The following is a 51,987-nucleotide window of genomic DNA, read 5'->3' on the forward strand; positions in this document are numbered from 1 at the left end:
CAAGAACAGTATTTTTCATAAAACAATTACCAGAATGGTAGAAGCTAAACCAGTTTATCAAAATCAAATTAAACAGAACCTAAGCGTATAACTCAATCTATTTTAATCAGCTTGTTTTTCGGCTTTATATTTGGAGTCATTTTATATGTAGTTTACAACAGTAATTCTTCTCCATTTATATTTCCATTAGTAATATTTCTTGTCATCTTTGGACTTGTTGTCCTTTTGAGTACACTCAATGTAGTTGGATTACTATTTAGCTCAAATAGCATCTTAAATGATTTAATTCATAGAAAAAAAGTAATCATTGAGATCGCAATCAAAGACAAAAAAGAGTTTTTAAATTCTAATAGCAATACATACACGTATCGATTAGTTTTTGATAAAAACGAATTTCTAGATGTCTACCATGTAGGAAGAGAAACATATGATAAAATCAGTATTGGAGATGTTTTAACCTTAGAATGTTCAAAATATGGAAAATGGATTATTGATTTAAGATGGAAATCTGAAAGTATTGAAAATAAGAGTTATATTAAATAACTATTTACAACACTATATAGCAAACAGGAAATTATTGCTTCCCATAAAACGTAGAACATCTAGAAAGCAATCTTATATTTTCAAATACTAGTGAACCAGAAAAATAAAACAAAATACATAAGGCATAGTCCACAGTTAAACAGAAAAGCTATTCCTTAATTTATCTGGCCCAATTGCAATACATTCTACCTTCTTACCAAAAGTATGCGACATGTTATTCTTAAATTATGTAATAATGCCTTACAACAGTTTAAAATATATCATCACGATCAATTAGCTATTAATAAAAAAAATCTCAATGAAACTAAGTACATTGAGATTTAAAATTTAGTTACTAATTGTGGCCCGTAATTAATAAAAGGAAGTACTAAAAAAGCGACCTTATCTTACCACTAACTTTACAACCTTAGAACCACGACCTTTAAATAATTTTACCAGGTATATACCAGTTGTTAAATTGTGGTTTATTCTACTAGAATTTGTAATACTTACAGTCCTTATTGTTCTACCAAAGGTGTCATAAATAGCGATATCAATAGGTTCATTAACATTTGAGATAGTAAAATGTTTATTTGAAGGATTAGGTGTTATAACAATCTTAGATAATGCATCAGACTCTTCAGAGAGTGTGAAATTTTGACCTATGTCAGTTCCATAAATTAGTTCTACTAGTTCTGGATTATCAATAAAAGGGTTTCTATTGTTTTGCCATGTAAAAATCACATTATTGCGATTCATTTCAAAATCATCTGGTGGATCATTTCTGTGCCATTCTATTAATGTGGTTAGGTCACCTATTAGACCTCTAGTACTATTTGCAGGGTTACCACTTGCGATAGCAAGATTATTGTATCTTAAATCCATATAAAATAATGCACGAGCGACATCACCATGCCAGCTACCTTGAGAACCTATAGGTCCATTGTATTCTGGGAAATCATTGTTACCTCTAGAACTATTTTCTGGTCCGTCTGTTGCTCTTAAATGATGAGCATCACTATTACCATGCCTCAAACTATCTGCATTAGTTTCTGTCCATACAGACATGCCATCTTTTATCTCGTCATATTCAATTGATGAAAACGGTCCTCTAGACCTAGACCAGATATGTTCTCTATTCCATTTACCTGTATTTGTACTACCGGTTTGAAAATCGATTACTCTGCGTTCTTGCTCCGTATACATCAACCATACGTTGTTAGAATTTAAAGGAGAAGCATCAGCTTTCTTTAATATTTCTGTCACATCATTATACGTGTGTATGCGTACTACATTTTCTTCAGAAATAAGCGCCGTAATTGCTGTTTCTAATTGTGGAGATGCTAGATTATTTAAACTATTATAATAATCACTAGGTGCAGTACTAGCAACGATGCCATAGGTAGGAGCTAGTGGAGTCCCGTATGCTGCTACTTGAAAATCGTTATCGATAACTACCAGTTCTTCAAAATCTTTTAATCTCTTAAAACCTGTTGGTAAATTATCATCTAAGTTTATACGTAAAAACTCATCACCTTCATCTATCGCATCGTCTACAATGGTAAAACTAAGAGTTGTACTAGTCTGGCCAGCTATAATAGTAAATGAGGAGGCACCTGTATAGTCATTAGCATCAAACCCTCGGTTATTAAAGGTAAAACCTAGAGTGAAATCTGAAGTAGGTGCCTGGGTTAATGTGAAGGTAATGTCAAATGTATCTGGTTCTGAAAGCTCGTTTTTACTAGTTGTGAAACTAACACCATTATAAGTAGGTGTTGTAGAATCGTTTAATGAGTGTGGTGTAGGACTTTTAGTTTCATAGGTTCCATCTGTTTTACGTTGTACAGATTCTGTCGTTTTATTACCGTTTTCATTTTCATTATATTGAACGGGAATACCTAAAAATGTCATCAATGCTGTATTATCTGGATCATCAGTGTCATAAATTAATGCATCTACTAGATTTACTTGAGATGGAAACGTTCTGTCTGGCCAGTCAGTATCGTCACCTCTGTAGATGGCAACAGCATCTGCGCCTAGTTGTATATTACTTTCTGCAATATAGCGATCTGGAACTGGTGAGACTAGAGAACTACCTAAAACTACTAAACCGTTATCATCTGTAACTAGCCCATCGAGATCTACCGTATAATAACTGCGGCCCATACCGGTACTTGAACTTCCAGAACCATTAAAAAAAACTAAAACAAAACCATCTAATTGATAGAATGGAACGTCAGATTTTAATTCAACAAATTGTTTATCGTTCGTACTAGGAGTATCTGCATCTAATTCGTTAATGAATACTTGTGATTCCGCTTTCGCGAAAGCGAGAACAGCAAATAGTAAAAAGTATATTTGTTTCATTTTTTTAATTTTTTTGCAAAAATACTATTATCGCTCTAGACCCAATGATATTAAATAGTTAAGAGATTTTTACTATTACTTCACATAAGTAAATAAACTAAACCTGCTGTTACCACTGTTAGAACCAGATGAAAGTAGTATGCGCAATTATTTGATAATTTATACTATTAAATTATGTTAAGATTAAATCTTATTTATTTATCAAATGAAATGTGTTCTTTTAAAGTTTATAAGAATAAGCACTTTTAAATTTAGTAATTTTGATTTCTATGAATAAAATTGATATTCGTACCGTAAATGTGGTGCAATATGTACAGCCTTTAAGAGAAGGCGGCTCACTACCTGCTATTGTAAAAGCAGACGATGGTTTTCTTTACGTAATTAAGTTTAGAGGCGCTGGACAAGGTAAAAAAGCACTCATATCAGAGTTTATAGGTGGTGAACTGGCTCGAATACTAGGTTTACATGTTCCTGAAATAGTTTTCATGAATCTAGACGACTCTTTTAGTAAAACAGAGCCAGATGAAGAGATACAGGATTTACTAAAATTTAGCGTGGGTTTAAACCTAGGACTTCATTTCTTAACCGGTTCTATAACCTATGATCCACTAGTTAGTGAGGTAGATTCTTTAACTGCTTCTAAAGTCGTTCTACTGGACAGCATTATAAGCAACATCGATAGAACCGCAAAGAATACAAATCTATTGCAGTGGAATAAGGAATTGTGGATTGTTGATAACGGTGCTAGTTTTTATTTTCATCACGACTGGAAAACTTGGGAAAATCATTTAACCAGAACATTTCCTTTGATAAAAGATCATGTGCTTTTAGAAAAAGCTAGCCTATTAGAAGAGGTTTCTAAAGAAATTACACGGCTTTTCACTCCAGAAATAATTAATGAAGTAGTCTCTAACATACCAGAAGACTGGCTTTTAAATGAGTCTGACGCAATGACTAGCGACCAGATAAGAGATGCGTATAACCTGTTTTTAAACACGCGACTGTCTAAGATAGATTTACTTATTAAAGAAGCTCAAGATGCAAGATAAATACACATTTGAGTATGCTACGATAAGAATCGTACCTAAAGTAGAACGAGAAGAATTTATTAATGTAGGTGTTATTTTATTTTGTAAACGCAAGAAATTTGTGGGTATGAAATATTACATAAATCCAGATAAATTAAAGGCTTTTTCTCCTGATGTAGAATTAGAAACGTTTGAGAGTTATCTAAATGCTTGGATAAAAGTATGCGATGGCTCGCCTGCTGGTGGTAAAATAGGCGCCATGGAATTATCTGACCGTTTTAGATGGTTAACCGCTTGTAGAAGTACGATAATCCAAAGCTCAAATACACACTCTGGACTGTGTGAAGATCCACAACAGACACTAGAAGAGTTGTTTAATACACAGGTTCTCTAGATCATATCGTTAGGTAAATGATACTACTACCCTACTGGATTAGATTTAGTTTAATAAAAAAGGTTGTTATGAGTTCCGCTTTCGCGAAAGCGAATCTAAAACCAACTAAGAGACCAGTAGGATGAGAAAAGACAGTTATGTCTAAGGTTAAATACGACTCTATAAGTCAATGATTTAAACCAGTATTTAAGGCTAATAATGATTAGATAAAATAAACATTAGGAAAAGTTTAAAAGTCCTCGCTGGGTAACTAAGATAATTTAGCTTCCCTTTGTAAAACAAATAGCTATCAAAATGAGTAATGATAAGTATTTTAATGCTTAGGCACTGGATACTTAAAATTTAAATTAATGTATATTATTGACCATTAATATGGTAAAATTATGGAAAAGAATAAAATGCTAGATTATATTAAAGACGTTTTAGAAAATATGCCATCTGGTTGGGTGGATATTACAACACATAGACTAGATATTTATAATGAAGAGCTTGCAAAAACTCAGTTTCTAGAGCAATTTGAAGCTTTATACAATGATAATAATTCAGAGAAGTCTGCACTAGAAATATTACCTACAGCTTATGATTACATAAGATTAGGGCATCCTTTATCCTGTGTTCTAGAATGGGCAATTGCACAATTAGATGGTCTTAAATCTGAGAACGTAATTAGCTTTTCCTCAAAGACAGTACCTGTCCTATCGGTGTTGAGAAAAAATCATTTTGATCATAAGAATACCCAAATTATCTATACCGGTACGCTACCAGACTCTTTTGACGCGCAAACAATAGAACGAGTTTATGGATACCAGTTTGAGTTGAAAAAGGTAGATTCTATTAAAGATGTTCCTGCCTTTGACGGTAGTACGATCTTTATCAAGAATGAAGAACAAATAGGTGCCATAGAGCTGCATGAAAACATAGATTTTTATATAAGTCTACACGGTAAGTTAGGTAGTGTACTGGTTATAAATGGTCAGGAGAATGAGAGTTATGTTGCAGACATACAACATGTGCGTAGAAGAGAAACAATAGCCATGACACCTGCAAACTCTGTTATAGCTTTACAATCTCTTGTGTCGCAAACTGCTTTTAAAGAAGAGAAAACTAATGTAGTACGTGATAAGGAAAGCGTTTTAAACTCTATTAAAGAGATTACAAAATCGAGTACCACACCACTTGTAGGTTCTAGTGGACTGTCCATACAGTATGCTATCATGATGGGGCTTATTAACGATGCCAAAGAAAAACATAAAGGAAAAGCTATTAAAATAGTCGTGCCTCCTAACTGTTATGGTGGTACTAATGACCAGGCAAGAAGAGTCGCGGCATGTATTGATAATGTAGATATTGTCGATTTACTAGTAGATGGTGATAATGATATGGTGCAAAGTATCGATACCGTTTTAAATCAGATTGCTCAAGAAGACTCCATACCTTACATTATTGCCGAAATACCTACTAACCCTAGAGTTGAGGTACCAGACCTAATTCAATTAAAAGAGGTATTAACTAAAGAGCGTAAAACACCTCACGGAGATCTTGCGATAGATCCTGTATTTATTCTTGATCAAACATTCTGTCCTAATGTTCACTTTTTAGGTGAGGACGATATGTTATCAGGTGTGCGAACTATATCTTTTGCTAGTGGTTCTAAATTCCCTAGTGGTGGTCGTTGTACGGCTGGTTACTGTGTAGGAAACAAGAAAACTACGGCATTAATGGAAAAAATAGAATTGCACTTAGGTATTTGTGATAATGAAGCTACAGATCTTCAATATGAAATACTTGCAGAGCAACTGCCGTCCATGAATCAAAGAATTACAGATGCGTATAAAAATACTCGCGTATTTGTAAATTATATCCACGAGACTTTACCTGGTGCAAAAATCAATTTTGTATCAGAAGAACTAGCACAACAAGGGTTTACTCCTTCTGTATTTTCACTAGATCTACCTACAAAAGGCGCTAATGCTGAAGAGAAAGAAGCTTATAAAAGGGAATTAAACCTTAAGTTGATTAACTTAATGATTACAGAGATTCCTGATGAAAGTAAATTTTGTGTGAGTTATGGACAGCTAAAAGGCTGTTACTGGACTATACCAGCAACATCTACACAGGGAACGACTAAAGAAGGTGATAAAGATTACATCGTACGTGCATCTCTATCTCCTAACCTAGATCTGGAGTTACATAAGAAAGTGTTTTCTAAATTTGTAGCATCTATTTAAGAGATTTTAATTTTAAACTTAAAACGCCGCTTCTTTTTATATGAAGCGGCGTTTCTATTTTTTATCAATAAGAAGATTATTTATCACTTTTTAGAGATGATACCTGCTAGATAGCTAGCATCTTTAGAAACTCCACCTAGTGTTGCAGACCCACGAGTGTACATCCATGGCAAACCCATAAAATAAAGTCCTTCTATATTACTGACACCTCTATAGTTTTTAGGATAATTAGCTGCATCGAGTTCTAGACCTTCCACCCATGAAAAGTTAGGGCGGTAACCTGTTGCCCAGATTATATTTTTAATGGTAGAAACGTTTTTAGATTCAAAAAAGATCTGTTCCTTTAAAGCATCTTTTGTTCTCCCTACAGGAAAAACGTTCTCTCTAGCTAGAATACCCTTTACGTCAGTACCTATAACTGGTTGCGTAGAAGAATTGATCTTCTTCCCTATCCAGCTGTATTTGTTATAGCTTAAAAAACCTATTTTAGTAAACCACCACCATAGCGTTTTACCTAAGAAATTTTGCGGTAAAGATTTTACGGTCGTATCGCCAGAAAAATAAACCTTGCGCGTACCGTCTTTAGATAATTCATTTAGAATTTGATAACCAGAATCTCCTCCACCCACTACCAGCGCGTCACCATCTTGTAATTGATCGATTCCTTTGTAATAGTTACTGTGCATTTGCAATATACTGTCTGCAGTCTTTGTATGACATGGTGGTGTGTACGGTATATGAAAAGGACCAGTTGCTACGATAACGTTTTTAGTTTCAATAACACCATCTTTATGTTCTACACAAAAAGTTTTTTCCTTCTTTTTTACAGAAGTGACTAGCGTGTTTAACTGAACAGGAATTTCAAATGTATCTACGTAATTTTTAAAATAGTTGGCTACTTCAAATTTTGAGGGATAATGATTTTTAGGAGCGTCAAAGTCCAGTCCTGGTAAGTGATTATATTCTGTAGGAGTAAATAGTTTTAAAGAGTCCCATCTATTTAACCAAGAAGCACCTATTTCATTTTCTCCATCTAGAACTATAAAATTCTTATTCATTTTTTTTAAATGATAAGCCATAGCTAGACCTGCTTGTGCACCACCTATTATCACATATTCTAACCTCTTGCTGTTCATTACAATTTTATAAAAATTGTTGTAAAATTAAGAATCCTTTGATGATACCCTAATTAAATAAACATTTTAAGTATATTAAATAATAAATTGATAACAACAAGTATAAATAGATGAATAATCAATAATAAATAACCATCCTATTGAATGGATTAATATTTCTAAAAGATCGGTTCAAAAAGCGCATTTTAACCACAATACTCTAGTAATCAAAACCAATAGGACTACCATCTGGAATGCTAGGTAATTGCTTTACTTTAAATAATTCTGGATGCGTATTGAAATTCTTAATTTGAGAAAGTAGTTGATTTTCAAAAATATCACGCTTATTTAACTCTTTTTCAATAGAATTCAACTCATTTCTTGCCGCAGCTTTTACTTCTATATTAGTCCGTGTACTCGCTATAAGATTAATCAAATGGTTTAAAAGCAATTCTTGACTTCTATGAGCAATGGCTACTTCATAAGAATCGTCATTACTTGAATCTTTAAATACGTTATCTGTCACAAGGTTCATAATAGTTTCTAAGTATAATAGTTCAGAGTTGGTGAGATTACTTTCTTTATGAATAGAATTTTGAGTAGCAATTCTATTCATACGTTGTGGATGGAACAATAAATCAAAAGTCATATCTATGCTAGTAGCCGCAGCATTAAGTGCGTCAAAGGTAACGCCAGTTTCAGACTTAAAGCTTTCTCTAGTTCTTCCATATCCATAAGCTCGTGGTGCAAATAACTGAAGAACAGAACTTGGTATCTTTAATTTTTCCGGTTCTATACTTCTCAAGATACTTTGTAGAGCCTGACGTTGTAGTGCAAAATCTACTGCTTTAAAATCTTGTGAATCTTCCTTAGTTAAATACCCATACTCTACTCCACCTATTAATTTGACCGCTGCTTCTACTTGATAGCGGTGTGCAAAATAAACAGGCACAAAAACATCTTCTAAAACGCTTAGAGGTTCGCCTGACTTTATGTTATGAATAGAAAATTGATTCATCGCGATTTCACGTACTTTTAATATATGATCCAACTCTACACTAGGGTTAGAGCCATTATCCCATAAATGGCCACTCGCACTTGCGCCACCGGTAGCTCTTGCGTCCCTGTCAGATATGAATTTTAAACCTGCAACATCAGCCTTTTTTAAAATTGATTTTAAATAAGCTGCCTCAGATTGTTTATCATTAGGGTTTCCATAAGAATATTGAACTATAAGGTTATCCCAACTTCCCGTACCTACTCCATAGGCATCATCTAGTGCTATCTCACCATTTACGATGTTGTATTTAGGATGTGGATAATCCATAACACTAGCGCGACCATTTACACTTGCGGCAAAATTATGTGCAAAACCCAGTGTATGCCCTACTTCATGAGCGCCTAACTGTCTTATTCTAGCCAGCGCCATTTCCATCATAGGTTTATAATTATCATCACTATTCTTAAAAGGTTCTTTAAGTAAACCTTGTGCGATTAAAAAATCTTGCCTTATTCTTAAACTACCTAGACTTACATGACCTTTAATAATTTCTCCTGTACGTGGATCTGTAATACTACCGCCATAACTCCAGCCACGTGTACTGCGATGTACCCACTGAATCACGTTATATCTCAAATCCATAGGATCTGCATTTTCTGGCAACATTTTTACCTGAAAAGCATCTATATAACCAGCACTTTTAAAAGCCTCATTCCACCAGCCAGCACCTTCTAATAATGCTGCACGTATAGGTTCTGGTGTACCACGGTCGAGATAATAAACAATAGGCTCAACAGCTTCACTTTGTGCTGCATTAGGGTTTTTCTTTTCTAGTCTATGTCTGGTAATAAATCTTTTCTGTATAGGTTCAAAAACTGGTGTACTGTAATCCATATAACTCGTATAAAAAGAGCCACTACGTGTATGGAATTCTCTAGGTTCATAACCAGCATCAGGTAATTTTACAAAACTATGGTGTTGAATCACAGATATACTACTCGCATCTGGTGCAACACTTATCACATCGCGACCTGTAGGTGTGCCTGTAAAAGTGAGCATGGCTTCAAACTCACTATTTTTAGGAAAACTCTTGGTATTCTCCATCCATAAAGCACTGCGAGATTTATCTAACTTATAGTTTCCTTGTTTGCGATCTTTTAAACGTTTTACTACTCCATGAGCGTCTTGCATTAAAAACGGAGTCAAATCAATGATATAAGAACCATTTTTAGTTTCCTTAATCTCAAAACCAAATAATACAGATCTTGCAAATGCCTGCTCAATAGATGCTTTTTCATCAACATTAGAAGAACTCGCACGGTATTTTAAATTGGGTTGCATGAGTAATAGTTTATTACCACTCTTCACCCATTTGACTACCACGCCACCACCTAATTGACCTCTATCCAGTCCTATATCATTAGATCCTAGACCACTAGTTAAAGAATGTACATATAGAAACTCTTTATCTAGATCTTTGACTTCTAGCATTATACTACCTTTATCTTCTTGATAAGTAAAGTTATAATAGCCTATAAATTGTTGAGTGTTAGATGTAGATTGCGCTTTCGCGAAAGCGGAAACAAATAAAAACAAAGAGAAAATATAACAGGTGCTTTTCATGTATAGGTATTTAAGGTCAGAAAGATAAATCATAAAAATAAAAAATGAATCTAACCACGCAACCTATTATTAGGATTTGCATCTTATTATAAACTCAACCGCCATGAAATACTTGAAGAAAATTTTAATCATCTTAACTATTGCAATAGCTTTTATCTCCTGCAATAATGATGATGGTAATGACAGTATAATACCGTTAAGTATAGTAGGAAACTGGAATCTAACTGCAACTCTTGCAGATCCAGGCGATGGTAGCGGTACTTTTCAACCAGCTAGTGGTAAAAGTTTAAATTTTACAGATCAAGGTGTGGTAAATTGTAATGTAAGTTTCTGCTTCGGTAGTTTGACACAAGCTACAAGCACCGGTACTTATGACGTAATGACCACAACTATCGATGTAGAAAATTGTATAGGAACATACGTTTTTATTGATGCAAATACGATAGAAATTTCACACTTGTGCATTGAACCTTGTGGTGAGCGATATGTTAGAGTGAATTAATCTTTACGATACTGAGCAGTTTTCTCAAAAACTTGATTTAGAATATCGATGTCTACTTGCTCTAGCGATAAGCCGCGACGTTTCATAACCACATCTGCCACCTCATACGCTTTATTAGTTTTATAAGTCATATTTCCTTGTGGGCCGCCCCAATTAAATGACGGTATAAAATTACGTGGATAACCTGCTCCATAAATGTTTGCACTTACACCTATTACCGTACCTGTATTAAACATGGTGTTGATACCACATTTAGAGTGATCACCCATCATGAGACCACAAAACTGCAATCCTGTTTTTGCAAAACGACTGGTTTCATAATTCCATAGTTTAACTTCGGCATAGTTGTTTTTAAGGTTGCTGGTATTAGTATCTGCTCCTAGATTACACCATTCTCCTAAAACAGAGTTGCCTAAGAAACCTTCATGTCCTTTATTAGAATAACCAAAAATAACAGAGTTACTTACCTCGCCTCCTATTTTAGAATGTGGTCCTACCGTAGTAGGTCCGTATACTTTAGTCCCTAACTTTGTTGCACTATTGTTACATAAAGCAAATGCACCACGTATGATAGAGCCTTCCATAACCTCTGCATTTTTACCTATATATATAGAACCAGTAGAAGCATTTAAGATAGCAAACTGTAATTTTGCACCTTCTTCTATAAAAATACGATCTTCATTTATAGACTGAACCGTTGCTGGTATAGATTGCGATTTTCTACCTTGAGTAATAAGGTCATAATCTGCCTCTAGAGCTTTTCCATTCTTAGAAAATATATCCCAAGTAAATTGAATAGCATCTACCTCTTCTTCTAAGAAAAGTACCTGCTCTAACTCTATAGTAGGCGTGTGTAAATCCTTAACTCTATAAGCAATTATAGCATCACCTGCGAGTAATTTCTGTTGTGGTTTTAACGCCTTAATCGCTTTACATAAAGAGGCAGTTGCAAACACATTACCTGCGATTACCACATTATCATCTGTCTCTACCAGTGGATACTTAGATTGTAAATAGTCCTCTGTCTGGAAACTCACGCTCTCTCCTAGTTGTTTTTCCCATTTCTCACGCAGTGTAATAATACCGCAACGTATCTCGCAAGTAGGTCGCGTATAAGTAAAAGGTAATAATGCTTGGTGTTTATTAAAGTCTGCTAGGATAAAATTCATGATGGTCATTCTTTTCAGAATTCAAAGGTCGTAAAACTATTTTCATTTTCCATTTTCCATTCCTACTTATTCTACATTAATTAATAACTTAGCCCTATGCATAAAAATAGATCCTTACTTCTTGCCCTATTTCTACTATTAGCACAAATAGCATTTTATTACAGCCTGCGGTACTTTCCTGCAGTGGTAGAATCTGTATACAGCACAGGTGTCTACCCTTATCTATCGCGAGCTATGAGATTTGGGTTAGGCTGGTTGCCGTTCTCCTTTGGTGATCTTGTGTACAGCATTGCTATTATCATGATCATAAGATGGTTGTGGATAAGTAAGAGGGATTTGATCTCGCTTTCGCGAAAGCGTTACACACAACTATTCCTTTCCTTAAATATAATTATCGCGTTATTTCACTGCATGTGGGGTTTTAATTATTACAGAGAGCCCTTACACAAAGTACTAGAACTAAATAACGAGTACACTACCGAAGAACTGAAAACTGTGGTGCAACAACTGGTTTACACCTCTAATAAATTACACGAGCAATTACAAGAAATAGATTCCTTACCAGTCGCATTTACACGTTCACAGTCAGAAATTTTTGATCTCGCACCACAGGGTTTTGAAAAGATAAATCATGTATATCCAGCTCTAGATTATGGTTATGCGAGTATTAAAAAATCATTACTTACCATGCCACTTTCTTATATGGGATATAGCGGCTATTTAAACCCTATTACTGGAGAGGCGCATACTAATGCGTGGATCAATAATTATAAAACACCTGTTCTCACCTTACATGAAATGTCACACCAGTTAGGCTTTGCAAAGGAAAATGAGGCTAATTTTATAGCCATAATAGCCGGTATGAATCATGAAGACCTTTATTTTCAATACAGTGCGAGTATTTTTGCTTTACGTTATTGTATGAATGACTTGTACCGCCGTGATCCAACAAAGTATGAAGAAATAAGACCATTAATAAAAGACGGTATCTTTAAAAACTATAAAGAATTACGAGATTTTTGGGTAACATATGAAGGTACTATAGAACATGTTTCACAAGCTGCTTACAACACTTATTTAAAAGCAAATAATCAACCTGGTGGTATGAAAACCTATAGCTATGTGGTGGCTTTGTTAGTTAATTATTACAAGTAAATCAAAACTACACCATCTCTGTATTAAGCTGTTTTAGTTTTAATCTATAAGCTAGAAACAAGAACTTTATTCAGATCATCTAGAAATTAAGCGATGCAAAAAATGTAAAGATCACATTTGTTAATTAACTCATATAACTATTTCTGTTTTATGAAATCTTTAAGAAACGACTTTATAAGACTTTGATCTATCTTTATGGACTAAATATATATTTATGAAAAGATTATTATCTATGCTGCTTTTGGCTTGTTTTTCCATCCAGGCTCAAGAGTATTTTCCTAACAACGATGACATAAGTGCAGTAAGCAATGTCACTCGTGCAATAACTAATGCTACCATAATCACTAGTCCTGGTAAAATGATTTCTAAGGGTACGATTATCATTAAAAATGGTAAGATAGAGGCCATAGGTAGTGGCATTCCTATTCCTAAAAATACAGTTATCGAAGACGCTGCAGGCACTTTTATCTACCCATCTTTTATAGAGTCGTATGGAAACATAGCCATGAAATCTCCTAAAAGAGCTCCTAGTAGTAGAACAGCGCAATATGATGAAGGTCGCAAAGGGTATTACTGGAATGATCACATAAGAGCAGAACAAGGCGCTATGGATTATTTTGAGTATGATTCTAAAGAAGCGCAAAAGTACGTGGATGCTGGATTTGGTACCGTACAAACTCATTTTCATGATGGTATTGCACGTGGTAATGGTATGTTAATCGCTCTAGATAATACAGGTACAGATGCAGACCGTATTCTAAAACAAGAGAGTGGTAACTTCTTTTCATTGAGTAAAAGCCGTCAGTCCAGACAGAGTTATCCTACATCACTTATGGGTGCACTGGCGTTATTACGTCAGACACATTTTGATGCAGACTGGTACGCAAATGGACATTCTAAAACAAAAGACTTATCTCTAGAGGCTTTAAATGCAAAGAAAAATCTGGTTCAAATAATGGAAGCTGGAGATAAAAAAAATGTATTAAGAGTAGATAAACTAGGTGATCGTGTAGGCAAGCAATTTGTTATAGTAGGTGGTGAAGATGCTTATGAAATGATAGCAGACATAAAAGCCACTAACGCAGCACTTATTGTACCTATTAATTTCCCTGATGCTTATGATGTTTCTAATCCTAATCTAGAATGGTTTGTAAACCTTAGTGACATGAGAGAATGGAAACAGGCTCCTGGCAACTTAATGATGTTATCTCAAGCTGGAATTACTTATGCTATAACTACTAAGGATTTAAAATCCCCTGCAGAGTTAATGAAGAAATTAAAAATAGCTATGGAATATGGTCTTACTGAAAATCAGGCTCTAGCTGCTCTTACTACTACTCCTGCAAGTATTTTAAAAGTAAATGATATGGTAGGTACTCTTGAAAAAGGAAAACTAGCTAACTTTATTATTACATCTGGAAAATTATTTGAAGATGATACTGAAATCTATGAAAACTGGGTAAAAGGATCTAAGCAAGTAATTAAAAACAGAAGCATTAAAAATATTGATGGCTCTTATGTAGCTACCTTAAATGGTATAAAGTATGATATATCCATTAAAGAGAAAGGTAAAAAATCTACGGTAAAAATAGACAGTACGACTCTAGGTTCTAAAATAACTTATGACGGTAACTGGATCAACATTATTACTACCCAAAAAGACAAAGAAGATAAGTCTTATACTAGATTATTAGGTGTCATAGGTGGTGATAATAATTTTCATGGAACTGCTTACCTACCTAATGGTCAGGAACCTGCCTTTGTAGCTGTAAAAGAACCTACAGATTCAAAAACAGATGGTAAGGATGGAAATAAAAAAGGTGATTCTAAAGAAATCGAAAAAATGGGTCGCATGACTTTTCCTAACGTAGGTTACGGTAGTGAAACTCAACCTACCGAACAAACTATCTTATACCGCAATGCTACCGTATGGACTAATGAGAAAGATGGAATTTTAGAAAATACTGATGTAGTCGTTAAAGATGGTAAAATATCTCAAATAGGTAAGAACCTAAGTACTGGTAATGCAAGAGTAATAGATGCTACAGGAAAACATTTAACTAGTGGTATAATAGATGAGCACAGTCACATCGCTATAGATAATGGTGTAAATGAAGCTGGTCACAACTCTACTGCCGAGGTTACCATAGAAGACGTAGTAGACCATGAAGATATAAATATTTATAGAGACCTTGCAGGTGGTGTTACTACCTCACAACTCTTACATGGTAGTGCAAATCCTATAGGTGGTCGCAGCGCAATTATTAAATTAAAATGGGGTTATAAAGCAGATGAGATGATTTATTCTAACTCTCCTAAATTTATCAAATTTGCTCTAGGTGAAAATGTAAAACAATCTCGTTATCAAAACGGTGTGCGTTTTCCACAAACTAGAATGGGTGTAGAACAAGTCTTTGAAGATTATTTCTCAAGAGCTCGTGCTTATGCAAATAGTAAAGGAAATAAAGACTTCCGTTATGATGAAGAGATGGAAGTATTACTAGAGATTCTAGAAAGTGAACGTTTTGTTTCCTGCCACTCTTATGTGCAAAGTGAGATCAATATGTTAATGAAAGTAGCAGAGAAACATGGTTTCCGTATCAACACGTTCACACATATATTAGAAGGTTACAAAGTAGCAGATAAAATGGCAGAACATGGTGTAGGTGGCTCTACCTTCAGTGACTGGTGGGCTTATAAATATGAGGTGAATGATGCAATTCCTTATAACGGTGCCATTATGCACTCACAAGGTGTGGTAGTTGCTTTTAACTCTGATGATGCTGAGATGTCCAGACGTTTAAACCAGGAAGCTGCAAAAGCTGTGAAATATGGAGGCGTTAGTGAAGAAGAAGCATGGAAGTTTGTGACTTTAAACCCTGCAAAACTTTTACACATCGATGACCGTACAGGTAGTATCAAAAAAGGAAAAGATGCAGATCTTGTTTTATGGAATGTTCATCCATTGAGCGTGACTGCGAGGCCAGAAATCACAATGATAGATGGAATTGTGTTTTTTGATAAAGAACGTGACTTACGCTTTCGCGAAAGCATAAAGGCAGAAAGACAAGAACTTGTTAATGAAATGATCATGGCCAAAAACAAAGGGATGAAAACCCAAACGCCTAAAAAGAAAGACAAGACATTATATGAATGCGAAACTATTCACTGGTAATATAAAGACAATGAAAAACTTATTTTATGCGATGTGTGCCATATTTGCCATGAACGCAACAGCACAACAGACACCAGCACCTGCACAAACAGGTATTTACACAATAATGAACGCGACTGCCCATATAGGTAATGGTGAGGTTATCGATAACTCTATAATAGTTATGGAAAACGGTATCATTACAGCTATTGCAGACGCAACTGTGGTTAGAATGGATATTAAAGGAGAAAGAATAGACGCATCTGGTATGCATGTCTATCCTGGATTAATTGCTATGAATGCCACTATAGGACTAGTAGAAATAGATGCGGTAAACGCAAGTTCTGATGTGCGTGAGATGGGAACTTATAATCCACATATAAGATCTATTATAGCTTATAATGCAGAGAGTAAAGTGATAGAGTCTATGAGACCTAACGGTGTACTTATTGCTCAAATTGTACCTCGTGGAGGTCGTATTTCTGGAAAATCTAGTGTCGTACAATTAGACGCGTGGAACTGGGAAGATGCTACTATAAGAACTGATGACGGTGTACACATAAACTGGCCATCTAGTTTTATAAGAACTGGAACATGGTACGAACCAGGACCTATAGAACCTAGCAAATATTATGAGAGTCAAGTTAGAGAGTTAACAGATTTCCTAAATAATGCAAAAGCCTATAATAAAACCCCAAAGCCAGTAGATTTAAACTTAAAATATGCAGCTTTACAACCTGCAATTAATGGTAATGAAAATTTCTACATCCATGTAGATGGAGAAAAAGCCATAAGAGACGTGTTGAAATTTATTAAAGAAAACGAAATTAAAAAACCAGTTATAGTAGGTGGTCGTGAAGGTGATAAAGTAGCAAAAGAACTGGTTGCAATGAATATTCCTGTTCTCGCAGGTCGTGTACACGATCTACCATCCAGAGAAGATGAAGATTACGACATGCCTTATAAGTTTCCTAAATTACTAGCTGATAACAGCGTTGTGGTAGGACTAGAAAATTCAGGAGATATGGAAAGACATCAAACACGTAATTTTCCATTCTATGCTGGTACAGTAGCCGGTTATGGAATGGATATGGAACAAGCTCTAAAAATGATAACCCTTACCCCAGCAAAAATACTGGGTATCGATAAAGAATATGGTTCTTTAGAACAAGGTAAAAGCGCTACTCTATTCATTTCTAAAGGAAATGCTCTAGACATGCGTGGCAATCAGATTACACGTGCTTTTATAGATGGTAGAGATATTTCTCTTAACTCTCATCAAACAGAACTGTATGAGCGTTATATGAATAAATATGATGCTGAGATTAAAAGATAATCTTATAGATAGCATATCAAATCGTTCATTATTCATTTAATGGACGATTTTTTTTTACCCTAACTTTATAACTATGAAACATACGATAAACAAAGAAGAAAAGGTATTTGATCATTTTCTAAAAATATACAAGGCTCAAGTTACTCAAGACAGCTTTGATGGTAAAAAAGAAATTACTACCACTCGCCTAGCCTTAGACCGTGGTAATGCTATTGCTGTGTTACTTTATGAAAAGGATACCGATAGCTTTCTTTTTATACACCAGTACCGCTATCCTAGTTCGCGTCGTGATCGAGGCTGGATCGTAGAAATACCTGCCGGAGCTATCGATAATAATGAAACGGCAAAAAATGCTGCTATTAGAGAGGTTAAGGAAGAAATAGGTTATGAAATAGAAAGCCTTGAGTTTATCGTAGAATACTTCCCATCACCTGGAATGCTGTCAGAGCAAATAAGTATCTTTTACGGAGAAGTAACATCTAGTCAAAAAACCACAAAAGGTGGCGGCGCTACTTCAGAAAATGAAGATATAGAATTAATAAAAATACCTAGAAGTGATATAAAACAGAAGCTTAAAGATCGATACTTTAATAATTCTATAAGTATTATAAGTCTACAATGGTATTTACTTAATAAAACACCATAATAACACGGACTAAAAGAATAAGAAAAACACCCAACACATTTTGATTAAAAAGAAGCTGTCTCATTAATTTGAGGCAGTTTTTTTTGTTTATATAGTTGATTTCAAGGTTGATATTTATTATCTTATTGCCTGATAATCAGAATTATGAATACCAATTTCAAAGACTATAATCAACAACAAAACTGGTTGTTTCCGCCCAGCATCGAGGAGTTGATACCATCAGATCATCCAGTTAGAGTCGTTAACGGCGTTATTGAGCAGTTGGACTTGAGTTTACTTATTTCAGAATATAGTAAAGACGGACAACCTAGTTATCATCCCAAAATGATGCTTAAAGTTATGGTTTATTCCTATATGGATAATACCTACTCCAGTCGCAAGATCGAAAAAGCCATGCGAGAGAACATTAACTATATGTGGTTGTCAGGTAAGCAAGTTGCAGATCATAATACCATTGCGCGTTTTAGAAGTAAAAAGCTTAAGACCATCTTTAAGGATATCTTTAAGCAAGTAGTTTTACTACTCGCCGCTGAAGGTCTTGTTACATTAAAAGAAGTCTTCACCGATGGCACTAAAATAGAATCTATGGCTGGTCGCTACACCTTTGTATGGGGTAACGCTATAAAGACTAGAAAGCAAAAAATGGTCGAGCAGTTAGAACAGATGTGGCAATACGCACAAAGCATCGCTGAGCAGGAAGACAAAGACCCAACGCCACCAGACTTTAAAAAGATAGACAAAGAAAAAGTAGAAAAAACGGCAAAGAAAATCAATAAGATATTAGCCAATAATCCAAAGGCTGGGCAAAAGCAAAAAGCTAAGCTATGTTATATAGAAAAGAACTTTGCTAGTAATCTAGAGAAGTATGAAGAGCAGGAAAAGACTCTTGCTGGTCGCAATAGCTACAGTAAGACCGATCCCGACGCTACCTTCATGCGTATGAAAGAAGACCATATGAAAAATGGTCAACTCAAACCAGGCTACAATGTTCAAATAAGCTCAGAATCACAATTTGTCATTCATTACTCATTACACCAGCAAACCACAGATTACCATACCTTAAAACTACATTTACAGACCTACCAATATCTTTATAAATCCATGCCAGAACGTGTTGTTGCAGACGCAGGATACGGCAGTGAAGAGAACTATGAATACCTAGAAGAAAATAATGTTGAAGCTTATGTGAAGTACAACACCTTTGATAAAGAACACAAGACTTACAAGAACAAGAAAAAAGCAACAAGCAAGGACGACTTCCATAGAGAAACACTACACTATAATGAAAAGGAAGATTACTACGTGTGTCCAATGGGACAAAGAATGGAAAAGCAATACGACAAAAAACAGAAAACTAAATCTGGATACCTACAATACACCAGTGTTTATCAAGCTCAAAACTGCAATGGTTGCCCATTAAGAAGTTTATGCCATAAATCAGCTGGCAATAGAACCATACAACGTAATCATAGATTAGAACGCCATAAAGAAATAGTACGGCAGCGACTTACCAGTGAACTAGGAACTAAAAAACGAATACAGCGAACCGCTGATGTGGAACCTGTCTTTGCACATATAAAATCCAATCGAAATTTTAAACGCTTTACCCACAAAGGCATCAAAAAAGCAGAATTAGAGTTCGGATTACACGCTTTAGCACATAACTTGAAGAAGAAAGTGGCATCATAAACACTAAACTTCTTCGCCTTTATTTAATATCCATAAAATAAAACATCAAAAATGATAAAATGATAAAACCGCCTCATTTAGTCAAATGAGACGGCTTTTTTTTAATAATAAATTCTTTTCATATTTAGAAACCATTCGTTTCTTTACCCAGCTCCATCAGGTCGTCAAAGTAGTTGAACAATTGGCCTTTGGTAATAATTGCACCAGATTCAATCAGTTTAAATTTATCAGCATTAGGATCTTCTCCATACGCTTTTTTTGCAGTAAAAATTTTTACTTCGTCATCAAGAAGATTTTTTTGAAGCCACTTATAACCTTCTGGTGTGGTAATATCAATTAACTCGTCACCTACCATAATGGATATCAATTCCATTTCTTTTTCCCCTAGAGAGAACAAATTCATAGTTCTAGCAGATATGTGTTCTAAATACTCTGCTTTGTTCAAAACACCTTCCCAGACCAGGTCGGAGAATACGTCTACTTCTTGTTCTGCAACTTCTGGCTGATTAGTTTTTAAATCAATCCATTCTTGGGCAGTAATAGTTTGAGCGGCAAGAAAATTAATAAATTCTGGATGCATTTCATCCAGTTGTTCTTTAGTAAGTCTTCTATATTTCATAAAAACTTTGTTAGAAATTTTATATAAAAAAGCCGTTTCAATTTAATGAAACGGCTTTGTATTTTAATAAGATCACTTCTTATTTTTCTGCAACTACTTCAAAAGTTAGTTTTGCAGTTACATCTCTATGAAAACGCACGTCTGCAGTATACTGACCTAATCTTTTAATAGATCCACCAGCTACAGATATGAATTTCTTCTCGATTTCAATACCATTCTTTGCAAGTAAGTCAGACACGTCTGCAGTAGTAATAGAACCAAATAATTTGCTTCCATCGCCAGTTTTTGCAGAAATTTTAACTTCAAGAGCAGCAAGTTTATCAGCTTGTTCTTGAGCAGCCTTTACATTTGCAGCTTCTTTATGAGCTCTTTGCTTAAGTGTTTCGGCAAGCATTTTCTTAGCACTAGATGTAGCCATTACAGCCATACCATTAGGAATTAAGAAGTTGCGACCATAACCAGGCTTAACACTCACTAAATCGTCAGTAAAACCTAAATGTTCTACGTCTTTCTTTAATATAAGTTCCATATTGTTAATCTGATTTTATTATTTAAGTAAATCACCTACATAAGGCATGATAGCAATGTGACGAGCACGTTTTACAGCTACAGCTACTTTACGTTGGTATTTTAAAGAAGTTCCTGTAAGGCGACGTGGAAGTAATTTTCCTTGCTCGTTTACAAATCCGAATAACCAATTAGCATCTTTATAATCGATGTATTTGATACCACTACGTTTAAAACGACAGTATTTCTTTCTTTCTTGAGTCTCGATCTTTAAAGGAGAAAGGTAACGGATATCTCCGTCTTTTTTTCCTTTAGCTTGTTGTTGTAATGATGCCATGTTTTAAGCTTTAGATTTTTTAGACATTTTCACTCTTCTCTTCTCTGCCCACTCGATAGCATACTTATCAAGTTTTACAGTAAGATATCTCATGATACGCTCATCACGACGAAATTCAACTTCAAAGTCGTTGATTACCTCACCAGGTACGTCAAATTGGAAAAGGTGGTAAAAACCACTTTTTTTGTTTTCGATTGCATAAGCCAGTTTTTTTAGGCCCCAATCTTCTTTGGCTATCATTTTAGCACCACGGTCAGTAAGGAAAGTTTCAAACTTCTTTACTGTTTCCTTTACCTGATCATCAGATAAAACGGGATTCAAAATGAAAACAGTTTCGTATTGATTCATAATTAATAATATTTTAAACGGCTGCAAAAATACTCCTTTTACTTCATATCTACAACTTTACCTAGAATCATTATTACAAATGTGGTTATTTCTTTAATTGCTGCTCATATTCATATAGATAATCACATGATTAAATCATATTCTGTGGTAAAATTGAGCTAGCATTTAAGTTAAATGTCACACACTAACTATTATTCAAAGATAATATCTAAAAAAACTATGTCCTTATAATAAGGCCTCAATTTTCAATTTGTAATTTACAATTATATAAATAGCTTAAAAAAAACATCAAAAAATTCTAGAGGATAATAATGGCATTGAGATTAATCAATAAATTTAACATTAGTTAAGTCAATTTATTTTGCAACACCTTGCTTTCTAGCTGTTTTAAATATATCAATTGTTTATTTTAAATTATATCCATTTAAAAAATCGATAAAATACAATTCTAACAACCTAAAAACTAAATATTTATATGTCAAAAAAAGCATGGTTTACTCGCTAAGTTGTAAAAATATCCGATAAAAAGATTAAAAAACTTGTATTTAATCTTTAAACAGTTTAATATTGTTTCATAATCAATTATTATTAATTATATATGAGTAATACCATCCTAAACTGTTTTGTAGTTGACGACTCTAGTATACAGCGACTAGCTATCGTAAAAATGATAGAAGGGCATCCTAATTTAAATTTAGTAGGTGAGTTTAGTAACGCTGTAGAAACTAAAGCAGCCTTAAAAGACATTAGTGTAGATCTAATTTTCTTAGATATAGAAATGCCTATTTTAACCGGTTTTGATCTTTTGGACGATATTACTGAAAAACCAGGTGTCATATTTGTAACTGGCCAGACTAAGTATGCTTTTAAAGCATTTGATTATGCTGCAATAGATTATTTACAAAAACCTATTAAGAAAGATCGTTTTCTTTATGCAGTAGAGCGTGCTCTTCTATCCCATAAGATGAAAACAGAAATGATAGAAGATCGTGGCGAATTTATATTTGTAAAGAGTAATCTTAAAAAACGTAAGGTGTACCTTAAAGAATTAAGGTACATACAGGCACTAGGTGATTATGTAAAATTAATTACTGACGAGGATAGTCTTATCGTTCTTTCTACTATGAAATCTTTTGAAAGTACATTACCGTCTGAAGATTTTTTACGTATTCATAAATCTTATATTGTCAATTTAAGAAAAGTAGAGAAGTTCAATTCTAAGGCTGTAGAATTAGGTTCTGAAGTACTTCCCTTAAGTCGCAATAGAAAATCAGAACTGGTTGAGGCATTATCTCAATTCTAGTTATCATATTTAATTTATACCCTTTAAAGCCACTTGAAAAAGTGGCTTTTTTTGTTTTTTAAAAATTCCATCTAGATAGCTTTTTATTTTATAAGACACTTGTTTTTGTTCCGCTTCTGCGCAAGCGTACTCTCAACAATCGCTACCCTAGTAGCTATCTACATCTATATTACAGCGTACAGACCTGTATAGTTTAATAGATTCAAAGCTCTTCTTAACTCTGGTGATATAGTTTTTTATTACATCAGGCTTTTGCTGTCTGTTCATTTTAATAATCACGTTTATATTATACAAATTGCGCACACGAGATACAGCAGGAAACTCTGGACCTAACACGACTACTCCATGAGGTATCTGATTTAAAGCATCTACAAACCACTGGCTAGAATCTAGCGTGGTCTGGTAATCTCTATGTTTAAAAGTGATTTTAATTAACCGTTGAAACGGTGGATATTTAAACTGATACCGTTCTTCTATTTGTTCCTTGTACATTGTTCCATAATCATAAGAACTGACCTGTTGCAAAATCATATGATCTGGACTATAACTTTGTATCAATACTTTACCTCTTTCTTTAGTACGACCGGCACGACCAGCGACTTGAGTAAGTAATTGAAAACATCTTTCATGCGCTCTAAAATCAGGAAAATTAAGCATAGAGTCTGCATTAAGAACCCCTACGAGACTAACGTTTCTAAAATCAAGTCCCTTAGTAATCATTTGTGTACCTACTAGACAGTCTATCTCACCATGGTCCATTTGATTAATTATCTTTTCATATGCATTTTTACCTCTTGTGGTATCTAGATCCATACGACCCACTGCGTGATTAGGAAATAACATTCTAAATTCCTGCTCTATTTGCTCTGTACCAAATCCTTTAGTATCTATAGCCGTACTAGAACAAGCGGGACATTCTTTGGGTACAAATGTATGATAACCACAGTAATGACATCTTAATTGACTTTTATATTTGTGATAGGTAAGACTCACATCACAATGAGGGCACTGCGGTGCATGACCACAAGTATCACACTCCATAATAGGCGCATAACCCCTTCTATTCTGAAATAATATGACTTGCTTTTTTTCTTTAAAAGCATCTTTCATGTGTTCTATAAGCGTATCAGAAAAATGACCGTTCATTCTTTTACGTTTATGCTTTTCTTTAATATTCACCATATTAATTTCGGGCATGAGAACGTTACCATAACGTCTTTTAAGCTCTACCAGCTGATACTTTCCCGTACTTGCATTATGATAACTTTCTAAAGATGGCGTGGCGCTACCTAAAAGAATTTTTGCTTTTTTCATGTACCCTAAAACAATAGAAGCATCTCTTGCATGATATCTAGGCGCTGGATCAAATTGCTTAAAACTACTTTCGTGCTCTTCATCAATAACTATAAGCCCTAATTTTTGAAAAGGTAATAACATGGCGCTGCGTGCGCCTATGATAACATACGGTTCTTTTTGCTCTAGAACATGATGCCATACCTCTTGCCTTTCATTAAGATTATATTTAGAATGATAAACGAGAACTTGATGTTTAAAAAAGGCTTTGAGCCTAGTTATTAATTGTGTAGTTAGAGCTATTTCAGGAAGTAAATAAAGTGCTTGATTTCCTTTATCTAATTGCTCTTTAATAAGTTGCACATACAGCTGTGTTTTACCACTAGAGGTTACTCCATGTAGTAATACCGTTTTATTAATTTCAAAACTAGATTTAATCTGTTCTAAGGCGCTAACCTGGTCTTCATTAAGACGGTACAAATCCTGACCATCTTCTACATCATCCTTAACTCGATCCACATCTTTTTCCACTTCTATTAAAATATCTTTGTTAATAAGACTTTTAATCACAGAACTAGTAACGTTTGCACGCTCGATAAGATCTTTTTTTGCAATATCCTTAATTGCTCCAGTTTGCATCATGAATAAAGTCATGACAGCCGCTCTCTGTTTAGGCGCTCTACTTAAAGTCTCTAATAGATTTTTAAGGGCATCTTCTTCATTAAAGTCTTGATGTAAATAAATAAACTTTTGCTTTTTTACCTTATAAGTACTGTAGAGTTCTTCTTGCAACAGTATTAAGTTCTTATTAAGCATTGTTTGTAGTATAGGAAGAACCGTCTTACGGTCTAGAATATCCATTACCTCTTGTACTTTTAACGCATTGCGACTTTCTAGCGCTTCCATTACCAGGTATTCACGATCATCTAGATCGAGTCCTTCTATAGAAGCGTCCTCTTTTTTAAGAATAATGGTTTCACTTTCTAATAGAAAAGATTTAGGTAAGGCTGCTCTCATGACCTGACCTACAGCACATAAATAATAAGAGGATATCCATTGCCAAAATTTGAGTTGGCCGCCAGTTACCACTGGATTATCGTCTATTATAAACTCTATGTCCTTTACCTCATAAGTCGCTGTGTTTTCTTGATGGACTTTATGCACTATACCAGTATAGATCTTTGATTTACCAAATGGCACAGCCACTCGCATTCCAGGTTTAAGAAATTCAGATTCTACAGAATTAATAGTGTAGGTAAAATATCGCTCTAATGGAAGCGGTAATATGACATCAATGAAGTGTTGCATAAGATGTAAAAATAAGAAGCTCTTTTTACATTTAAAGCTACAGTTTAAAAAAATATATAGTTGTTTTTAATAATTCCGCTTTCGCGAAAGCGAGACCAACATCTATACGGTTTAAATAATAAAATACTCTGTTAAAAACATGTTGAGAAAAATAGAAACCTAGCGTTTAAAATTAGAATACAACTACGTTATCTTTATGCAAATCATAAAATTATGGATAATCGAGACGAATATCTAGTAGCACTAAGACCAGAAATCCCTAGTATACGCGTAGATAATCAAATGAGTGAGGAAGAGCGTTTTCAAAATGTAACCTTGCGTCCCGTAGCAAAATTACAACACGACCTTATCATTGCTGTTTTTAGAAACTACATAAAAAAGCACAAAAATGTCTTTTATGGTCTTACTGCTCACAAACGTATTGATTATATAGAAAATGCCGTGAATAGAGATCAAAAATTCAGAAATTCTTTAAAAGGAATCATGATGGGACATTTTACTTTAAAAGAGTATACGACCTATATCTCTAACTCTAGTGCATTAAATAAACGCATGATGAATTTAGTACGTGAGAGATTAATAAGCAGTATTCAAGTTTTTGAAAAACCGCAACTAGATCTATAAGAGCGACTCTCCATTTAAATCGGTAGTTAGAACGCTTGTCATGTAATCAAGAAATGTGCGTCCCTGATTAAATGAATCTAGAATTTGGGACATGAAATTTGGAGAGATAACCTCTTTATCTGTATAGCTTTTCATAAAATAGAAGGCTTTAAACCTTATTAAATCAATGTCTGGGTGGTTTTTATCAAAATTTCTAGGCGCTGTCTTAAGTTGCTCTCCTTGTAACGATCCCCAACTAGATATAAAAGAAGGGCTGGATATAATACCTCGCATTTCTTGAGCATCTAATTCTAATTCTTTTCTTATTCTCAATAGATCTTCTTTCTCTGGCGCAAAAAAACCTATACCTATTAAATTTTCATTAGGTTTTATACGCATATAATAACTACCACGCCTGTTTTTTCCTGCTCTTAACCAGTTTGCACTGCGATGTGCTTTAAAAGGTGTTTTATCTTTAGAAAACCTCACGTCTCTATAGATCCTATAGTTTTTTACCTTTTCAATCGTATCATTTTTATTCAAGTCCACATATATGGAAGTAGTAAAATCTTTAAAATTACTATCTAGTTTTTTAAAATAATCCTTGCGCTCCTCAAACCATGGCTTGTTATTATTTTGCGCTAGATCTTTTAAAAAATCTAATAATGCTGGATCTATCATAATTAACAGAGACTTTATTTAAAAATGGCAAGTTATTGAATATTTAAATTGTAAAATATCTATTTAACACTTTGCGATAATAAAAAACACCATTCTTTTAAAAATTAAAATCCTAATAGATACTCTATTCAATCCATGAGTATATTTATAAAAAGGAGGCAATTGTTAATAAGTATGTTGTGTTACTAATTATATATAAAATATCTTTGTGGCTAGAAAATAGAGCTTAAATACATGTATTTATATCTATTTAAGTAATTCCTTTTATTACCAACTGGAATTATCATGAAAAAATAACAATATCCAGATGAAATTTATAGTATCTAGTTCATATTTGCAAAAGCACCTTCAATTGTTGGGTGGAGTAATAAATAACAATAATACCTTACCTATTCTCGATAACTTTCTATTAGAATTAACAGGTAGTGAGCTTAAGGTTTCTGCCAGCGATATGGAAACAACCATAGTAAGTAAATTAGAGGTAGAAAGTGAAGATGATGGTAGTATCGCTTTACCTGCAAAATTACTCCTGGACACTTTAAAAACATTTCCAGAACAGCCATTAACTTTTCATGCGGTAGGCACTATGATTACTGTAAGTCATGATAAAGGTAAATCTGAAATAGCATGCGCCGCTGCCGAAGAATTTCCTAAGGCTGTAACTATATCAGAACCTAGTAGTACTACTATAATGGGTGATACACTAGCTACTGCGGTTAACAAAACTATATTTGCAGCTGGTAATGATGATTTAAGACCTGTTATGAGTGGTGTATTCTTTCAGTTTACCACTGATTCACTAACATTTGTAGCTACAGACGCACATAAACTTGTACGTTATAGAAGAGATGACATTGCTGCTAGTGAAACTGCAGAATTTATTATGCCTAAAAAACCTCTTAACCTTCTTAAAGCCATGCTACAAGGAAGCGAGTCTGAGGTATTAGTAGAATACAATGATAGTAATGCACAATTCAGTTTTGATGGGACAACTATTATCTGTCGTCTTATTGATGGTAAGTACCCTAATTATGAAGCGGTAATACCTAAAGAGAATCCTAATAAACTTACTATTTCTAGAACGCAGCTGCTCAATTCTGTAAGACGTGTTAGTATATTCTCTAACAAAACAACTCACCAGATACGACTTAAAATGGCTGGTGCAGAACTTAATATTAGTGCTGAAGATCTAGATTATAGCAATAAAGCAGATGAGCGCCTAACTTGTGACTATCAAGGAGATGATATGCAAATAGGTTTTAATAGTAGATTTTTAATAGAAATGCTTAATAATCTAACATGCAACGATGTATCTCTGGAAATGTCGTTACCTAACCGTGCTGGTATTTTAACACCTGTAGATGGACTAGACGAGGGTGAGAATGTCACTATGCTTGTAATGCCAGTTATGCTTAATCAGTAAACTGAGATAATATAAATATAAAAAAAGCTCGCAGTTTGCGAGCTTTTTTTATTTTCAATAGTGTTTTTAATTATGCGTGTTGTAATTCATGTTTTCCTTCTCGTATTTCTTCTATAATTTTTGCATTAAATGCATCTAGATCTTCTGGTGTTCTACTAGTGGTAAAACCTTCATCTACTACCACTTCTTGGTCTACCCAATTACCTCCAGCATTTTCTACATCTCTTTGTAAAGAAGGATAGGATGTTAATTTACGACCATTAAGAACGTCTGCATCTATTAATGGTTGTACACCATGACATATAGCACTTACTGGCTTCTTTTGCTCAAAAAATGATTTAATAAATTCAATAGAATTTGTATCCTGTCGCAATTGATCAGGGTTTAAAACACCTCCAGGTAGCATAAGTGAATGATAATCACTGGCATTTGCCTTACTCACATGTATATCTACTTTATAAGAGTCGGACCAGTTATCTTTATCCCAGGCTTTTATAGATTCATGTTTAGGACTAATAATATCTACATCTACTCCAGCATCTTCTAGAGCTTTTTTAGGACTAGTTAACTCTATTTCTTCAAATCCGTCTGTGGCCAAAATTGCTACTCTCTTTTTCATATCTATATATTTGTTTAAATTATTATAGCACAAAGATGAGAAGATAGAAGTCCCTTAAATAACAAAAGCCTGCTAAGATATTCTTAGCAAGCTCTTAAATATAAGATGTTTTTCTTAATTTAACTTAAATAACGGTCTCTTATAACATTCTCGTGATGCAGGTTGTGTCCAGCAATTAAAAAAGGGATCACTCTAGCGGTCATTATATTTCCACTAGCATTTCCTTTGAATAAGAGAGAATTTTCAGTTACGTTTTCAAATAAAGCTATAGTTGCATTTCTAGTACTCTCTATAGATTTTAAAAGTTCTGCTTTCGCGAAAGCGTAATCTCCTAAACTATCAACAAAGACATCTTGATCAAAACCAGATAAAGGTGTATCATCGCCTCTAAGAAAACGTAAAGCACGATATGCAAAGACGCGTTCTGTATCAATATTATGCTGGATTACTTGTCCTATAGACCATTTACCAGATTCATAACGATAGTCCAGAGGTTTATCAATAGTATTTATAAAATCTAGTGTTTTATTAAGAGACTGTTGTAATACGTTTTCTATACTACTATCCTTATCGATAAGATTCAAGTAACTATGAAAATACGTAGTGTACTCGTCGGGCTTTATATCTTTTAAATATACCATTATAGGTCTTGAAATACTTTGTGCAACAACCTTTTTTTATCATTTATACTTTCTTCTAGACTAATCATGGTCTCTGTACGACTCACTCCATCTATATCATCTAGCATGAAGATAATTCTCTTTGCATGCATCGTGTCTTTAGCACGTATTTTACAAAAAATATTAAATTTACCAGTTGTTATATGTGCTACGGTAACAAATGGAATTTCTTTAATTCTACTTAATACAAACTGTGTTGCACTAGTTTTTTCTAAAAACACCCCTATATAAGCGATAAAAGTATAACCTAACTGGTGGTAGTCTACTGTAAGTGAAGATCCATGGATGATACCAGACTCTTCCATTTTCTTTACTCTAACATGCACAGTTCCTGCACTTATGCTCAATCTTTTTGCTATATCTGTAAATGGAGTTCTCGTATTTTCTATAAGCACATCTAAAATTTGCTTATCTATATCATCAATCTTTGCCATAATAAGTATTTTACTAACAATTTTATGCAAAATAAAGACAAAAGCTGATAATAAACTAACAAAATTTAGGATTTCAAAAATGATTAATAAAATATTCCAATATCTAAGGATTTAGACCTTATTTCAAGATTTTCTTCTAGGATTAAGTCGTTATTATAGTCTAGAAAATCATTTAAGTCTATTTCTCTATGACCGTATAAAACATCTTCTCTATTTATACCTATGAGTACAGGTACAAAATAAAGAACACCTTCCTTAACCTGCTCATGATACTGCACTCCTAGTGTCTTTAAACCAGATATTGATTGATAATTTTTAATTAAAATGTCTACATAGGATTTATTCATGCGTGGTATGGAGTTATAGACATCTAGTATGTCATACTTATCTATAACAGCACCCTTTTTAATGGTGTTTATAGCGATTTTTAAAGACTCATACATAAGATCTGTTACTCTATCTCTAGAATAATCATCTCCAGAATGACCGGCTTCAAATAAAACCGTAGGCACGTGCTTACTGGTCATATAATCACCTACACAATTTATATTAAAATCATCACTGTACCTACCTATGACGCCATTAACCTTATTTTTAAGTTGGCCATGAATAGCATTTATGACCTGCATAGACTTTAATCTCGCCTGAGAAATCGTTTTTTCTAGATCTCCGGCAGGGGCCAAGAATGAAATTTGAGCTGGCTGGTCTCCGTCTAAAGACCCAAATATGGATCTCTGGCCATGAAGATTAAGACAGTAATCTGGATTAAAATGGTCAAAAACAGATCTTAAAATACGACTTTCTGGCTGGGTTAAATCGATTGCATCTCGATTAAGATCTACGTTATTAGCATTTAAGCGAGTCCAATTTTCAGTACCGTCAGGGTTTAAAACGGGAATTATATATAATGATATATTTCTAAGTAAACTATCTAGATCATCACTTTTAATGAATTTAAAAAGCGCTCTTGTAGTGCTAGATTCATTACCGTGCATTTGGGACCATATTAAAATTTTAATCTTTCCAGTACCTAATTTAATACCATATATAGAACGATCCTTAACCGATTTACCTATCTCTATATCTGACAAGCTTTTTTGCCCCATAGTCTTTAATATCGCTTTTAAAGCATCTTCAAACTGTTGGTAAGAGAAATATCTAGATAACATAAATGATAATAGGTTTTTAAAATTTAAAAAAGATTGATAAGTATGATATAACAAATGTAAACTCTATAATGTTTCCAAATGTAAACATCAGCTTTGTCACAAATGTAAACAGAGAGAATTACAAGTTCGTTTCCAAATGTAAACACACTGATTATTGATTTATAAAGGAATAGATGTTTTTTAATGTTTTGGATAAATACAGACTTTTTAACAAAGTATAACACATTCTATTTCAATATTATGACTATTTTTAAGTAATGTAATACTTTAACTAATCTAATCGATTAAAATAAAGGAATTGTGCTAATATTTCTAAATGTTTACAAAAGTAAACACAGATGTAAACATGATTTTGTTTACTTTTGTAACCTATGGTGGATTCAGCAGATTTTTCAAAAAGGTTACAAATAATAATGGATAGAAACGATTTAAACGCTTCATCCTTTGCAGAACGTATTAATGTAGGACGTAGTTCTATCTCTCACATACTGTCTGGTCGTAACAAACCTAGTCTTGATTTTGTAGTAAGTACAGTTAATGAGTTTCCAGAAGTTGATCTATACTGGTTAATTAATGGTAAGGGTACTTATCCTAAATCTAACCAGGTACCTGTGTCTGCAGCTGCTAGTAAAAGCCCAACTGCACCACCTTTACAAAGAGAAGCCAACACTACAAAAATAGAATCTGCACCTGTAGAGGTTAATGACCTGTTCTCTACTTCTCCTAATGAAACAAGCTCTGTACCTGTTAAACAAAATAAAGGGAAAAATGTACAAAAAGTTATTTTACTCTATGACGACGGAAGTTTTGAGTATTTTATACCTTAACTCAACTTTCAAGAATTAACTTTGTGAAAAATTATAAGTATGAAGTTTGCACCTCTATTTTTAGTATTGCTTTTTTCTTTAACCAGCTGTTATGAAAACACGAGAGACTGTACAGATTTTCAAATAGGTACTTTTATATGGGAACAAGAAAGCGGTGGTAAATTATTAAAAACAGAATTTACTAGAACAAAAGATTTACAAATTGAGAGATTTGAAAATAAAATAGACACATCGAGAATAGAATGGATTAACGATTGTGAGTGGAGAGTTATCCCCATAAATCCTAAAACAAATGCAGAAAGCCGTGCATACCTGTTTAAAATATTAACTACTAATAAAAATTCATATACATTTGAATTTAAGCAGTCTGGTCGCGACCAGATTTATAAAGGTACTGCCATTAAACAATAAACAATCTATACCATGTTAGAAAATATTTTCACCCTACTTATGTTAATCCTATTGCAGGCTGTTTTAGGATTTGATAATCTTTTATATATATCATTAGAATCTAAGAAAGCTCCTCAAGCAGACCAAAAAAAAGTACGTAAAATAGGTATTCTTATCGCTATAGTTTTAAGAATTGTTTTACTCTTTATATTAGTTTCTATTATTGACTTCTTTCAGGATCCATTCTCATTCTTATCAGGCGGCATATCAGACATAGTGCACTTTGCATTTAACGGTCATAGTCTTATCGTTCTTGCTGGTGGTGGTTTTATAATTTATACGGCGATTAAAGAAATATGGCACATGATCTCCTTACCTGATTTATCTAAAGGTGAAAATCTAGATGGCAAATCAAAAAAAACATCAAATGCTGTAATTACTAGTATCGTTATTATGAATCTAGTTTTTTCTTTTGACTCTATTCTAGCCGCAATAGGACTGACTAGTGATATCGAAAACTCTATAACAGCATTTGTTATTATGGCTATAGCAATAGTATGTAGTGGGCTATTAATGTTATTCTTAGCTGATAGAATTTCTTCCTTTTTAAACAAAAATAGAATGTATGAAGTACTAGGGTTATTTATACTCTTTATAGTAGGTATCATGCTAGTTACTGAAGGTGGTCATCTCGCGCATTTAGAATTCTTTGGAAATGAAATAGTGCCTATGAGTAATACAACCTTCTACTTTGTAATCGTTGTACTAGTTATCGTAGATATCGTGCAAGGACGTTATCAAAAAAACTTGATCGCAAAAAATGTAGCTGAAAATAAAAAAACTTTATAATTTCATTTTACAGAACAATAAAAGCGTCAGTTAGCATATCTGACGCTTTTATTATTCTGTAAGATATCAATGGGTATGCATCTAATAAGAAATCCTTTGATCATACATTTTTCTAATAAATTTTAAAAAATACCAAATAGGGAACTGCTTCATGAAAACGAGGCTTTAATTCTAAATGTATTAGGTAAAAAGAATTTCTTGCTTATATGTTAGTTCTTCTCTTTTCTCGATACCAAAAATGATTATTTATCCTAATATCATTTTCTACAAAGCGTTTGCAAAAAAAAATATTCTATTCTTTGTTGGGAATAATTAGTATGGAACTTTAATATCAAAACAGATCATAAAACAAGGCGTCAAATTTTTAATCCTGAAGACCTGCTTCTACTAATTTTTTTAAAAAATTACAGTTGCTGCTCTTATGTGAAAATAACACCCAAATTATAATAAGTGATCCTTTTGCTACTTGTGCGATACTCACTTCTACCCCTTTATTCTGTTTATCTTATTCAACAGTTATCCTTATTGTGTTTCTATTTGATTTTATATAAAACTATGTTTATTTAAGATTTAGATTGCATAGGCTTTACTCAACCCATAAACAACATCTTAATAAATACCAGAACGTGATCTGTATTAAGGTAGGTCCCCATATGAGAGACTCAACCATTTAGAGCCAAAGTGTCGGTAGTTATCTAATAAATTAGAAATTTAATCCGTTGATTAACATTTATGAAAAAACTAAAAAAAACACATGATAGCATTATTCCTACTTCTAAAAATAGATGGTAGTACATTTAAAATTATTTTTTACTCAGTAATTGATTTTGCTCCTTCATTAACTCCTTTAAATCATTAAGTAATTCTATATCCTTAGGCGTTACGACTTTCTTATTTTTAGGATCTTGGGCATTATTACGTAATCTATTCATTAATTTTATGACTATAAAAACCGTAAAACCTATTACTAGAAAATCTATGCTCACATTTATAAGTTCTCCGTAATTTATAGCTATTTCTTTAGCCCGATCTCCGGTTGCTCCTTCTATAGCTTTTCTTAATACATATTTTTTATCTTCATAATTTACACCATCTGTTAGATAAGACAAAGGTGGTAAAAGCACTTTCTTGACAAGAGTTTGCACAACATTATTGAAGGCTGTCCCTACTATGATACCTACCGCCATATCTATCATGTTTCCCTTAACTGCAAATTCCTTGAATTCTTTTAATAACCCCATTAAATGTAAGTGATATAAATTATAAATTATCTCGCTTACGCGAAAGCGGTATTTAAATAAATAGAAGAGATAAATATAGAATTTATCAATTTTAAAAACTTTATAACCATATTAAAATAAAATAGATTGCCCTGAATCATCTGTCTCAGGATCTGGAGCATTAGGATCTATAGAAACATCACTATCTGCAACATCACTTTTAGGAGTTGTTATTTTTTCTTCAACAACGTCTTCTTGAATTACCTCTTCTGGTGTAAAAGGTAAAGGTTCTAATAAATTTATTTGTTTAACCTTTGCCTTAGTTAGCATATTTCCTTGTGCCGCTATTCCCTTTACAGCGATAAACTCTTCCAGGTTAATTTCTTCATTATCAGGCTGTTCTTTGCCTCTAGGTTTATGAAAAACAAGTTCGGCCATCGGTTTATAATCTGTCGAGACTACTTCTAGGTACGAGTCTGCATGATCTGGAATAAAGGACTCCTCACGTTCTTCATTTTCCATTAAAAAACGTTTTACATAGTATAAATCTCGCTCTCCATTAAAATAAATGGCAGTAAGTGGTTTACTAGGAATCCATTTTTCTATAATTACCGTATCATCGTCAAATCTTGCCGTCACCTCTGGAATAATAGTCTTAATCATACCTTTTTGAGTTACGATCAATAAGCGATCTTCTCCTCTAAATTCACCTAATAATTCACCTCTTTCATCCACATTAAGGCGTTGTACGGTATCATCAAACCATATTTTACGCGGCTTTAAAGTAGAAACACCTTCTTCTTTTAAATCTACTTTTTTAATATTATACTTAGTCACTAGATTACCTTTTGAAGAACGGCCTTTAATTAAGATCTCTGAAAAATCTATATCCCACTTAATTTTCTTGATACTACCTTGTTGCCTTAAATTTACAGTTACGACCTCTGCCTCACCATTAGGGTTTGCACTGAAATATTGCATAACCGATCCTTTATCTGCCTTACCCATAGGGTATTCTCTATCTCTAGTAATACTAGTTACTGCAAATCTTTTTATATAACTAGGTCCGGTTTTACCGTCCTTATAAATGACATTATAAATAGTCCGTTTATCTTTTTTCTTAAATACCGCTACATGAACGATGTTTTTACCTATAAAGGTTTTTGCATCCACTTTAGTAACCACCATCGTACCTTCTTTTGTAAAGCAAATGATGTCATCAATATCAGAAACGTCACCTACATACTCATCTTTCTTAAGTGCGGTACCTACAAAGCCTTCTTCCCTATTTACATAAAGTTTTGTATTACGTATAATAACCTTAGAAGCTATAATGTCATCAAAGGTTTTTAATTCGGTTTTACGTTCCCGACCTTTTCCGTAATCTTTTTTAAGTTTAGCAAAATAATCAATAGCAAAATCAATCAAATGCTCTAGATGGTGTCTTAACTCTGCAATGCGATCTTCTAAAGCATCTATTTTTTGTTGTGCTTTATCTATATCAAATTTAGAAATACGTTTGATACGTATTTCTGTTAATCTCGCGATATCATCTTCGGTAATTTCACGCTTTAAATGACCTATATGGGGTTTTAATCCTCTGTCTATGGCACTTAAAACACCTTCCCAGGTTTCTTCTTCTTCTATATCTCTATAGATACGGTTTTCAATAAAAATACGTTCTAGTGATGCAAAGTGCCATTGCTCTTCTACCTCATGTAGTACTATTTCTAATTCTGCTTTTAGTAACTCTACTGTATGGTCAGCACTGCGTCTTAGCATTTCTGACACACCTACAAATAATGGTTTATTATCTTCAATAACACAACTTAAAGGAGAGATACTCATCTCACAATTAGTAAATGCAAATAAAGCATCCATGGTTTTATCTGGAGATAAACCTGCTGGTAAATGGATCATGATCTCCACGTTTGCAGCGGTATTATCTTCTATTTTTTTGATCTTGATCTTTCCCTTCTCATTTGCTTTAAGGATAGAATCTATTAAAGAGCTAGTTGTTGTAGAAAAAGGAATTTCAGTAATAACGATACTGTTCTTTTCTGGGGAATGCATTTTTGCACGCACGCGTACTTTTCCACCTCTTAAACCATCATTATAATTAGAAATATCTGCCTCTCCACCAGTCGGAAAATCTGGATATATTTTAAAGCGCTTACCTTGTAAATGTTTTATAGAAGCGTCTATTAATTCATTAAAATTATGTGGTAATACTTTGGTAGATAATCCTACAGCGATTCCCTCAGCTCCTTGGGCAAGTAAAAGCGGGAATTTTACAGGTAAATTAATGGGCTCTTTACGACGTCCATCATAACTAGATTGCCACTCGGTAATTTTAGGATTAAAGAGAACCTCTAGACCGAATTTTGATATACGCGCCTCGATGTAACGAGATGCAGCAGCAGGATCTCCAGTAAGAATGTTACCCCAGTTTCCTTGCATATCTATCAACAAGTCTTTTTGACCTATTTGTACCATCGCATCACCTATACTCGCATCACCATGTGGATGGTACTGCATTGCGTGCCCTACTATGTTTGCTACTTTATTATAACGACCGTCATCTAAGTCCTTCATGGACTGCATGATACGACGTTGCACTGGTTTAAAACCATCTTCTATAGCAGGTACAGCTCGTTCTAGAATTACATAACTGGCATAATCTAGAAACCATTCTTTATACATGCCCGTGACACGTGTTATGGTTTCTGTAGATTGCTCTTCTACGTTTTCTCCTAAATTTTCTAACTCTTCGTTTTCTTCACTCATAGGACACTAGTCCGTTATCAGTTAATTCTCTTCAGTTATTTAATAACTGTTTACTCTATTATTGTTTCGCTTTCGCGAAAGCGGAATTAATTAAACCTTTATCTAAAAAATCATTATCTCTTTAAGTAATTGCTTTAAAGATAAGAATCCCACCAGCAATAATCCAAAAAATAAATGAAATTACAATTAATTCTGACCTGCCCAAATAGCTGTTTTACCCAAAGGAAATGTCCCATGCAATATTTTAAATAATGCTCTAAAAATATAGAACCCTACAGCTATCACTGCGACTATGATTATATTTATATTTAACAAAAGTCAAATAATAAGTTTTATGTTATTGATCTTCAATAACATCAAGTTCTACCTTAAGATTATTAATAATAAATTCCTGTCTATCTGGTGTGTTCTTACCCATATAGAATTTTAATAAATCTTCAATACTCATACCGTCGTCCAGCATGATAGGGTCTAGGCGTATATCTTCTCCTATAAAATGCACAAATTCATCTGGACTTATCTCTCCTAGTCCCTTAAATCGAGTTATCTCAGGGTTTTTACCTAATTCGGCTAGAGCTTCTGCTCGTTCTTCTGGTGTGTAACAATATCTAGTTTCTTTCTTGTTTCTTACCCTGAAAAGTGGTGTTTGCAAAATATATAAATGGCCTTTTTTAATCAATTCTGGAAAAAACTGAAGAAAAAACGTTATTAATAACAAACGTATGTGCATACCATCTACATCGGCATCTGTTGCGATTACTATTTTATTGTAACGCAGGTCTTCCATGCTCTCCTCTATATTTAGAGCTGCCTGTAATAGATTAAACTCTTCGTTTTCATAAACAATTTTCTTGCTCATGTTATAAGAGTTTAATGGTTTACCTCTTAAAGAAAATACTGCCTGAGTGTTTACATTACGAGATTTTGTAATCGATCCACTTGCACTATCTCCCTCGGTAATAAATAAGGTACTATCTAGGTTATTTGCTTTTTTAGTATCGCCTAAATGTACACGACAGTCACGTAATTTCTTGTTGTGTAAATTAGATTTTTTTGCACGATCACGAGCTAGTTTTCTAATTCCAGACAGTTCTTTACGTTCTCTTTCTGCTTGTATAATTTTGCGTTGTAGAGCCTCTGCTACATCTGGATTCTTGTGTAAATAATTATCCAGATTTGTTTTAATGAAGTCATTAATAAAGGTTCTTACCGTAGGTAAGTCTCCTCCCATTTCTGTAGAACCTAACTTAGTTTTAGTCTGTGATTCAAAAACGGGCTCCATTACTTTTATGGCAATGGCGCTAACTATAGACTTGCGTATATCACTAGCGTCATAACTCTTATTATAAAACTCTCTTATGGTTCTTACCACACTTTCTCTAAATGCTGCCTGGTGTGTACCACCTTGTGTGGTATTCTGTCCGTTTGCAAAGGAGTGGTATTCTTCACTGTATTGAGTTCTACTATGTGTCATAGCGATCTCAATATCTTCAGACCTTAAATGTATGATAGGATATAATCTATCTGTCTCTGTAATAGTCTCACCTAATAGGTCTTTTAAACCATATTCTGAGTAGAATTTCTCACCATTAAATATAATAGTAAGACCTGGATTTAAGTACACGTAGTATTTTAACATACGTACTACGTACTCTGGCCTGTATTTAAAGTTTTTAAATATGTCAGAGTCTGGCACAAAAGTCATTTTTGTACCCTTACGTCTTGTGGTTTCTTCTAGAAAATTTTTACCTGTTAACTCACCTCTTTCAAATTCTGCACTAGCACTTTTACCTTCTCGAGAAGATTCTACTCTAAAATAAGAGGATAAAGCATTAACAGCTTTTGTACCTACACCATTTAAACCTACCGATTTTTTAAATGCCTTAGAATCATACTTACCACCAGTATTCATCTTTGAAACTACATCCACCACTTTACCTAATGGTATACCACGACCATAATCACGTACTATAACACGTTCTCCCTGTATAGATACTTCGATAGTTTTACCTGCACCCATGACATACTCATCTATAGAGTTATCTATAACTTCTTTAAGTAAGATATAAATACCATCATCTGCACTGGAGCCATCTCCCAGCTTCCCTATGTACATTCCAGGACGCATTCTTATGTGTTCTTTCCAGTCGAGTGAGCGTATATTATCCTCAGTATATTGTGTTGTTCCGTCCATTTGAGTAAAGTCTGTGGTATTTGGAAATATAAGAATAGTACAGCTTTAATTCCTAGTTTAAAAAGCTGTTTTAATCCACATATTTTTAATTAATACTGCCACTAAAAATAGTTAAAATTTTTAACTTAAACAGTGTGATTAAATAGAGTCAGGTAAATTATTATCGAATCACTTTAAATATAGGTTTCTAATCATGTAAAATGAATTTAAAAGTAGACAAGGCAAGAACTATAGAATTAAACTAACGGATGTACAAGCTAAATAATCTACCAAAACAAACTCAAATATCTGGTTATTAAAAATTTGAGTTATACAAAGTGTTTCTAATCTATTAGAAAAAAGCTTTTTTTAGAATACTCGGCAATCTACTAGGTTAAATTAAAAAGAAAAAGTTAGCGTCCCTTAATTTATACTAAGTATGGTTAATCGGGATATGTGATAATAAAAATACGCATAACATTTTATCGACCTCTTAAAATAAAATTTAAGAATAGGGAACTGTAAAATATTTTAAGGAAGAAATTAATTACCATTATGACAGTACCTGCCAGAATTTCTTAACCTGTCTTGTAAATATAATATTTGATACGTACCATATTCTATTAGTAGACTAAAATACAATATATATTTACATTCTCACTTCTATAAGAGGTAAGTATGGTTACTGTACCCATATCATCTACAATTTTGCGATGTATGATATTTTTAAAAATAGAAAATCTTTGTGATTTTAGGTATATCACTACTTATATTTTTTCATTCTAAATTCTTCAAAACTAGCTCTTAAAAAAGGTAACATTTTAATCATGTATTTTACTTGCTAAAAACTAAAAATTGTTAGCACTGTTTTGACTTATTTAAGCATAATTAACATAAGAAATTTTAAAGATCTAAAGGTAAAATTTAGAAAAAATATCGACGAAATGCACTATAAAAAAATAAATTTAAAAATTAACAATCGTGCTGAAACGCTTATTACCAAAAAAAATGATTGTATAAAACGTTTAATTTAATACAAAATTAACATACTGAAAACAAACCTTTTAACCCACTAAACACGTAGGGTAATACCAGTGAATCGATTAAATAGTATATTGATAACCGGTAGACGTATTCCATACACTATTCATAACACAACAGGTGTTTTCATTGCGTTATTTTCAAAAGGTTCTATATTAGGCCAAACATATCCTAATTAAAAAACCCTACAATGAATAAAAAAATTACTCAATTAGCAGTTCTAATAGCAGTTCTTTTTACGGCTGTTAGTTTCTCCCAACAAAGAGAGTGTTCTACGCATAGTGATTTAGTTCTTGCAATGTCTCAAAACCCTACACTAGCAAGAAGTGTAGAAAATGCAGAAAGATTTACTCAACAAAAAGCAAACCAATTACTTTTTGAAAAATCTGTAAACGGTAGCGTGATCACTATCCCTGTAGTTGTTCATGTACTTTATTCAAATGCAACTCAAAATATAAGTGATGCTCAAATACAGTCGCAGATAGATGTTTTAAATGAAGATTTTAGAAGAACAAATAGTGATGCAGATAATACCTGGTCACAAGCAGCAGATATGCAAATAGAATTCTGTCTGGCACAAGTAGATCCTAATGGAAATGCAACTAACGGTATTACGAGAACAGCCTCGTCAGTAACTTCATGGAATACGACTCAAAACAGAATGAAAAACTCTGCTACTGGAGGAGTATCCCCATGGGACACTACACAATATCTTAATATGTGGACCGTGTCTGCGTTAAATAGTAATGGTAGGGCTGGAATATTAGGCTATGCTCAATTTCCTGGTGGTAATCGTGCGACAGACGGTGTTGTAATGGGTTATAACTATTTCGGTCGTACAGGTGCTGTAACAGCTCCTTTTGATGGTGGTAGAACTACAACTCACGAAGTGGGGCATCTTTTTGGATTGCGTCATATTTGGGGCGACGGTGGTTGTGGTGTGGATGATTTTGTAAGCGATACACCAGAATCAGATGCTTCTAACGGTGGTTGTAATGTAGGACATGTATCATGTGGGTCTGTAGATATGGTTCAAAATTATATGGATTATTCTAACGACTCTTGTATGAATTTGTTTACTCTAGGACAAAAAGCACGTATGAGAGCAAACTTATTGAATGGCGGTTTTCATTCTGCTCTCGCATTATCAACAAAATGTACTCCTCCATCTGGTGGTGATGGTAATGATACTGATACGGGCTGTAATAGTACAATAGATAGTTTTCCATATTCTAACGGATTTGAAAGCTCTCTAGGTGGCTGGACACAAGACTCTAGCGACTCATTAGACTGGAGTAGACAGTCTGGTGGAACTCCATCTAGCAGCACCGGACCTAATGCTGCAGATCAAGGTTCTTTCTACATTTTTGTAGAGGCTTCTGATCCTAACTTTAATAAAACTGCTATTTTAAACTCTCCTTGTTTAGACTTTTCTGATGGTTCTAATCCTACAGCTACATTTAGATACCAGATGACTGGTGATGCGGTAGGTACATTAAGATTACAAGCTAGAGCAGATGGCTCTACTTCATGGTCTACAGTATTTACAAAATCTGGAGATCAAGGTGCAGCATGGTTAACAGCGAGTGCTAGTTTATCAGAAAACACCGCGCAGGTAAGACTTGTAGTCGATACAGCAGGTTCATGGCAAGGTGACATTGCAGTAGATACATTTGGTATTACTGAAACAACATCTGATGATAGTGGATCTACAAGTTGTGTAAATGGTGTTTCTTCTTTCCCATATTCTGAAGGATTTGAAAATACTTTAGGACAGTGGTCTCAAAATGGAAGTGATTCTCTAGACTGGACGCTACTTAGTGGCGGTACTCCATCTTCTAGCACAGGTCCAAGTGCAGCTGTACAAGGTTCTTATTATATATATGTAGAGGCTTCTGACCCTAACTTTAATAAAACTGCCTCGTTAGACTCTCCTTGTTTCGATCTTTCTAATGTAAATAATGCTACTCTATCTTTTCAGTATCAAATGACTGGTAATGCGGTAGGTACTTTAAAAGTAGAAGCTAGTACCGGTGGTTCATATGCGACTATATTCACTCAGTCTGGTGATCAAGGTGCTTCATGGAAAACCGCAAGTGTTAGCCTAGCAGCTTATGCTGGTAATGATTTAAAGTTAAGATTAACAGTAGATACGAGTACTTCATGGCAGGGAGATATTGCTGTAGATGATCTTAAAATAACTAGTGGTGCTGCATCTACCGATAAGTGTGATGGTGTACCTGCTTACAACAGTGCAAACAGCTACTCAGTAGGTGATCTTGTGGTATTTGAAAATGTACTTTTTCAAAGAGAAATTTCTTCATGGAATAATCTAGGAGAATGTGGTACAGCAAGAACTACTGCAACAGCAAGTATTGTTTCTATACCAGCAAAGGAGATTAATATCTATCCTAACCCTGTAAGTGGTTCTCAATTATTCACTACAGCGACTGGTGATAAAGTAACTTATACTATTTATAACTTAACTGGTCAGCGCATAGTTGCCGGTGTGATAAATGAAAGCTCTATAAATGTAGCAGATCTTAAATCTAGCGTTTACCTTATTCAAATTAACAATGGTGAGCAAATAGTTACTAAAAAGTTTATCAAGAAATAATTCTCATTACCTTTTTAAATTTAAAAAGCCTGTCATTTAACTTTGACAGGCTTTTTTTTGCTCTTTTTTAAAGAGATGTATTTGATTATCTCGCTTTAGCAAAAGCGTAATTAGTAAAACCTATGCGATCACTACACTCTTTATATTAACGAACTCTCTAATACCATAATGAGACAATTCCCTACCAAAACCTGAAATACCAGTACCTCCAAAAGGTAACGCTGGATGACTCGCCACTTTATGATTTATAAAAACAGCGCCATCCTTTATTTGTGAAACCAGACTTTCCATTTTTTTTATATCTCGTGAAAAGAGGCTTGCTCCTAGACCAAATTTTGAATTATTTATCATTTTAATAGCTTCTAACTCTGTTTTAAAAGTACTTACTGCCATAAGAGGTCCAAAAGTTTCATCTTTAAAAACAGGCATATCGCTAGTCACATCTGTTAAGATAGTAGGTGCAAAATAAGCCTTGTCTCTAGAACCTCCATAATGCAACTCTGCACCTTTATCTATAGAAGAATTCATTAAATCCTCTAGCTCTTCTGCAAGATCTTCTCTTGCCATTACTCCTATATAAGTATCCTCATCTTGTGGGTCTCCTGAAACTAGTGCCTTTACCTTATCTGTAAATTTTTCTAGAAACTCGTCTGCAATTCCTTCTTGGAGTAATAAACGTTTACCAGCTATACAACTTTGACCAGTATTTTGAAATCTAGCCTCTATACATGTTTGAACTGTTTTATCAATATCTGCATCATTAAAAACGACTAGTGCATTATTACCACCTAGTTCTAGGACCGACTTTTTAATGTTCTTTGCTGCAGTAGATGCCACAGCTGCACCTGCAGGTTTTGAACCTGTAAGAGTAACAGCTTTTATAATTTTACTTTCTATAATCGCCTCTACCTTATCGCTTCTAATAATAAAATTTTGGAAACAACCTTCAGGAAAACCTGCTTCTAGAAATATATCTTCTATCAACTCTGCACACCCCATAACACTACTAGCGTGTTTTAAAACACCCACATTGCCTGCCATGAGGGCTGGTACTATAAAACGGAATACTTGCCAGAATGGATAATTCCACGGCATTACAGCAAGTACAACACCTATAGGCTCAAAAGTTACATAGGATTTAAAGTGCTCAGTTTCTACGTATTCTTTAGCTAGGTAAGCTTCTGCTTTTTCTGCATAAAAATCACATAACCATGCACATTTTTCTAATTCGCCTCGAGATTGTGAAATGGGTTTTCCCATCTCGTTAGTCATTAATTTAGAATAACTAGCTGTATTTTTTCTAAGCAACTCTCCTACTGCACGTATGTGTGCAGCACGATGTTCAAAGCTAGTATCTCTCCAGTCTTCAAAAGCTAATTGAGCAATATCTAACTTTGCTTTGATCTCTTTTTTGCTAAGTTCTTGATACTCTTTAAGTTCTTTGCCTGTATATGGATTTATGGTTGTTATCATTTTTTTATTTTAAAAATACAAAGTGAAACGGTTTGTAATCTTAATGTTTAGAAGGGTTTAACTATTGATTTTAAATAAATTAACAGCTACATATGTAATAGATATGGGTAATCATTTGCTGATTTATTATTGATTGTAAACATAAATTCCTGCCTTCTACTATATATATATAAACATCTTAAAGACAGAATAATTCTGAAACCTCTGGAAAAAAATTTCTTCTTTTAAAGAGAGCAATATTTAATTTACAAAGAGATTAAATAAGAGATTTACGGTGATAGAAATGATCAAGATTACCGGTTTTTCAGATTAAAAAGAGGGTTTTCACATCTTTTTAGATTTCAAGTAAAACCAGAGTAACCTGTTTGCCTTATGACATAAAGGGAAACAGGTTATCCTGATAAGTTAAAAGAAAAAGAAAGAAGTATTAATTTTTTTTCATCCAGTCCACTACATTAGTCTCTATACGATTCAAAATGTCTGTTGTGTTTGCTTTTTCAAAATTCTGTCCTGTTATATTCTCGTAAAGTTCAATATAACGTTCACTTACAGACTCTATGTACTCATCGCTCATTTCTGGAACTGTCTGACCTTCTAGTCCTTGAAAATTATTTGAAATTAACCACTGACGCACAAATTCTTTGCTCAATTGTTTTTGAGCTTCTCCTTTTTCCTGGCGTTCTTGGTAACCGTCTGCATAGAAATATCTTGAAGAGTCTGGTGTGTGAATCTCATCTATCAAGACTATTTTACCATCCTTAGTTTTACCAAATTCATATTTAGTATCTACTAGAATTAAACCTCTTTGAGCTGCTAGTTCTGTACCGCGTTCAAATAAGGCTTTGGTATAGCCTTCTAGCACTTCATAATCTGCCAGAGAGACTATATTCTTAGAAATGATATCTTCTCTAGAAATATCTTCGTCATGGTCACCCATCTCTGCCTTAGTAGCTGGTGTAATGATAGGTGCTGGAAATTTATCGTTTTCCTTCATACCTTCTGGCATAGCAACACCACAAAGCATTCTTTTACCTGCTTTGTATTCTCTCGCCGCATGACCAGACATATAACCACGTATTACCATTTCTACTTTAAATGGCTCACAAAGATGTCCTATAGCAACATTAGGATCTGGAGTAGCGATTAACCAGTTAGGGACTATATCTTCTGTAGCTGCCATCATTTGAGTCGCAATTTGATTTAGTATTTGCCCTTTAAAAGGTATTCCCTTAGGCATTACTACATCAAATGCGCTCAATCGATCACTAGCTATCATTACTAACAACTCTTCATTAATATTGTAAACTTCTCTTACTTTTCCTTTATAAACACTTTTCTGGTTAGGAAAGTTGAAATTAGTATCGGTAATGGTTGCAGCTGTTTTGGTTACCATGATTGGGTATTTTATCTTAAGCAAATTTCTACAATTAGTTTGATTTTAGAGTACGTATCTCTATTTTTTTAATCAAGTTATCTACTAGATATGAGCAATGAGGCTTTTAATAGTTTCGCTTTCGCGAAAGCGGAACTACCACTCTATTAATTACTATTCTCAATATTCTTGTAGGCAGACACAACTTTTCTAACGAGTCTGTGACGTACTACATCGCTGTCGTCTAGGTACATCATACCGATACCGCTTATATCTTTAAGGACGAGAAGTGCTTCTTTAAGTCCTGAGGTGACACGTCTAGGTAAGTCTATCTGTCCTGGGTCTCCAGTAATAAAGAATTTTGCATCCTTACCCATGCGAGTTAAGAACATTTTCATTTGGGCATGAGTGGTATTTTGAGATTCGTCTAGAATGACGTAAGCGTTATCTAGTGTTCTACCTCTCATAAAAGCAAGAGGTGCTATTTGAATAGTCCCTTTTTCTATGTAAGTAGCGAGTCGCTCTGCAGGAATCATGTCTCGCAGTGCGTCATAAATAGGTTGCATGTATGGATCTAGTTTTTCTTTAAGATCTCCAGGTAGAAAACCTAAGTTCTCTCCTGCTTCTACAGCTGGACGTGTGATAACTATACGTTTTACACGCTTTTCTTTGAGTGCTCTCACAGCTAGTGCTACCCCTATATAGGTTTTACCAGTTCCTGCAGGTCCTACGGCAAAGACCATATCGTTTTTCTTTGCAAGTGCTACGAGCTTGCGCTGGTTAGGTGTTTTAGGACGTATCAACATACCAGAGTTACCGTGTACTAGGATATCGTCATGGTTCTTACCTAAGTCTGCATCACTGCTATCGGTGGTAAGAAGACGCTCGATGACGTTCTCGTCCATTTTATTGTACTTAGCAAAATGTGCAAGTAGCATCTCTATGCGTTTATCAAATTCTTCTAACTGTTCTTCATCTCCATAGATCTTCATAGTGCTGCCACGAGCGACTATTTTAAGTTTAGGAAAATGAGATTTTAAGAAGGCTAGGTTTTTATTTTTTACTCCAAAAAATTCTCCTGGATTAGACTCTGATAGGTCAATGATAAGTTCGTTCAAAAGCAGTAAATTATATAAGTAATTACGTGTTTAATTTTATAATTTTGTTTATCGATAATAAACAGCTGTAAAGTAGTAAAAAAAACAATCGTGAAATAGGTATCTCATCTATTTTTAACCATAATTTAATTAACAACCTTTATATTTTCTATGCCTATAATAACCCTTACGACCGATTTTGGATGGAAAGACCCTTATGTGGGTGCGGTAAAAGGCGCTATTTATAATCAGATAGAAAACGTGAATATAGTAGACATATCTCACGATGTATCGCCTTTTAATATTGCAGAGGCCGCATATATTATAAAAAATGCTTACCACTCTTTTCCTGATGGTACGATTCATATTATAGGTATAGATGCAGAGCATACGGTAGAAAATATACACATAGCGGTTTTACTTAATGGTCATTATTTTATATGCGCAGATAACGGTGTACTGGCTTTAATCATGAATAAATTACATCCTGAAAAACTGGTAGAAATTAATATTCATGATCGCATCTCTTCTAATTTTACGACGTTAAACGCTTTTGTCAGCACTGCTTGTCACATAGCACGTGGCGGTACACTTGAGGTTATCGGTAAACCTATTTCTAGAATAAGAGCACTATCTGGTGTTACTCCTAAGGTCTCTGACAGTAAAAACGTGATCCATGGTCAGGTTATTTATATTGATAATTATGGGAATTCTGTTTCTAACATTACCGAAGATATTATTCATGAGGTGGGAAAAGGTCGCAAGTTTGAAATATCTGCTAGGAATGAGCGTTTTAATAAAATCTTTAAAAAGTATAGCGATATCGTTAACTTTGACGACGAGCAGAAGAAACGAGATGTGGATGGTAAAGGTCTTGTTATATTGAATAGTGCTGGTTATTTAGAACTGGCTACATATAAATCAAATCCGCTTACGGTGGGCAGTGCTAGTACCTTATTCGGTTTACAAATTAATGCCCCTGTGATTATAACTTTTATAGAAGAATGATAGTACGTATAGTAAACATGCATTTTAAAGAAACCTCTGTAGGTAAGTTTCAAAATATGTTTGACGCATATAAAGAACAAATAAGAAATCAGCCTGGTTGTAGTTTTCTAGAATTATATCAAGATAAGGATGATGCGCAGCGTTTTTACACCTATAGTTATTGGGAAAATGAAGAGGCATTAAATAATTATAGAAAAAGTACGTTGTTTGAAGAAGTGTGGCCGCAGACTAAAGCCATGTTTGATGAAAAACCACAAGCTAACTCTGTGGTAAAAATACATAGTCTTTTATGAAAGCAATTTTTATCAAAGAACTCACAGGTTTTTTTTCTTCCTTAACTGGTTATCTAGTGATAGGTATTTTTTTATTGATATCCAGTCTCTTTATATTCGTTTTTAAAGGCGAGTATAACGTGTTAGATTATGGATTTGCAGACCTTGCTCCTTTCTTTCTTATCATACCCTGGCTGTTCATGTTTTTAATTCCTGCCATTACCATGCGCAGTTTTACTATAGAACGTAATCTAGGAACTCTAGAAATGCTTACCACAAGACCTATTTCTACTAGAAGTCTTATAGGTGGTAAATATCTAGCTGCTTTGTTTTTAATAATTATGGCTTTAATTCCTACCCTTATTTATGTTTTAAGTGTGGGACAGCTGGGAGAAGTCACTAATAATCTAGATTATGGTAGTACATTAGGTAGTTACCTAGGTGCTGTATTATTAGCTACCAGTTACACGGCTATAGGTATCTACAGCTCTACCGTTACATCTAACCAGATTGTGGCATTTTTACTAGCTGCAGTGCTTTGCTTTATTCTATATTTTGGTTTTGATGGGCTGTCTAGTTATTTATCTGATAATGATTTTCTGGCCTCTCTAGGTCTTAAATATCACTATGAGAGTATGGCCAGAGGCGTTATCGATACTCGTGACGTGATTTACTTTGTGAGTGTTGCTGTTTTGTTTTTCGCTTTAAGCGAAATTTCACTAAAATCAATCTTCACAAAACGTTAATCATGAAAAAAACCTACACCAGCTTTATCGTGATCTTAATAGCGTTAATCGTTGTGAACATAGCGTCACGATCTATTTATAAACGTTTTGACCTAACTAAAGACAGTCGGTATACAGTAAGTAAAGAGACTGAAAAGATACTAGAACAAGCTTATAAACCTATAATAATAGACGTATTTCTAGATGGTGAGCTGCCGGGAGAATTCCGTAAACTGAAACTAGAAACTGGACAGTTTCTAGAAGAAATGGCGGCGATACACCCTAATCTTAAATATGATTTTATAAATCCTATTGAAAACACATCGCAACAAGAGGCAGATCAAATTACAGCACAACTCGCAAAAAGCGGTGTAAAAGGTGCTGTTGCCACTATACAAGAAGGTGGTAAAAGTACTAATGTGACTGTATTTCCATATGCACTGGTTTTATATGATGGTAAAACGACTGCCGTACCGCTATTAAAAACTGTGGCTCGTGCTAGTACAGAAGAACGTGTCAATTCTAGCATACAGCAACTAGAATATCAATTTGCCGACGGATTGCGTAAAGCTTCTCAAGAAAAGACTAAAACAGTCGCTTTCTTAAGAGACAGTGGTACGTTATCAGATTTAAAAATCCGCGATTTTATACAAGGTGTGCAGGAGTATTATCGTGCAGCGCCTTTTGGTATTGAATTTGTAACCACTAGTGATTCTATACAGCCACAGCAAGTTCTGGAATCACTGAATAAATTTGATCTGGTCGTAGATCCTAAACCTACCGTTGCTTTTAGTGAGACTAAAAAATATATTCTAGATCAGTATTTAATGCAAGGTGGTAAATTACTTATCGCAGCAGACCCTATTGTAATGGAAAATGATAGTCTCTCTAATGAAGAAGCTAAAGCTTATCCATTACCTAGAAAATTAAATCTAGACGATATGCTCTTTAAATACGGACTGCGTCTTAATAATGGTCTGGTAAAAGATATGAATCATGGTCCTATTGCTCTAGCTTCTGGCCAAGGTCGCAATACACAGTACGAAGCTTATGCATGGCCGTACTACCCTATTTCAAAAACATCTCTAGATACAAGTGCTACAGCACAATTTATTACCAAGAATCTAGAAGACGTAAAATTTGAATACACAGGAACAATAGATACTTTAAAAAACGGAATTAAAAAGACTATTCTATTAAGCACGTCTGACCGTACACAACTTATGACTTTACCTGCTGTAGTTTCTTTAAACGAAATAGGACAAGAAATAAATCCAAAAACCTATAATAGATCTAACCTACCACTAGCCGTTCTTGCCGAAGGTTCTTTTACCAGCGCTTATAAAAACCGTGTAAAACCTATCAATTTAAAAGTTAATCTAGATCAAGGAAAAGACGCTGCCATAGTTCTTATAGCAGATGGTGATATAATGAAAAACCAAGTAGATCGTGGTCAGGCACAAGAACTAGGTTATGACATGAGAACAGGACAGCTGTATGGTAATAAAGAGTTCTTAATGAATACTATTAACTATTTACTAGACGATACTGGTCTGATTAAATTGCGCAATAAGAACATAAACGTACCATTTTTAAACACTGAAAAGGTAATAGATGAAAAGTTTAAATGGCAATTCATCAACGTTGTAATGCCTTTATTGCTTGTCGCAGGTTTTGGTTTTGTGTTTATGTGGTTGAGGAAAAAGAAGTATGGGTAGTAGTGATCAAGTCTTTTAATAAAATTATCTATAGTGAATAGCATGGTGTTTTACCTATTCAGATAAAACAGTTGTCGTTACATCAACCTCTAGGTATAGTCCAGAAGATTTTGACATACAGATAGATGATATTATTGCGATAGCAATATTAAATCGTATAATAGGTGATAATGACTCTGACTTTATAATAATTGTGACTCATACATTTGAGCAATTTTATATTCAGCTAGTCCAAGAGATTAAGGGGTTTGAAGATTTGAAGTTATTTTTAAAGAATGAATTTTCAATAGACTGGCAAGAAATAGATAACATAGCTTATAATAGTAATTCTGTATTGTTTCCTAAAACTTTAAAAGGAGCTACTTTATATAAGAAAAACATAAAAAATTGGATCAAAAGAGGTCTTGATATTAAGCATCCTGCTTCTGGAGTTTTCCATGAGAATATTTTGAACTATTTTTCAAAATTGAACAACTAATTTTATTTGATCCTAAAGAACGAAAAAAAAAGAGCAGCTCTAAAAGTAGAATGTGCGTAACAAAGGTGTAACATTTTTAGTTCTAAGAATGTACTGAAACTGATGTTTATAAAGAATTACTGTTGCCTCTTTTATAGAAAACTATAGTAAGAGAACTCTACAGGAATCTTTATTATGAGTTATACTGTGATAAATATTTAGGTTTTAATTCATTTTAAAGTTATGAGATAGATACGTAATGAGCCAGAATAATTTCTAGATACCGATGCTTTACAAAAGATTCTCTATCATTAATAGAGCTATTTTATGTTTAAGTCTACAGCCGCTCGTAGTAAACACTACTCATTATGAGAATGAACTACGTTATCTCCGTATAAACAAGGAGTATAGAAGCATTACCAAGGTACTATTGTGAGATGAAAAGAATACAGTTGATAGTAAAATAAACAAAAACCAGATAGATAGCATTAATTTTATAGAACACATCTACTTAATCTATTCAACGAGAGAACAAGAAAAGAAAAGACAGTTTACAAAGTAAAAAGTCTAACAAGAAGAAAATCCAAGCACCTGGAGTTGATGCCATTGCAACCAACAAAAACAGCAGCTTTAAATAATACCAATTTAGTTCTTAAATGCCGCATAAAAAGCTTTTAGATAATGATGATTTCCTGTGATTGATTTTATA

Annotated in this window: 42 protein-coding genes; 22 read left to right on the forward strand and 20 right to left on the reverse strand. The window is 34.0% G+C overall.

Translation table 11 applies throughout. From position 1 onward, the window contains the following. Positions 1–225: 225 nt before the first annotated feature. Positions 226–543, forward strand: a complete 318-nt coding sequence (locus Q0838_RS09965; protein WP_298954290.1) for a hypothetical protein — start codon at positions 226–228, stop codon at positions 541–543. A gap of 381 nt (positions 544–924) precedes the next feature. On the opposite strand, the gene Q0838_RS09970 is transcribed toward Q0838_RS09965, so the two are convergent. Next, positions 925–2,889 (reverse strand): endonuclease, encoded by a 1,965-nt coding sequence (locus Q0838_RS09970; RefSeq protein ID WP_298954293.1) that lies wholly within the window; start codon positions 2,887–2,889, stop codon positions 925–927. Positions 2,890–3,158: 269 nt separating this feature from the next. On the opposite strand from Q0838_RS09970, the gene Q0838_RS09975 reads away from it, so the two are divergent. The 3 genes from Q0838_RS09975 (at position 3,159) to Q0838_RS09985 (ending at position 6,539) form a co-directional block, all read left to right on the forward strand. Continuing rightward, positions 3,159–3,938, forward strand: coding sequence for a HipA family kinase (locus Q0838_RS09975; protein ID WP_298954296.1), 780 nt, complete (start codon positions 3,159–3,161; stop codon positions 3,936–3,938). Beyond that, a complete protein-coding gene (locus Q0838_RS09980; protein ID WP_298954298.1) occupies positions 3,928–4,311 on the forward strand; it encodes a DUF3037 domain-containing protein in 384 nt (127 codons plus the stop codon). Before Q0838_RS09975 ends, Q0838_RS09980 begins: the two co-directional genes overlap by 11 nt. Before the next feature lie 383 nt (positions 4,312–4,694). Next, the gene (locus Q0838_RS09985; protein WP_298954300.1) at positions 4,695–6,539 is read left to right on the forward strand and encodes a cystathionine beta-synthase; all 1,845 of its coding nucleotides are present in this window, start codon (positions 4,695–4,697) and stop codon (positions 6,537–6,539) included. Positions 6,540–6,622: 83 nt separating this feature from the next. On the opposite strand, the gene Q0838_RS09990 is transcribed toward Q0838_RS09985, so the two are convergent. Beyond that, positions 6,623–7,675 carry an NAD(P)/FAD-dependent oxidoreductase gene (locus Q0838_RS09990; protein ID WP_298954303.1) on the reverse strand — a complete coding sequence of 351 codons (1,053 nt, stop codon included), beginning with the start codon at positions 7,673–7,675 and terminating at the stop codon, positions 6,623–6,625. A gap of 199 nt (positions 7,676–7,874) precedes the next feature. After that, complete coding sequence (locus Q0838_RS09995) at positions 7,875–10,277, reverse strand: zinc-dependent metalloprotease (protein ID WP_298954305.1); 2,403 nt, start codon at positions 10,275–10,277, stop codon at positions 7,875–7,877. A gap of 103 nt (positions 10,278–10,380) precedes the next feature. Here Q0838_RS09995 and Q0838_RS10000 point away from each other — a divergent pair, with 103 nt between their 5' ends. Beyond that, entirely contained in the window at positions 10,381–10,779 is a 399-nt protein-coding gene (locus Q0838_RS10000) for a hypothetical protein (RefSeq protein WP_298954307.1), read from the forward strand. Here the strand turns inward: Q0838_RS10000 and Q0838_RS10005 are convergent. Next, positions 10,776–11,948 (reverse strand): GlmU family protein, encoded by a 1,173-nt coding sequence (locus Q0838_RS10005; protein ID WP_298954310.1) that lies wholly within the window; start codon positions 11,946–11,948, stop codon positions 10,776–10,778. The two genes, Q0838_RS10000 and Q0838_RS10005, sit on opposite strands and share 4 nt — an antisense overlap. Positions 11,949–12,044: 96 nt before the next feature. Here Q0838_RS10005 and Q0838_RS10010 point away from each other — a divergent pair, with 96 nt between their 5' ends. The 5 genes from Q0838_RS10010 to Q0838_RS10030 all read left to right on the forward strand — a co-directional run bounded on the left by Q0838_RS10010 (position 12,045) and on the right by Q0838_RS10030 (position 19,928). Next, positions 12,045–13,103: a DUF3810 domain-containing protein gene (locus Q0838_RS10010; RefSeq protein WP_298954313.1), complete on the forward strand. Its 1,059-nt coding sequence runs from the start codon at positions 12,045–12,047 to the stop codon at positions 13,101–13,103. Between the two features lie 214 nt (positions 13,104–13,317). Next, on the forward strand, positions 13,318–16,278 hold the full coding sequence (locus Q0838_RS10015; RefSeq protein WP_298954316.1) for an amidohydrolase family protein: 2,961 nt from the start codon (positions 13,318–13,320) through the stop codon (positions 16,276–16,278). Positions 16,279–16,288: 10 nt separating this feature from the next. Beyond that, positions 16,289–17,593 carry an amidohydrolase family protein gene (locus Q0838_RS10020; protein WP_298954318.1) on the forward strand — a complete coding sequence of 435 codons (1,305 nt, stop codon included), beginning with the start codon at positions 16,289–16,291 and terminating at the stop codon, positions 17,591–17,593. Positions 17,594–17,666: 73 nt separating this feature from the next. Beyond that, the gene (locus Q0838_RS10025) at positions 17,667–18,239 is read left to right on the forward strand and encodes an NUDIX hydrolase (protein ID WP_298954322.1); all 573 of its coding nucleotides are present in this window, start codon (positions 17,667–17,669) and stop codon (positions 18,237–18,239) included. Between the two features lie 141 nt (positions 18,240–18,380). Next, entirely contained in the window at positions 18,381–19,928 is a 1,548-nt protein-coding gene (locus Q0838_RS10030; protein WP_298954400.1) for an IS1182 family transposase, read from the forward strand. Positions 19,929–20,052: 124 nt separating this feature from the next. On the opposite strand, the gene Q0838_RS10035 is transcribed toward Q0838_RS10030, so the two are convergent. From Q0838_RS10035 to rpsF, 4 genes are all read right to left on the reverse strand, one after another. After that, entirely contained in the window at positions 20,053–20,547 is a 495-nt protein-coding gene (locus Q0838_RS10035; protein WP_298954325.1) for a DUF6495 family protein, read from the reverse strand. Positions 20,548–20,626: 79 nt separating this feature from the next. Further along, positions 20,627–21,076 (reverse strand): 50S ribosomal protein L9, encoded by a 450-nt coding sequence (rplI, locus tag Q0838_RS10040; protein WP_298954327.1) that lies wholly within the window; start codon positions 21,074–21,076, stop codon positions 20,627–20,629. Positions 21,077–21,094: 18 nt separating this feature from the next. Beyond that, positions 21,095–21,391, reverse strand: a complete 297-nt coding sequence (rpsR, locus tag Q0838_RS10045; RefSeq protein WP_104515892.1) for a 30S ribosomal protein S18 — start codon at positions 21,389–21,391, stop codon at positions 21,095–21,097. A 3-nt stretch (positions 21,392–21,394) separates the two neighbouring features. After that, positions 21,395–21,739, reverse strand: coding sequence for a 30S ribosomal protein S6 (gene rpsF, locus Q0838_RS10050; RefSeq protein ID WP_298954332.1), 345 nt, complete (start codon positions 21,737–21,739; stop codon positions 21,395–21,397). Between the two features lie 598 nt (positions 21,740–22,337). Here rpsF and Q0838_RS10055 point away from each other — a divergent pair. Next, entirely contained in the window at positions 22,338–23,042 is a 705-nt protein-coding gene (locus Q0838_RS10055) for a LytTR family DNA-binding domain-containing protein (RefSeq protein ID WP_298954335.1), read from the forward strand. Positions 23,043–23,189: 147 nt separating this feature from the next. Here the strand turns inward: Q0838_RS10055 and priA are convergent, their stop codons facing one another. Further along, the gene (gene priA / locus Q0838_RS10060) at positions 23,190–25,643 is read right to left on the reverse strand and encodes a primosomal protein N' (protein ID WP_298954338.1); all 2,454 of its coding nucleotides are present in this window, start codon (positions 25,641–25,643) and stop codon (positions 23,190–23,192) included. A gap of 213 nt (positions 25,644–25,856) precedes the next feature. Between priA and Q0838_RS10065 the strand changes: the two genes are divergently transcribed. Beyond that, the gene (locus Q0838_RS10065; RefSeq protein ID WP_298954341.1) at positions 25,857–26,267 is read left to right on the forward strand and encodes a glyoxalase; all 411 of its coding nucleotides are present in this window, start codon (positions 25,857–25,859) and stop codon (positions 26,265–26,267) included. Here the strand turns inward: Q0838_RS10065 and Q0838_RS10070 are convergent. Then, entirely contained in the window at positions 26,262–26,927 is a 666-nt protein-coding gene (locus tag Q0838_RS10070; protein WP_298954344.1) for a DUF2461 domain-containing protein, read from the reverse strand. The genes Q0838_RS10065 and Q0838_RS10070 overlap by 6 nt on opposite strands. A 307-nt stretch (positions 26,928–27,234) precedes the next feature. On the opposite strand from Q0838_RS10070, the gene dnaN reads away from it, so the two are divergent. Continuing rightward, a complete protein-coding gene (dnaN, locus tag Q0838_RS10075) occupies positions 27,235–28,350 on the forward strand; it encodes a DNA polymerase III subunit beta (RefSeq protein ID WP_298954346.1) in 1,116 nt (371 codons plus the stop codon). A gap of 70 nt (positions 28,351–28,420) precedes the next feature. Here dnaN and Q0838_RS10080 read toward each other — a convergent pair whose 3' ends face one another. The 4 genes from Q0838_RS10080 to Q0838_RS10095 all read right to left on the reverse strand — a co-directional run bounded on the left by Q0838_RS10080 (position 28,421) and on the right by Q0838_RS10095 (position 31,252). After that, on the reverse strand, positions 28,421–28,969 hold the full coding sequence (locus Q0838_RS10080; RefSeq protein ID WP_298954349.1) for a type 1 glutamine amidotransferase domain-containing protein: 549 nt from the start codon (positions 28,967–28,969) through the stop codon (positions 28,421–28,423). Between the two features lie 119 nt (positions 28,970–29,088). Beyond that, positions 29,089–29,610 (reverse strand): DinB family protein, encoded by a 522-nt coding sequence (locus Q0838_RS10085; RefSeq protein ID WP_298954352.1) that lies wholly within the window; start codon positions 29,608–29,610, stop codon positions 29,089–29,091. Further along, on the reverse strand, positions 29,610–30,083 hold the full coding sequence (locus tag Q0838_RS10090; RefSeq protein ID WP_298954355.1) for a winged helix-turn-helix transcriptional regulator: 474 nt from the start codon (positions 30,081–30,083) through the stop codon (positions 29,610–29,612). The genes Q0838_RS10085 and Q0838_RS10090 overlap by 1 nt, the downstream gene beginning before the upstream one ends. An 83-nt stretch (positions 30,084–30,166) precedes the next feature. Beyond that, a complete protein-coding gene (locus tag Q0838_RS10095) occupies positions 30,167–31,252 on the reverse strand; it encodes a DUF2817 domain-containing protein (protein ID WP_298954358.1) in 1,086 nt (361 codons plus the stop codon). A 371-nt stretch (positions 31,253–31,623) separates the two neighbouring features. Between Q0838_RS10095 and Q0838_RS10100 the strand changes: the two genes are divergently transcribed. From Q0838_RS10100 to Q0838_RS10110, 3 genes are read left to right on the forward strand one after another with little or no spacing between them, the layout of a single operon-like run. After that, the gene (locus Q0838_RS10100) at positions 31,624–32,079 is read left to right on the forward strand and encodes a helix-turn-helix domain-containing protein (RefSeq protein ID WP_298954360.1); all 456 of its coding nucleotides are present in this window, start codon (positions 31,624–31,626) and stop codon (positions 32,077–32,079) included. A gap of 39 nt (positions 32,080–32,118) precedes the next feature. Continuing rightward, entirely contained in the window at positions 32,119–32,490 is a 372-nt protein-coding gene (locus Q0838_RS10105; protein WP_298954361.1) for a DNA topoisomerase IV, read from the forward strand. A gap of 12 nt (positions 32,491–32,502) precedes the next feature. Further along, positions 32,503–33,318, forward strand: coding sequence for a tellurium resistance protein TerC (locus Q0838_RS10110; protein ID WP_298954363.1), 816 nt, complete (start codon positions 32,503–32,505; stop codon positions 33,316–33,318). An 803-nt stretch (positions 33,319–34,121) separates the two neighbouring features. Here the strand turns inward: Q0838_RS10110 and mscL are convergent. From mscL to Q0838_RS10125, 3 genes are all read right to left on the reverse strand, one after another. Next, positions 34,122–34,559: a large conductance mechanosensitive channel protein MscL gene (gene mscL / locus Q0838_RS10115; protein WP_298954365.1), complete on the reverse strand. Its 438-nt coding sequence runs from the start codon at positions 34,557–34,559 to the stop codon at positions 34,122–34,124. A 111-nt stretch (positions 34,560–34,670) separates the two neighbouring features. Next, entirely contained in the window at positions 34,671–37,325 is a 2,655-nt protein-coding gene (locus Q0838_RS10120) for a DNA gyrase/topoisomerase IV subunit A (protein ID WP_298954367.1), read from the reverse strand. 337 nt (positions 37,326–37,662) lie between these two features. Continuing rightward, positions 37,663–39,519 (reverse strand): DNA topoisomerase IV subunit B, encoded by a 1,857-nt coding sequence (locus tag Q0838_RS10125; RefSeq protein WP_298954369.1) that lies wholly within the window; start codon positions 39,517–39,519, stop codon positions 37,663–37,665. Between the two features lie 1,210 nt (positions 39,520–40,729). Between Q0838_RS10125 and Q0838_RS10130 the strand changes: the two genes are divergently transcribed. Beyond that, positions 40,730–43,156: a M43 family zinc metalloprotease gene (locus tag Q0838_RS10130; RefSeq protein ID WP_298954372.1), complete on the forward strand. Its 2,427-nt coding sequence runs from the start codon at positions 40,730–40,732 to the stop codon at positions 43,154–43,156. Positions 43,157–43,276: 120 nt separating this feature from the next. On the opposite strand, the gene Q0838_RS10135 is transcribed toward Q0838_RS10130, so the two are convergent. The 3 genes from Q0838_RS10135 to Q0838_RS10145 form a co-directional block, all read right to left on the reverse strand. Next, the gene (locus Q0838_RS10135; protein ID WP_298954374.1) at positions 43,277–44,629 is read right to left on the reverse strand and encodes an NAD-dependent succinate-semialdehyde dehydrogenase; all 1,353 of its coding nucleotides are present in this window, start codon (positions 44,627–44,629) and stop codon (positions 43,277–43,279) included. A 427-nt stretch (positions 44,630–45,056) separates the two neighbouring features. Then, entirely contained in the window at positions 45,057–46,022 is a 966-nt protein-coding gene (locus Q0838_RS10140; RefSeq protein ID WP_298954377.1) for a phosphoribosylaminoimidazolesuccinocarboxamide synthase, read from the reverse strand. A 146-nt stretch (positions 46,023–46,168) separates the two neighbouring features. Next, positions 46,169–47,119, reverse strand: a complete 951-nt coding sequence (locus Q0838_RS10145; protein ID WP_298954380.1) for a PhoH family protein — start codon at positions 47,117–47,119, stop codon at positions 46,169–46,171. 150 nt (positions 47,120–47,269) lie between these two features. Between Q0838_RS10145 and Q0838_RS10150 the strand changes: the two genes are divergently transcribed. The 5 genes from Q0838_RS10150 (at position 47,270) to Q0838_RS10170 (ending at position 51,299) form a co-directional block, all read left to right on the forward strand. Continuing rightward, positions 47,270–48,106, forward strand: coding sequence for an SAM-dependent chlorinase/fluorinase (locus Q0838_RS10150; protein WP_298954383.1), 837 nt, complete (start codon positions 47,270–47,272; stop codon positions 48,104–48,106). Then, complete coding sequence (locus Q0838_RS10155; RefSeq protein ID WP_298954386.1) at positions 48,103–48,399, forward strand: antibiotic biosynthesis monooxygenase family protein; 297 nt, start codon at positions 48,103–48,105, stop codon at positions 48,397–48,399. The genes Q0838_RS10150 and Q0838_RS10155 overlap by 4 nt, the downstream gene beginning before the upstream one ends. Next, a complete protein-coding gene (gldF, locus tag Q0838_RS10160) occupies positions 48,396–49,124 on the forward strand; it encodes a gliding motility-associated ABC transporter permease subunit GldF (RefSeq protein ID WP_298954389.1) in 729 nt (242 codons plus the stop codon). Before Q0838_RS10155 ends, gldF begins: the two co-directional genes overlap by 4 nt. Before the next feature lie 2 nt (positions 49,125–49,126). Then, positions 49,127–50,821 (forward strand): gliding motility-associated ABC transporter substrate-binding protein GldG, encoded by a 1,695-nt coding sequence (gldG, locus tag Q0838_RS10165; protein WP_298954392.1) that lies wholly within the window; start codon positions 49,127–49,129, stop codon positions 50,819–50,821. A gap of 193 nt (positions 50,822–51,014) precedes the next feature. Beyond that, a complete protein-coding gene (locus Q0838_RS10170) occupies positions 51,015–51,299 on the forward strand; it encodes a hypothetical protein (RefSeq protein WP_298954397.1) in 285 nt (94 codons plus the stop codon). The last annotated feature ends 688 nt before the right edge of the window (positions 51,300–51,987 follow it).

The organism is uncultured Nonlabens sp., from assembly GCF_947495285.1.
GTDB lineage: Bacteria > Bacteroidota > Bacteroidia > Flavobacteriales > Flavobacteriaceae > Nonlabens.

Excerpts from the sequence above, each read along its gene's own strand:
- Q0838_RS09975 (WP_298954296.1), top strand. The coding sequence starts at position 3,159 with ATGAATAAAATTGATATTCGTACCGTAAATGTGGTGCAATATGTACAG.
- Q0838_RS10055 (WP_298954335.1), top strand. The coding sequence starts at position 22,338 with ATGAGTAATACCATCCTAAACTGTTTTGTAGTTGACGACTCTAGTATA.
- Q0838_RS10020 (WP_298954318.1), top strand. The coding sequence starts at position 16,289 with ATGAAAAACTTATTTTATGCGATGTGTGCCATATTTGCCATGAACGCA.
- Q0838_RS10130 (WP_298954372.1), top strand. The coding sequence starts at position 40,730 with ATGAATAAAAAAATTACTCAATTAGCAGTTCTAATAGCAGTTCTTTTT.
- Q0838_RS09995 (WP_298954305.1), bottom strand. The coding sequence starts at position 10,277 with ATGAAAAGCACCTGTTATATTTTCTCTTTGTTTTTATTTGTTTCCGCT.
- Q0838_RS10085 (WP_298954352.1), bottom strand. The coding sequence starts at position 29,610 with ATGGTATATTTAAAAGATATAAAGCCCGACGAGTACACTACGTATTTT.
- Q0838_RS09970 (WP_298954293.1), bottom strand. The coding sequence starts at position 2,889 with ATGAAACAAATATACTTTTTACTATTTGCTGTTCTCGCTTTCGCGAAA.
- Q0838_RS09990 (WP_298954303.1), bottom strand. The coding sequence starts at position 7,675 with ATGAACAGCAAGAGGTTAGAATATGTGATAATAGGTGGTGCACAAGCA.
- Q0838_RS10070 (WP_298954344.1), bottom strand. The coding sequence starts at position 26,927 with ATGATAGATCCAGCATTATTAGATTTTTTAAAAGATCTAGCGCAAAAT.
- rpsR (WP_104515892.1), bottom strand. The coding sequence starts at position 21,391 with ATGGCATCATTACAACAACAAGCTAAAGGAAAAAAAGACGGAGATATC.
- priA (WP_298954338.1), bottom strand. The coding sequence starts at position 25,643 with ATGCAACACTTCATTGATGTCATATTACCGCTTCCATTAGAGCGATAT.
- Q0838_RS10005 (WP_298954310.1), bottom strand. The coding sequence starts at position 11,948 with ATGAATTTTATCCTAGCAGACTTTAATAAACACCAAGCATTATTACCT.
- rplI (WP_298954327.1), bottom strand. The coding sequence starts at position 21,076 with ATGGAACTTATATTAAAGAAAGACGTAGAACATTTAGGTTTTACTGAC.
- Q0838_RS10010 (WP_298954313.1), top strand. The coding sequence starts at position 12,045 with ATGCATAAAAATAGATCCTTACTTCTTGCCCTATTTCTACTATTAGCA.
- Q0838_RS10100 (WP_298954360.1), top strand. The coding sequence starts at position 31,624 with ATGGTGGATTCAGCAGATTTTTCAAAAAGGTTACAAATAATAATGGAT.
- Q0838_RS10015 (WP_298954316.1), top strand. The coding sequence starts at position 13,318 with ATGAAAAGATTATTATCTATGCTGCTTTTGGCTTGTTTTTCCATCCAG.
- Q0838_RS10150 (WP_298954383.1), top strand. The coding sequence starts at position 47,270 with ATGCCTATAATAACCCTTACGACCGATTTTGGATGGAAAGACCCTTAT.
- Q0838_RS10155 (WP_298954386.1), top strand. The coding sequence starts at position 48,103 with ATGATAGTACGTATAGTAAACATGCATTTTAAAGAAACCTCTGTAGGT.
- Q0838_RS10120 (WP_298954367.1), bottom strand. The coding sequence starts at position 37,325 with ATGAGTGAAGAAAACGAAGAGTTAGAAAATTTAGGAGAAAACGTAGAA.
- Q0838_RS10035 (WP_298954325.1), bottom strand. The coding sequence starts at position 20,547 with ATGAAATATAGAAGACTTACTAAAGAACAACTGGATGAAATGCATCCA.
- Q0838_RS10025 (WP_298954322.1), top strand. The coding sequence starts at position 17,667 with ATGAAACATACGATAAACAAAGAAGAAAAGGTATTTGATCATTTTCTA.
- gldG (WP_298954392.1), top strand. The coding sequence starts at position 49,127 with ATGAAAAAAACCTACACCAGCTTTATCGTGATCTTAATAGCGTTAATC.
- Q0838_RS10125 (WP_298954369.1), bottom strand. The coding sequence starts at position 39,519 with ATGGACGGAACAACACAATATACTGAGGATAATATACGCTCACTCGAC.
- Q0838_RS10065 (WP_298954341.1), top strand. The coding sequence starts at position 25,857 with ATGGATAATCGAGACGAATATCTAGTAGCACTAAGACCAGAAATCCCT.
- Q0838_RS10095 (WP_298954358.1), bottom strand. The coding sequence starts at position 31,252 with ATGTTATCTAGATATTTCTCTTACCAACAGTTTGAAGATGCTTTAAAA.
- Q0838_RS10110 (WP_298954363.1), top strand. The coding sequence starts at position 32,503 with ATGTTAGAAAATATTTTCACCCTACTTATGTTAATCCTATTGCAGGCT.
- Q0838_RS10105 (WP_298954361.1), top strand. The coding sequence starts at position 32,119 with ATGAAGTTTGCACCTCTATTTTTAGTATTGCTTTTTTCTTTAACCAGC.
- gldF (WP_298954389.1), top strand. The coding sequence starts at position 48,396 with ATGAAAGCAATTTTTATCAAAGAACTCACAGGTTTTTTTTCTTCCTTA.
- Q0838_RS09980 (WP_298954298.1), top strand. The coding sequence starts at position 3,928 with ATGCAAGATAAATACACATTTGAGTATGCTACGATAAGAATCGTACCT.
- Q0838_RS10140 (WP_298954377.1), bottom strand. The coding sequence starts at position 46,022 with ATGGTAACCAAAACAGCTGCAACCATTACCGATACTAATTTCAACTTT.
- Q0838_RS10080 (WP_298954349.1), bottom strand. The coding sequence starts at position 28,969 with ATGAAAAAGAGAGTAGCAATTTTGGCCACAGACGGATTTGAAGAAATA.
- Q0838_RS10090 (WP_298954355.1), bottom strand. The coding sequence starts at position 30,083 with ATGGCAAAGATTGATGATATAGATAAGCAAATTTTAGATGTGCTTATA.
- rpsF (WP_298954332.1), bottom strand. The coding sequence starts at position 21,739 with ATGAATCAATACGAAACTGTTTTCATTTTGAATCCCGTTTTATCTGAT.
- mscL (WP_298954365.1), bottom strand. The coding sequence starts at position 34,559 with ATGGGGTTATTAAAAGAATTCAAGGAATTTGCAGTTAAGGGAAACATG.
- Q0838_RS09985 (WP_298954300.1), top strand. The coding sequence starts at position 4,695 with ATGGAAAAGAATAAAATGCTAGATTATATTAAAGACGTTTTAGAAAAT.
- dnaN (WP_298954346.1), top strand. The coding sequence starts at position 27,235 with ATGAAATTTATAGTATCTAGTTCATATTTGCAAAAGCACCTTCAATTG.
- Q0838_RS10000 (WP_298954307.1), top strand. The coding sequence starts at position 10,381 with ATGAAATACTTGAAGAAAATTTTAATCATCTTAACTATTGCAATAGCT.
- Q0838_RS10135 (WP_298954374.1), bottom strand. The coding sequence starts at position 44,629 with ATGATAACAACCATAAATCCATATACAGGCAAAGAACTTAAAGAGTAT.